Here is a 57,671-nt window from a genome sequence, read left to right as displayed (position 1 = left end):
TGTGCAGTGCTTAAGCCTAATTTAATGAATGCCATGCTGGCGGTGACTGTAATGTGGTGGCCCTGGTACTGCCGTTTGGTTTACGGTATGGCCACTTCATTAAGTAATGAATATTTTGTCATTTCTGCCGAACTAACCGGAGCCAGCAAGGTGCACATTTTATTTAAGGAAATATTACCCAATTGTCTGTCGCCTATTTTTACAAAAATGGCGCTGGATGTGGGTTGGGTTATTTTGATTGGCGCTTCTTTAAGTTTTGTTGGTTTGGGTGAACAGGCACCTACCCCGGCACTGGGTCAAATGGTGGCTGACGGATCGCGGTACATGCCTGATATGTGGTGGATGACTATCTTCCCTTCCCTGGCTATTATGACTATTATTCTCGGATTTAACTTTTTAGGAGACGGAATACGCGATATGCTCTCGAAAGGGGAGAATGAACGTGAGTAACCCAATTTTAGACATTAAAGAACTCAAGGTCTGGTATCGTACCTTTGGCGGTTACTCAAAGGTTCTGGAAGGGGTAAACCTCCATGTGAACAAAGGGGAAAAGGTGGGTTTGGTGGGCGAAGCCGGTTGTGGAAAAACCACCACCATGCGATCGGTGCTTAGAATTCTTCCTGAACACCAGATACACATACCCCAGGGGGAAGTGCTTTTTAAAGGGCAGGATATATTAAAAATGAGCCCGGCAGACCTGCAGCGAGTTCGTACCAAAGGTATTTCAATGATTTTTCAGGAACCTTCGGCTGCGCTTAATCCGGTGTTTACCATTGGCACCCAGCTGTATGATGTTATTAAATATGCCAACGAAGGCGGCAATAAATTAACAAAGAAAGAAATTAAAAGCATTGCTGCCCAGGCTATTAGAGAGGTTTATATACCTGACCCGGAGAGAATTCTTGAGAGTTACCCTAATCAGCTAAGCGGCGGAATGAAACAGCGCATTTGTATTGCCATGTCTATCATGACCCCAAGGGATTTATTAATTGCCGACGAGCCGGGTACCGCCCTTGATGTAACCATTCAAGATCAGGTACACCGTTTACTGAGGGGCCTGGTGGAGAAAAAGGGCATGTCGCTGGTGATGATTACCCACTCGTTGGGGGTGGCCAGGGAAATGACAGACCGCATCTATGTGATGTATGCCGGCAATATTGTGGAAGTGGCCAAAACCAGCGATCTTTTTGCCCGCCCCCTACACCCTTATACCGTTGGCTTGATGGAATCAGTACCGAAGTTGAGCGGTGGCGGCTTATCTGAAGGTATTTTTGGCAGTATTCCTGATTATACTGACCCGCCCACCGGATGTCGTTTCAACCCTCGCTGCCCCAGGGCAACAAGCAGATGTAAAGAAGAGAAACCCACTTTACTTGATACTGGGGACGGTCACCGGGTGGCCTGTTTCCATATCTAGGAGGTGTATAAATGTCCCAAGATATATTGACGTTAAAAGACTTAAAAACATATTTTCCTGTGAACGGTCCCGGGGGCAAGAAGGTGTACGTCAAAGCAGTTGACGGCGTAAACCTCAATATACAGAAGGGTGAAATTATGGGTTTGGTGGGCGAATCAGGCTCGGGTAAAAGCACCATCGCCTATACCACTGTGGGTATGTATCAGCCCACCGGTGGGCAGATACTTTTTGAGGGCCGGGATATCAGCATTCCCAGTGAAAAAAGGCCCTTGTCGCTGAAGAAGGATCTGCAAATAGTCTTTCAAGACCCGGGCTCATCCTTAAACAGCCATCAAACAATAAAGCAGATATTAGAGCTGCCCTTTACTGTGCACAAAACAGGGGGCAACGGGGATATTACCCAAAAAATAATAGACCTGCTGAAATTGGTGGAGCTTTCGCCCAGTTATCTATACAAGTCGCCAACCGCCATGGGTGGCGGTGAAAGGCAGATGATTTCCATAGCCCGGGCCTTGGCATCTGATCCAAAGTTTATTATTTTAGACGAACCCACTTCGGCGCTGGATGTTTCCATTCAAGCTAAAATTATTAACATGTTGATTAAGCTGCAGAAAGAAAGGGAACTGACTTATCTCTTTATTACCCACGACCTGAGCTTGATGAGAAATATTGCCACCAGGGTTGCCATCATGTATTTAGGTAAAATTTGTGAGATGGCCAAAACCGATGACTTTTTTGTCAACCCTTTACACCCCTATACCAGAATGTTATTATCTTCTATTCCGGTGGTTTCTGAAGCGGAAGAGGCCTTCAAACCGAAGAAAGTTGAATCCACCGGTGAGATACCGTCGCCGGTTAATGTTCCCCCGGGGTGCAGTTTCCACCTGCGCTGTCCCGAGAAGACAGAGCTGTGCATGAAAGAGGATCCTAAAATGGTGGAAGCCTCTGCGGGACACTTTGTACGCTGCCATGCCTATGGGTAAAGTAAATGTTTAAGAGGTGGTGTAAAGATGAGTAAGGATAAAATTCTGTTTATAAATCCGGTGGGCCACAGCACCTGGGATAAGGACGTAAAAAACATGCTCAAGGAAGCTAAACGGGATACCACTGAGGTTGAGGTAATCTCGTTGAAAAGAGGCCCCCATCATTTGGAGTATCATTACTATGAGTCGCTGGTTGCCGCCGATATGCTGCACACCGTTATGCAGGCTGAAAAGGACGGTTATGATGCAGCGGTAATCGGTTGTTTTTATGACCCCTTTCTGTCGGTGGCCAGGGAAGTGGTGGATGACATGATAGTCACCGGTCCGGCTGAAGCATCGATGCAAATTGCTGCCAGCCTGGGCGATAGTTTTTCTATCATTGTCGGTCGCCAAAAATGGGTACCTGCCATGCGCAGAAATGTATATCAATACGGATATAGAGATAAATTGGCATCATTTAGAGCACTGGGCTTAGGGGTGCTGGAGTTCCACGCCGATGAAAACTTTACCGAACAGCGGCTAAGGGAAGAGGCCCGGCGGGCGGTGGAAGAGGACGGTGCAGAGGCGATCATACTGGGATGTACCGTTCAGTTTGGTTTTTACCGGCAGCTGCAAAAGGAACTGGGAGTGCCGGTTATCGATGTGGTGCTGGCACCTTTTAAACATGCAGAATATTTGGTGGATATGAAGAAACGCTTTGGTTGGTCCCACAGCAAAATAGGTGGCGGGGAAAGGCCAAGGGTTGAGGAAATAATGGAATGGGGTATAGAAGAACAATATAATATCCCTGGTTTGTGGAGTAAAAAATAAGTTAAATGGGGTGGGTAATTATCCACCCCATTTTTGTGTCAACGAAGGAGCCGGTATATAATTTTATAAAAAAGAAGGTATTTGTAGTAAAATATAAAAAAATTACTATAAGGGGGTTATATGTTGAAACAGTTGATATATCTTGATAACAGTGCCACCACCAAACCCTCGCCTGGTGTAGTGAAGGCCATGATAGAGTGCCTGACAAATATATATGGCAACCCTTCTTCGGTGCATCGTTTAGGGGTAGAGGCAGAGAAGGCGGTGAACACGGCCAGGGAGCAAGTGGCAAGAATACTAAAGGCCGGGACCAAGGAGATTATTTTCACCTCCGGGGGTACCGAGGCCAACAATTTAGCAATTAAAGGGGCGGCCTACTCCTATGCCAACCGGGGTAAGCACATCATTACCACCCAAATAGAACACCCGGCTGTGTTAAAGGTGTGCGGACAGTTGGAGCTAGAGGGTTTTGAGGTAACATACCTGCCGGTGAATAACGAGGGTGTGCTGCTGCCGGAAGATTTACATAGGGCTTTGCGTGAAGACACCATTTTAATCAGTACCATGTATGTAAACAATGAAACCGGGTCAATTCAGCCCTTGGAAGAATTGTCCTCAATAATAAAGACGGTGAGAAATAATAATAAATTACCGATTTGGCACGTGGATGCTGTACAAGCCCTGGGCAAACTACCTTTAAATCCTGAAAAACTCGGTGTTAACTTAATGTCTTTAAGTGCCCATAAAGCCCATGGTCCCAAAGGCATCGGTGCCTTATATTTATCTGCGGGAACCCGGCTTAAAATTCAAATAGATGGTGGCGGGCAGGAATTTGGCCTTCGTGGGGGTACAGAAAATGTTCCTGCCATTGCCGGCTTTGGGGTGGCAGTTGCAGAGCTGGAAGATTCTTTAAATAAAAATAATGAACAAATGGCAGAGATGAAAAAAATGCTGGTGGAGGGAATACTGGATAGCATACCCCGGTGCAGGTTAAATGGGCCCATGCCCGGCAGTAAGTATTCGGCACCGCATATTGCTAACATTTCCTTTATTGGGTTAAGGGGGGAAGTGTTACTACATGCTCTGGAGGGTGAAGGAATTTTTGTTTCTACCGGTTCAGCCTGCTCATCCAGAAAAAAATCCGACAATGGTGTACTAAGGGCCATGGGATTAAGTGATGTGGAGCAGGAAGGGGCCATTCGTTTTAGTTTTTGTGCTCATAACACACCCGAACAGGTCGGTGTTGTTATTGATAAGCTAAAGGAGATTGTAAAGGAGCTGCGCAGTTTTGGCTAACTTAATATTAATCCGTTATGAAGAAATAGCATTAAAGGGGCGGAACAGATATCATTTTGAAAATAAGCTGGTTTACCACGTGAAACGCTTACTGCGCCCCTTAGGTCATATCAAGATAAAAACACTACAGTGCAGAATGCTGGTTAATATCGGCAATATCGATCGCGACGAGGCTTTTAGCAGGCTGAAAACCATTTTTGGCATCGCCTCCTTTAGCCTGGTAACCCAGATAAATGCTGAGGAAGAGGCAATATATCATACGGCTAAGGCAACCTTGCTAAAGGCGATGAAAGAAAGAGAAGATAACAAGTCGGGGGAAGAGGCAGAGGTCAGTTTTCGAGTGACGGTGAAGAGAGCGGATAAAAAATTCCCTTTAAACTCCATGGAACTGGCCAGTAAAGTGGGAGGCTATCTGCTGGAAAATATCCCGGGTTTAAAGGTAGATTTGCACAATCCGCAATTGGTGGTATCGGTGGATGTGAGACATGGCCAGGCATATATTTTTTCGGAAACAATACCGGGCGCCGGCGGCCTGCCGGTGGGGGCAAACGGTAAGGGTGTACTGTTACTGTCCGGGGGAATAGACAGTCCGGTTGCGGGCTGGATGGCCATGAAGAGAGGGGTGTCGTTGGAGGCGGTGCACTTTCACAGCTTCCCCTTTACCGGTGAAAAGTCAAAGGAAAAGGTGAAAGATTTATGCCGGCTGCTGGCAAAGTACGATGATCAATTTATACTGCACCTTGTACATTTTACCGAAATCCAAAAGGCTATTCATAAGCTGTGCCCAGAGAGTTTAAGGATTACGGTGATGAGGCGTTTCATGTTTCGTATTGCCCAACGGATTGCAATGAGGAACAAGGCCCTGGCGCTCATTACCGGCGAAAGTGTGGGCCAGGTATCCAGCCAAACACTGGAAAACATGGCCGTAATTAACGAGGTGACACAGATGCCGGTGTTAAGACCCCTGGTGGCCTTTGATAAAAGCGAGATTATGGAATTGGCACGTAAAATTGGCAGCTATGATATATCCATCCGGCCCCATGAAGATTGCTGCACCTTGTTTTTGCCCAAAGGACCCCTTACAGTAAAGCCAAATAAGGGTAAAATTGCCAAGGTGGAAAGCCTTTTAGACATGGAGACCTTAATCGAGGAGGCACTGGAAAGGACCGAAACACTAACCTTCATTGAAAAATAGTTTATAGCCGCCTTAAGTATTAAAAGCATGCAATATTTGGCTCTACCCCTTGACTGTTAATGTATTAACCTAGTAGCATATTAATAGCCTGGTAACAATAGAAAAGGGTGGAAGGTGAACAAGTTTGCAGCATGTTGGATTGGTACTGGAAGGCGGCGGAATGAGAGGGGCTTACACTGCCGGTGTGTTGGACTTTTTTATTGAAAAGGATCTTTACTTTCCTTATGTAATAGGAGTTTCTGCCGGGGCTTGTAACGCCCTTTCTTATATTTCAAAGCAATATGGTCGCAATTTGGAAATTTATCTTAATTACCCTTCTGATAAAAGATACATAAATTACTTTAATTTACTTAAGGGCAAAGGTGTTTTTGGCATGGACTTTATTTTCAATGACATACCAAACAAATTAGTGCCCTTTGATTACCAAACCTTTTGGCAATCTAAACAGAGATTTGTTACCAATGCCATGGATTGTGATACCGGTGAAACGGTTTATTTTGAAAAGGAGAGCTGTAAGGATTTTCTCACAGCGGTGATAGCATCAAGCAGTCTGCCGGTGATAGGCACTGCGGTAAAGCTAAATGGATTAAATTTAATGGACGGTGGCATTGTGGACCCGATACCAATTCGAAAGTCCCAGGAAGACGGCAACAGTAAAAATGTAATTGTACTGACCAGGGACGGAACCTATAGAAAAAAACCGTCTAAAATAAAATTGTTTGCTAAAATGCTATACCCGGATAAAGAAAATATTTATCGGGCGATGAAAAACCAGTATAAGGTTTATAATGAAACACTGGATTATATTAACAAACTGCAATCAGAAAAAAAGGTATTTGTTATCCGCCCTGAGCGGCCCGTTACTGTCAGTAGAATTGAGAGAAACCCACAAAAACTGGCCCGGCTATATGATGCCGGGTATCAAGATGCTAAAAAGAATTATAAAGAAATGTTGGAGTGGATTAAAACATGAAAAAACAAGTGCCATTAAAAGAATTACAAAGCCGCATTAACCGTTTTAGAAGTAAAATGTCGGAAACAGATGCCCATTGGCAGATGGCGGTAATTTTCAGCAAGGTAAACCTCTACTATTTCACCGGGACAATGCAAGACGGTATGTTATTTATTCCCCGGGACGATGAAGCGGTATTATGGGTGCGGCGCAGCTATGAGAGGGCAGTGGACGAGTCCCTGTTCCCAAATATCAAACCAATGAACAGTTACCGTGATGCTGCCGCAGCAGTCAGTGCTTTTCCCCAGGAAGTGTACATGGAGACCGAGGTGGTGCCGCTGGCAATGCTTCAGCGGTTTAAAAAATATTTCCCGGTCAAAGAGGTTAAATCCCTTGATGCCCAGTTGGCGGCCATTAGGTCGGTAAAAAGTGACTATGAGCAATCTTTAATGTTGGAGTCAGGTAAAATCCACCAACGGGTATTTGAAGATATGGTGCCTAAAATACTTAGGGAAGGCATGAGCGAAACAGAGTTAGCCACAGAATTGTTTTCAATACTGGTGCGTGAAGGGCATCACGGCCTGGCACGTTTTAGTATGTTTGACTGTGAGATGATATTGGGACACGTCTGTTTTGGGGAAAGTTCCATTTACCCCACCTATTTTAACGGGCCCGGTGGTCATTATGGCATGAGCCCTGCGGTACCTTTACTGGGAAGCCATGAGCGCAAGCTCAAAAAAGGAGACTTAGTTTTTATTGATGTGGCCTGTGGGGTGGATGGTTACCATACCGACAAGACAATGACATATATGTTTGGCAGTCCCCTTCCCGATGAAGTGATTGCCGAGCATAACAGATGTGTTGAAATACAAAATAAGATTGCCTCCATGCTAAAGCCCGGCGCTATACCATCTGAGATCTATGAACATATAATGGACAGTTTAGATACGGATTTTCTGAAAAACTTTATGGGATTTGGAGGACGCACAGTTAAGTTCTTAGGGCATGGAATTGGACTGCATATAGATGAGATGCCGGTTATTGCTAAGGGTTTTAATAAACCAATGCAAGAGGGAATGTTCTTTGCCTTGGAACCTAAAAAGGGAATAGCAAAGGTGGGCATGGTGGGGATAGAGAATACTTTTTTAGTTACCCCCGACGGCGGACGGTGTATAACCGGGGATAATCCGGGACTAATACCGGTGTATTGATTTATGGAGGTTACCGATGATCACAAAGATAAAAAAGTTCTTCGAAAGGGATAGATTTGCAGCCCATGTGGGAATAAAGATTGTTAAAGCAGAGCCCGGATATGCCGTCACTGAATTGGAAATTGCAGACAAACACAGAAATGGTTTGGATATGATCCAGGGAGGGGTTATCTTTACCTTAGCGGACTTTGCCTTTGCAGTGGCTTCCAATGCAGGGGGAAAAGTAACCGTCGGCATTAATGCCAATGTGGCTTATCTTAAGGCATCTAAAGGAAATGTGTTAATAGCTGAAGCAAAGGAAGTATCGGCCTCTAAAAGAATCTGCACCTACAAGGTTAATGTGTCCGATGATAATAATGATTTGATTGCCCAGTTGAGTTTTACCGGGTATAGGAAGGAAGATAGAATAGAGTTTTAATTAAGGGGCATCACAGAGGTGATGCCTTTTTGCATTATGGTTAAAAGGACCGATACAGATGCTATTTAAGTCGATAAGTTGGTTATTTAGGGAGAGCTAAAAGGAGTAGAGCTAAAAAAATAGTATATTGTAAAAAGTGGCAATAAAGGAATTTTTGTCTTAGTGTCTAATTTCCTTTAGAAATGTCTTGATTTTTCTAAAGGAGGATGAAATATGTATGCAATACCATGGTACGTCGTTTTATTTCAAAGCATCCCAGAAGCAATTTTGGTAATATTACTTGGATTTAAACTTTACAACCTAAATATTAGTATAAAACATATTATCATTATTTCATCGATAAGTTGCATGTTTGGGTTTTTTATAAGAATGCTTCCCATACCGTTTGGTATACATACATTCTCTTTTGTCTTAATAAGTGCTGTTTTAGTAAGTAGTATTACTAACATTAAATTTTGGCACTCATTAATATGTATAATGACTGGAGTTATAATTGAGGGTGTATTACAAAGTTTAATGCTTCCAGTAATCTTGGGTATAATAAACGTAAGCTTTAATGAATTATCTTTATATCCTGCATTAATAATATTAGCATTTATACCGTTGTGTATAGTGATGCTTGGGATATATATGTTAGTAAATAAATGTGGATTTGTTATATACGACTTAAGTATACATCATGAGGTTTGAAATGTATGCTAAAGGGCAGTCAATTATTGATAATAGTAACTATACTTGTGCAAACCATATTCATATTAATTATTAACCATTTAATATATATGTCTGAGGACATAGCGGTTTTAAAAAGTTTTTTACCATTAATTAATATTGTTGTAGTTATTTTGAGTGGTCTTGTGGTATTTTCTATTAAAGGTATAGAGGAGAATGCAAAGAAAGTTTTAGAAGTTAGACTGTTAAAAACACATCTTCAGCAAATTGAAAATTTATTGAAGGTGTTGCAAACACAAAAACATGAACATACAAGGCACATTCAAACTATTCAGGCCATGTTATATTTAGATGAAGAAAGAAAGGCAAGGGAATATATTGACGGTATAGTGGACAACTACTGGCACACGGATGACATAGTGTATATTGGCAATCCGGCATTTACAGCATTAATTAATACTAAGCGCAAGGTGGCTGAATCCAAGGGCATTGACTTTGCCGTTGCTGTAAAGTGCGATATTAATAAAATTAGCGTTGAGCCTTGGGATTTATGCAGTATAATGGGCAACTTGATAGATAACGCCATTGAGGCAACGATACAAGATAATAATAATCAAAGAGTTTCGGTGGAAATAAAGTATGAGAACAACAGTTTTGTAATATATGTCCATAATTCAGGGCCTAGGATTCAAGACAAAGAAAATATTTTTAAAGCCGGCTACACCACTAAGGGCTCGGAGGCCCGGGGGTATGGTCTCTATTTAGTGGCTAAACTGGTGAAAAAATATAATGGTAATATAGAGGTTATTTCGGATAAGAAAACCTCGTTTATAGTATGTATACCTGATAAGGATGCGGTGGCAAATGATAAAGGGAGTATCTGACAGAATTGCCCAGGGGTTAGGAGAACAGTTGAAAGTGTCCAATGACCAAGTGGAAGTGTACTCCTATGGGCTTCAGATTGTTATTGGTGCTACAGTTAAATTAACAGTAATATTAACCCTGGCGTTAATTCTCGGGATATTAGAAGTGGTGTTGGCATATTCATTATTTTTTATTTTCCTCCGCCGTTACGGTGGCGGTGTTCACTTGGGCACATATTCAAGGTGCCTGGTGGTAGGGGCAGCCATGATACTGGGCCTGTCTAAAATAGCCACAATAAATATTTCTGTAAACATATTGATTATTACTGCTGCTTTAGCCCTGTTATTGGGCTGCTATGCTACCTATAAATGGGTACCTGCCGGTACAGAAAAAAAAGTAATAAGGGACGTTAGGCTCAGGCGAAAACAAAAGGTTAAGGTGTTTATTGTAATAGTTATTTGGTTGATTAGTCTTGCCTTTTTAATACATGCCAATATGTTGCACTATGCCTTTGCGGCAACACTGGGGGTACTGACTGGCTTCTTTTTAATTACACCGCTGGGTTATAAGGTACTCCAAAGAATAGACATAATGTTAAATAAATTAGAAAGGGGGTATGGCCATGTTTAAGGGGCTAAAAACAATGCTTCTCACCGGTTTAGGCAGTGCATTAATGTTTGTGGCCGGCACCGGTATCGGCATCAATAGTATTTGGATGCTATATGAACCCGATACTCCTAAAAGTTTAAAAAAATAAGGTTGATTAATCATGGCAAAAATATTGCTGCTGGAAGACGAGGAATATACCAGAAGGTTTCTCAAAAAGATGGTGCTAGAAAACCCTTTGGTAAAGGAAGTTTATGATACTTCCAATGGTGCCGAGGCAATAAGCTTTGCAAGGGATTACAAGCCGCAAATTGCCTTGCTTGACATTGAATTGGCCCCCGTCGAGGGTTTAAATGGCATTGATGTGGCAAGAATTATTTATAATTATAACCCCAATACCACCTTTGTTTTTATAACCGGTTATTCAAAATATGCTGTGGATTCCTTTGCGGTACATCCCTATGATTATATTTTAAAACCGATAAAAAGGGAGAGGTTATTGGAAGTTATAAGTACCCTTGCAAGCAAAGTTGCTAAGAAAGCATGTAGAGAAAAAAAAGAAAAGATATTAATTAAGCAAAAAAACGAAATGTTTTTTGTATCCCTGAAGGATATTATATTTGTTGAAAAAATTGACAAAAAATCCCTTATTCATACCGCTAACAATGTGTATGAAATAAATGATACCCTTATAGAAATAGAAAATACCATCGGGGATGAGTTTTTAAGGGTTCACAAATCCTATATTGTAAACCTGCACAAAGTGAAAAAAATTAAAGACATTGGTAACAGGTCATATCTTATTGAGTTTTATGGCAGCAACAAAAATGCCTATATGAGCAGGTATAAGTTTGAAGAGCACAGGGATAAGTTTTTCACACCCTTTTAAGGGGTGTGAATTTTTTTACACCACTGGTATAAGACGAAAGCATCTTATTATGGTTATTTAAGCATTCAAATTGGCTAGTAGAACCTTACATATAGAAATAAAATCCAAATTAATGGATAATAAAACATAGCTAAGAATAATTACTGCATGGGGTGGTACAACTTGCAAACTCCAGTGGGAGGGCTACTTAAATTAATGCCGGTGGATCTGCAGATTCATTCCGGAAACGTTGCTTTTCTAAGTATGCTCTTATCTGAGGAACTAAAACTTAGTCAAAGGGAGACCGGCAAAATCATGTTAGGCGGCTTGATACATGATATCGGTAAAATATGTATAGATGACTCCATCATTTATAAAAAAGGAAAACTCACTGTGAGTGAGTTCCGGGAAATAAAAAAGCATTGTCACTACGGGGAAGAAATACTGTTAAGGTATGCCAAATTAACCTATCTATTACCCATAGTTAAATACCACCACGAAAGATGGGACGGTAAGGGGTATTATGGGTTAAAAGGAGAAGAAATACCCCTGGCAGCCAGGATAATTTGTATAGCTGATTGTTTTGATGCAATGGTATCCAAAAGATGCTATAAAGACAACTTGACACTGGCCGGAGCAAAATTAGAGTTATTTAATTGTTCAGGTTCGCAATTTGAACCATATCTAGTGGATAAATTTATTCAATGCCTAAAAAAAATAAACACCGGTGATTTGAAGAGCCATTATGCATTCTTATTGGGGGAGGCCATTGAATGATAAATCACGAATTAAAAAACTCGGTCACTATTTTGCGCGGTATAATACATTATTTAATGAGGGATAAGGGGGACTGTAACCATTGCAAAAAACATTTTAATATTATGTTAGGGGAGCTTGACAGGGCCAGTTTATTGTTGAAGGAGTATATGAAACAAGATAAAACAAGACCGGTTAAATATAAACTAAATAACCTAAATGATGTTATAAAATCAGTCTACCCCATGATAAGGGCAAAGGCTGCCCTGGAAAAAAAGGACTTAAAAATAATCCTGGGGGAAATCCCGGATGTCTACATAGATGCAGAAGAAGCCCGCATCCTGATAATTAACCTCGTGTTAAATGGGTTGGAATCTATGGACGAAGGCAGATTAACAATAAAAACATATCAGGAAACTGACAAGGTGGTGCTGGTGGTTGAAGATCAGGGCAATGGCATAAATCAACATGTGATTGATAAAATAGGTACCCCTTTTATTACAACAAAGGAGTGCGGCACAGGATTAGGACTTGCCACCTGTTTAGATATTATTTCAAAATATAAAGCCAGCCATGAAATAAAAACCGGTTCCAGGGGGACCCAATTTTTTGTCAGATTTAAAAAGCAAATTAATTAAATTTTCTTGCAACTGCTTCGTTTTTGTTACCCCGGTGTAAGGTATTAAAGAGATCACTCTTTCTAATAATAATAATTAACTATTATTATTTGAGAGAGTGATTTTATTGTTCCACGGCTTGGGAAAGGTGAATGATATGTATAAGATATTGAAGAAAAAACGGTTAAATTCCTTGGTGTGCCTGATGGAAATAGAAGCACCCTACGTGGCCAGAAGCTGCCAGCCGGGCCAGTTTGTTATTATACGGGTTGATGAAAACGGGGAAAGAATTCCCCTTACCATTGCGGATTATCATCGTGACAGAAACTCAATAACCATTGTCTATCAAGAACTGGGCTATTCCACCCGCAAGCTCAGCACAAAAAATGAGGGAGACCATATCAGTGATTGTGCCGGGCCATTGGGTGTGCCGGCTGAGCTGGACGGCAAATATAAAAGAGTGCTGGGAGTAGCCGGCGGCGTTGGTGCGGCCCCATTATTACCCCAGCTAAAGAAACTTGCCTCCATGGGGGTTGAAACCCATGTCATACTCGGGGGCAGATCCGATGAATTTGTTATTCTTGAAGAAGAGTTTCAAGGGTTTGCAAAGGTATTTGTTTGCACCGATGACGGCAGCAGAGGCATGAAGGGTAATGTGGTTGACGGTTTAAAAGACTTAGTAAGCCGGTATTCGTATGACAAAGTAATAGCCATCGGTCCATTGCCGATGATGAAGGCAGTGGTGGACTATACCAAAACCATCAACATTCCCACCCATGTATCCCTTAATCCCATAATGATAGATGGCACAGGGATGTGCGGCGGATGCAGGGTCACTGTGGGAGGGGAAACTAAATTTGCCTGCGTGGATGGCCCAGACTTTGACGGTTTTTTAGTGGATTTTGACGAGGCCATGATGAGGCAAACAAAGTATCGGAACTTGGAAAGTAAATGCACAGAACACCACTGTGTGTTGAAAGGAGGGGATAACAATGCCCCGCAAGCGACCCAATAAAGTTGATATGCCTGTACAGCCTCCCCATGAACGCAAAAAAAACTTTGATGAGGTGGCCTTGGGCTATACAGAGAAACAGGCCATGGAAGAAGCCCTGCGCTGCCTTAACTGTAAAAATGCCCGCTGCGTAGAAGGGTGTCCGGTGGGAGTGCCTATTCCCGAATTTATTACTAAAATAGCAGAGGGAAAACCGGAGGAAGCCTATAAAACTATCTTTAAGCAAAACACATTACCGGCCATTTGTGGCAGGGTTTGTCCCCAGGAAAGTCAGTGTGAGGCAAAATGTATCCGTGCTAATAAGGGTGAGCCGGTGGCTATTGGAAGGTTAGAACGTTTTGCAGCTGACTTTGCCGGAGATAAGGAATTGACCGGTGCAGTGGCCAAAAAGCGAGTAGGCCGGGTTGCGGTGGTGGGTTCCGGCCCGGCCGGTTTGACCTGTGCCGGGGAATTGGCAAGGATGGGCTATTCTGTAACCATTTTTGAGGCTCTGCATGCCCCCGGCGGTGTGCTGCTCTATGGCATACCGGAGTTTAGACTGCCAAGGTCGTTGGTAGAGAAAGAAATTAGGAAAATTAAGGATATGGGCGTTGAGATTGTTACCAACGTAATTGTTGGCCGTTCAATAACTATACCGGAATTGTTTGAAGACGGCTATCAGGCCGTGTTTGTGGCAAGCGGCGCCGGATTACCTAAATTTATGGAAATACCCGGTGAAAACCTTAACGGTGTATATTCAGCCAATGAATTTCTTACCCGTGTTAATTTAATGAAGGCGTATGATTTTCCCAACAACCCCACACCTATTTATGTTGGTAAAAATGCAGTGGTGGTTGGGGGCGGAAATGTGGCCATGGATGCCGCCAGGACGGCAAAAAGACTGGGTGCAAAAAACACCTGTATTATCTACCGCCGTGGTATGGAAGAAATGCCGGCCAGACGTGAAGAGATAGATCACGCCCAGCAAGAAGGAATAGAATTCAAAACCCTTACCCACCCCATTGAGATTATGGGTGAAGATGGTTGGGTTAAGGCTGTAAAATGTGTTGAAATGGAATTGGGTAAGCCCGATGCCTCCGGTAGAAGGCGCCCCATAGAAAAACCGGGCTCTGAGTTTACCGTTAAAGCAGATACCGTCATTATAGCCATAGGCCAATCACCGAATCCACTCATACGCCAAACAACCCAAGGACTTAAAGCCCATAAATGGGGTGGATTAGTGGTGGATGAAGATACCATGGGCACCTCCATGGAAGGGGTGTACGCCGGGGGCGATGTGGTCACCGGCGCAGCGACGGTTATAATGGCCATGGGCGCCGGTAAAAAGGCCGCAAAGGCCATAGATGAGTATTTACAAAGTAAAGGGCAAAGGTTAAACTAGCCGGATATTTACGCTCCAAAGAGAGCTTGGCTTGCGTCCGGATAAGGGCAGGCGGAAGCCAAGCTTTCCGGTGCTATTGTTTTCTAACTAACTAAAGTATTGTAGCTTAGTAGGAATTTTGTGGTTTTTGTAGAAGCATTACCTATAATCAGAGATGAGTAAAGGGAGTGATTGGCGATGATGTGGAAAGAAAAATATAAAATCGGTGTAGACACCATTGACCGTCAACATGAAGAGCTATTTCGCCGGGTATCAGCTTTTATTCAAGTAGTTCAACAAAAGACTGATTGGGAGGAGAAATTGGCTCAGGTGAAAGAAACCATGGCCTTTATGCAGGAATATGTCATATTTCATTTTGATGATGAAGAGGCATATCAAGAGAGCATCAACTACCCTGATCTTGAAAACCATAAAAAAGCACATGCAAAATTCAAAGCATCAGTGGGTCAGTACGCAGAACGACTTGATAAGGAAGGTTACAGTGAAGAACTGGTGCAGGAGTTTGGCGGCAAATTGATGACGTGGTTGATTATGCACGTTGCTGCAATGGATCAAAAAATTGGAGAATATGTGCAGAGTCAGGGGGATGAAAGTAAATGAGAGCAGAATATATAAATCCTTTTTACCAGGCTACCCAGGATGTATTTCGCTTGATGCTTTCCATTGAAACAGAGCAAGGGAAACTGGGTGTTGTTGAGGATATGGTCCCGGGCAAGGAAGCCAACGTGGTCATCGGTGTCACCGGGGATCTTAAAGGTACAATTTTATTTAGCTTTCCCAAAGAAATGGTTTTAGAAATGGTTAAAATAATGTCCGGCATGGAGATGGATGAAATTGACAGCTTTGTCTCGTCGGCTTTGGGGGAAGTGGCTAACATAGTGGGCGGCAATGCAATGACCTATTTGACAGCCAACAACCTTACCTGTGATATTGTACCGCCCCAGGTATTTGTGGGGGTAAACAAATCCATGTCTATGGCCTCGGGAAAAGCACTGCTTTTGCCATTAATAACTCCCATAGGTGAATTTGAAATTTATATCTTTTTAAAAGAAAACCGTAATCCACAGGCTTAGTGACGGGGCGGTGTAAGCACTGCCCCTTTTTTGCGACATAAAAATTCAAATAATTAATAAAAATCGAAACATTCAAAAATCAACCTGTCAATAAAAAGGAAAAGTTAATTAAATATAGAAATCTAAACTAATTAAACATTTATTGGGAGGTTCTTTAATGGATTTTATTAAAGAGTTTAGAATCCCTGAAATAATTTTCGGCAGAGGAGCAATTGAACAAATTGGTTACTGTGCCTTGAGAGTAGGAGCGGAAAAGGTTTTTTTGGTAACCGACCCTGGAATTGTAGAAGCGGGGTGGATTGATGTTGCTATAAAATATTTGCGGCAAGAGGGTTTAGAATACGAAATTTGGCACGAATTAAACCCCAACCCCACCGATTATGAGGTGGAAAAAGCCACCCAGGCATATTCAGGCAGTGAGTGTGACGCTATAATTGCCGTGGGTGGGGGCAGTCCCATTGATGTGGCAAAGGCGGTGGCCATAATGGCTACGCACCCGGGAACAATTCATGATTATGAAGGGGTGGACAAAATAACTAACCCGCTACCGCCTATGATAATGGTTCCCAGCACTGCGGGTTCAGGAGCAGATATAACTCAATTTACAGTGATAGTGGATACGGCGAGAAAAGTTAAAATGATAATAATGAGCAAGTCCCTGGTTCCGGACATATCTGTGACAGACCCCCTAATACTTACTACAAAGGATCCGGAACTCACAGCCAATACCGGCATGGACGCCCTGGCCCATGCCATAGAGGCATATGTATCCATTGCTGCTAATTTTCTTACCGATTCCTATGCGTTAACCGCAATCCGTTTAATATCTGCAAATCTGGGAAAATCAGTTTCCAGCAAGACCAATCTTGAGGCTAAGGATGCCATGGCAAAGGCCAGCTTGCTTGCCGCCATTGCCGCATCCAATGCCCTTATTGGTGCTGTCCATGCCATGGCCCATCAGGTGGGAGGGAAATTTAATCTTCCCCATGGGATGGCTAACGCAATATTACTTCCTTATGTTATGGAGTACAACATACCGGCTTGCACCGAAAGGTTTGCTAAAATAGCAGAAGCCATGGGCCAGCCGATACACAATTTAAGCCTGCGGGACTCAGCTAAAAGTGCTGTGGAAGCGGTTAGGATGCTGGCCGGGGAAGTTGGTATTGTGGAGAACTTTTCCAAGGCAGGCTGCCGGTTAACAGAAAATTGCATTAATACTTTGAGCACTAATGCTGCCAAGGACGCCTGTTTAATTACTAACCCCAGGGATGCAGGTGTAAATGAAATTATAAAGATATTTAAAAACTCGGTTTAGTACAGGGGGTAGCTTAATGGCATATAGATTAAAGGCAGGCAATAACACAAAAGTAGTCCACGGAAGTGCCCAACCCATTAACATTTATGATTTACTGAAACCTACTAAAAATAAGGGCTATCAAAATGAGTTGTTGGTGAAGATAGCCAACCTTGAAAGGTTAAGTGGGGTAAAAACCTGTAGCAAAACGCACTACAGCGAACTTAAGAAAAGCGTAGCCGAAATGCAAAGGTGTAATTTATTTCTCACCAAGTCCCAAAGGGAAATAGAAAACCTCTATCAATTGCTGAAAAAAAAAGCAGAGCAGACTATTACCATCCTTGAAGTTTCAAGGGCCATCAGCAACATTTTACCCTTTGACCAAATACTGTATCACACCAATAGGCTAATTTCTAAAATGCTGGGGACGGTAAATTGCCACTTATATAGGGTGGAACTGGGGGAGCAAATAACTTTTACACCCTATATACAGCAGTACCGGCACAGTGATGACATTTTTAAAATGAAGGAAGAATTTTGGAATGACGTAATTAAGAACAAGGAACCGGTGAGGTTTTCAGTTAATAACAGTGAATTTTTAGCAATGCCTTTGGTTTCAAGGGGTAACATGTTAGGTTTGTTAATAATTGAGCGCCTGGAAACCGGCAATCAGTTTACTTTAGAAGAATTAGAGCTTTGTTCAGGCATTGCGGGCCCGGTGGCGGTGGCAATTGAAAACCGGGTTTTGGTTGAGGAATTAGAATCGGAAAGTTCACGCTTAAAAACTGCCCTTTTATCGCTCAAAGTAATGTCTGATAATTTAGCCATGCTTAACAAAGGAGTAGAGCCACTGCTGCAATCTATAGGAGAATCTTTACTTAAAATAACCGATGCAGAATACAGTATAGTGTTGGTCAATGTGGATGATTTGATAAGTGTGCACGTTCCCCTGCCACTGGAGCAAAAGGATTTTCTCAATTCTTATTTCGCAGATTTACTGGACAAAATAAACAAAAATAGCAAATCCTGCCCTTACGGTATCCACAGACAAAACTTACAGGAAGACGAAAAACTAAACTTTTTGTACCGGCAGAATGGTTTAAGAGAAATGATTTCCTTTCCCATAATAACCAGGGATAGGTTATTTGGTTTAATCTTGCTCTTCTTTCGCGCTTATAAAGAGGATGATTGTTGCCAATCTATATTACAGATACTGGGCAACCAGACGGCCATTGTGCTTGAGAATGCCCGGCTATTTGAAGATATATTATGGCTGAAAAATGAGGCGGAAAAACATTATCAGCTAGCTTGCAAACAAAAGGAACAGTTGGAAGAAAAGAATAGGGAATTAAAAAACATGTATAATATTCTTTTCCGTTCCAGGGAAGAGCAAATTATTTCCCAAGAAAGAAACAGAATAGCTGGGGACTTGCACGATAATGTATTACAAATTTTATTTGGTATGGGTTTGAATATTAAATGGTGTCTTAACGAGCTGGACCCGGAATCACCGGTGCACTCTAAACTGCTTTTTTTAGAAGGACTTGCCAATAAAGCCATACAGGAGATTAGAAAAGTGGTGTGTGAGTTTGGCACCGTTGAGGCTACCCTGGGCTTACAGGAGAGCATTGAAAGTCTGGCCCATGATTTGAATGAAGCAGGTTCAGTACAAATTGAAGTTAATATAAATGAATCCATTCCCAAGCTGCCGGGTGTGGTGCGGAACATTACCTATCGCATAGTGCAAGAGGCATTGGTTAATGCCTTAAGGCATGCTTCTGCCACCCAAATAAAAATAAATTTAGCGTTAAAGGACAATTGCATTGAATTAAGAGTGGTTGATAACGGTGTTGGCATACCCCCGGACACCATAAAAAATTTAGGGCGCCAAGAGGGAAAGTTTGGCATAAAAAACATGAAACAACGTGCCAAATATCTTAGCGGTACATTGAAAATTAAAAGTAATGAAATGGAGGGTACAGAGGTAATAGCTATGATTCCGGTGGAAGGAGTTGGTTGAGATGGACACCATATCAATAATTATAGTGGATGACCATGAGATAGTACGGGAAGGGCTCAAACTAACTCTACAAGGTGAACCAGATTTTAAAATTGCCGGCGAGGCTTCCAATGGCAGCGAATTAATGAAGATGGTAAAAGCCAACCGCCCTGATGTAATACTGCTGGATGAGCGAATGCCAGAGGAAAAAGGGATTGATATATGCAGAAAGCTTACCGAATTATACCAAGACTTAAAAATTATTATTTTAACCGCATACGCAGAACAAGAAGATACCGTAGTTCAAGCCATGATGGCCGGTGCCAAGGGGTTTCTGATTAAAAATGTTGAGATATCCGAATTAAAACGAGCCATTAGGGCAGTGGTTAGGGGAGAAACGGTGCTGGATTCCCAGGTGGCTGCCAACATTATTAAGAAGCTGAACGAAAGGGCAGCCGGTGAAAGTAGTCGCTCGCCGGTTTTAACAAAACAACAGCTGGAAATTGCAAGACTGGTAGCCAAAGGATTAACAAACCGTGAAATAGCCGAACAAATTTATCTTAGCGAAAACACAGTAAAATTCCATATACAAAATATCATCCGCAAAATGGGTGTTCACAATAGAATAGCCCTTGTGGCCAAATTAATTCAAGAAAATATTATTTAAGTTTGCAGTGATAACCGACAGGCAGTCGGTTTTTTGTTTTTTTGGCCTTGTTATGTCGGCTGTCTCTTTTTTCAACTACCCGGTTGGGTATTTATTAAATACCCAACTGTATGGCAGAAAACTACTCTCTGTCATGGTGACAAAACTAAGTACAAATGAGACAATTTAGAAAATTGATACAATTATTAGGGGGTATGTTAATGAAAGCTTTTGTAATGGTGCGCATTGGTGAAGTTGGTTGGATGGAAAAGGAAAAGCCGGCGGTTGGGCCCTATGATGCCCTATGCCGTCCCCTGGCCTTGGCCCCCTGCACCTCTGACATCCACACCGTGTTTGAAGGAGCTATCGGAGAAAGGCATAACATGACCCTAGGCCACGAGGCTGTTGGTGAAGTGGTTGAAGTGGGCAGCCAAGTAAAAGATTTTAAGGTGGGAGATCGGGTAGTTGTACCGGCCATTACGCCCAATTGGAACACCACTGAGGTACAAGGTGGATACCACCAGCACTCCGGCGGTATGTTGGCAGGATGGCAGTATTCAAACATTAAGGATGGCTCAATGGCTGAGTTCTTCCTTGTAAATGAAGCAGATATGAACATGGCCTTGTTACCTGACGATATTCCATTAGAAACTGCTGTTATGATCCCTGATATGGTAACAACCGGTTTTCATGGGGCTGAAAACGGAAATATTCAGTTGGGTGATACCGTGGCGGTTTTGGGTATTGGCCCGGTGGGACTAATGGCAGTGGCCGGTGCCAAGTTAAGAGGGGCCGGTAGGTTAATTGTTGTGGGCAGCAGACCGGTTTGTGTGGAAGCCGCAAAAGCCTATGGTGCAACCGATGTGGTTAATTATAGAAACGGGGATATTGTAGAGCAGATTTTAAAATTAACTGATGGTGCAGGCGTTGATGTGACCATTATTGCCGGTGGCAATGCTGATATACTGGCCTCCGCTGTAAATATGACCAAACCCGGTGGCACAATATCAAACATTAATTACTTTGGTGAAGGAGAATTCTTGCCTGTTCCCCGTGCCGGTTGGGGATTTGGTATGGCCCATAAGAAAATTAACGGTGGATTAACCCCCGGTGGAAGGGTAAGAATGGAGAAAATGATTGAACTGGTCAAATACAAGCGGATAGATCCTGGTAAGTTGGTAACCCATGTGTTTCACGGTTTGGAAAATGTAGAAAAGGCCCTCTTGTTAATGAAGGATAAGCCAAAGGATTTAATTAAGCCGGTTGTATTACTTGACTAATTGAAATAATAAAAAAGGAGAAGTTACAGCAACAATGAAAGGTCTTGGCGATTTAACGGGTTTGAACTAATTGAAGAGGCATTCAATCTTATGGTAGAAAAAACCCCGCGATTTAATTAAACCGATGGTATATATCGATTAAATAACTAACCGGTATACCGGTGGCATAACCAGTATAAGAATCTCCGGGGATAAACACCCAGGAGATTTTTTCTTTCCTCTGACAATAAAGCAAAAGTATAAGTAGTTCCATGTTTTTTTTCCGAGTTCTAATGAAATGACAAAAATGGGGGGGTTCCAATGGGAGAGACCATTAAAGATAGCGATAAAGCAGCATTGGATGAGATAGTACAGAAATATAACCATGATAAAGGTGCGGCCATCATGATTTTGCAGCAGGTGCAGGCTAGCTTTGGGTATGTCAGTGAAGATATGTTGGATTACATCAGTAAGCTAACCAAAGTACCTGCCAGTGATCTATATGGCATTGCCACCTTTTACGCTCAATTTCGACTAGAACCGGTGGGGGATAACTTTATTCAAGTTTGCCACGGCACTGCCTGTCATTTGGCAGGGGCAGAGCAGCTTTCCGAAGCTATCCAAAATGAGATTGGCATTAAATCCGAGGGCACCAGTGAGGACGGTAAGTTTACCTTGGAGCATGTGGCTTGTCTGGGATGCTGTAGTCACGGTCCGGTGATAACATTCAACGGAGAAACCTATGCCAAAATGACCCCTGAAAAGGTTAAAAAATTAGTTAGGCAGGCGGGAAAGTCCTGCCAATGCGGTAATGCGGAGGGCAGTGTTAAGGAAGGGTGTGAAGCCAATGTCTAGTACCGGAAGGACTATAGTGAATGTTGGGCTGGCCAGTTGTGGTATTGCTGCCGGTGCACAAAAGGTGTATGAGGCTTTTAAAACAGCACTTGACGGTTTTGAGGTGCAGTTAACCTTTAGTGGCTGCATGGGCATGTGCTACAAGGAGCCGCTGGTGGAAATTCGCAATCCTGACGGTACCCGGCATATTTACGGTAAAGTACAGCCGGCTCAAGTGGCGCAAATTGTTGAAGAGCACATCCAAAAGGGTAACCCGGTGCTTGATTGGATTGTCTATGGGGATGGTATCAAAACACCTGACTCTGATTATATTGAACGGCAGCAAAGAATTATTCTTAAAAACTGTGGTGTGATAAACCCGGAGGAGATTGATAGTTATCTGGAGGTAGAGGGTTATCAGGCTCTAAAAAAGGCACTTCAGTCCATGACGCCGGAACAGGTGATTGATGAAATTAGTCGTTCCGGTCTTAGGGGGAGGGGCGGTGCCGGTTTCCCCACCGGAACAAAATGGTCCTTTGCTCGCAAGTCGCCCGGTAAGGAAAAATATGTGATTTGTAACGCCGATGAGGGTGACCCCGGTGCATTTATGGACCGCAGTGTGTTAGAGAGCAACCCCCACGGTGTTTTAGAGGGAATGCTGCTGGCCGGCTATGCCATGGGAGCTGAAAACGGTTATATCTACATTCGGGCAGAATATCCCCTGGCCATAAAACGTCTGAAAATTGCCATAGATCAGGCAACTGAAAAGGGATATATTGGCAATAACATTTTAGGCAGCGGTTTTAATTTTAACATAATGATTAGGGAAGGTGCAGGTGCCTTTGTTTGTGGTGAGGAAACTGCGCTGATTGCCTCTGTGGAAGGGAAAAGAGGTATGCCAAGAATTCGCCCGCCCTTTCCTGCACAATCGGGAGTTTGGGGTAAGCCCAGTTCGATAAATAACGTGGAGACCTTTGCCAACGTTCCTTGGATTATTTTAAACGGTGCTGATTCTTTTAACCGTTTTGGCACTGAAAGCAGCAAGGGAACCAAGGTGTTTGCTTTAGCGGGGGGAATTGCCCGCGGCGGGCTCATTGAAGTGCCCATGGGTATTACCATTAACGAAATTGTACACGACATTGGCGGTGGCCTGGCTTCGGGGGGTAAGTTAAAGGCGGTGCAAACGGGCGGGCCGTCCGGCGGTTGTATTCCGGCTGCTATGGGTGATACCCCGGTAGATTATGAATCCTTAAAGAAAATTGGTGCCATCATGGGTTCCGGTGGCCTGTTAATTATGGACGAATCTGTTTGTATGGTGGATGTTGCTAAGTTCTTTTTAAACTTTACTAAAGAGGAATCCTGCGGTAAATGTACCTTTTGCCGAGTGGGTACCTACCAGTTGTTAAATATTCTTGAGCGCATCACAAGGGGTGAAGGACGGCCCGGCGATATAGAGCTTTTAGAGGAGATGGGCGAAAAAATCAGGGCCGGGGCCTTATGTGGCCTGGGTCAGACGGTGCCCAACCCTGTTTTAACCACCATTAAATACTTCCGCAGTGAATATGAGGCTCATATCAATGATAAAATTTGTCCGGCCAAGAAGTGCAAGGAATTAATTACTTATCTGGTAAAGGCCGATGTTTGTAAAGGCTGTGGACGATGCAGCAAGGAGTGCCCTACCGGGGCTATCAGCGGTGAAAAGAAGCAAGCCTTTGTTATTGATCAGGAAAAGTGTGCCCGGTGCGGCTTGTGTGTAAGTGTTTGTAAGTTTAAGTCCATCCAGGTAATCACTGGAAAAGGAGAGGGGGTAACATCCAATGGCTAAGGTCAAATTAATTATCAACGGCAAAGAAGTACTGGCTGAAGAGGATAGTATTTTAATAGAAGTTGCCAGAGAAAATGGTTTTGCAATTCCCTCCCTTTGTCATGACCCGCGCTTGAAGCCTTTCGGTGCTTGTCGCCAGTGTTTAGTGGAAGTTGAAGGTGCCCGGGGGCTTGTTCAAGCCTGTGGGGCAAGGGTAACCGAAGGGATGGTTGTAAAAACCGACACCGAGAAAATAATCGGTGTTCGTCGGTTAGGATTGGAATTTTTGCTGTCCGAACACAATGGCGATTGTGTGGGCCCCTGCCAGCTGGCTTGCCCTGCTGGTATTGACATTCAAGGTTTTGTGGCTCACATAGCCAATGGGCAAATTCAAGAGGCTGCTAAACTTATTCGCGAAAAAATGCCTTTTCCTTCTTCGGTGGGTAGGGTATGCCCCAGTTTTTGTGAAGCTGAATGCCGTCGCAATTTAGTGGAAGAACCCTTGGCCATATGTGCTTTAAAAAGATTTGCCGGGGACCATGGTTCGGTAGACGGCCACCCCTATGTGCCCCAGACTAAACCTGATACCGGCAAACAGGTGGCTGTGATCGGTGGTGGCCCTGCCGGTCTAACGGCAGCCTATTACCTGGCCATTGAAGGCCACCGGGTAACAATTTTTGAGGCAGCCCCTAAGTTGGGTGGTATGCTGCGCTACGGCATCCCGGAATACCGCTTGCCAAAGGAGGTTTTAGACCAAGAGATTGCAGCCATTACCGAGCTTTGTCAGAATGTGTTTTGCAATAAGGTTTTGGGGCGGGATTTCACCCTTGGCCAATTGAAACAAATGGGCTTTGATGCAGTGTTTATAGGAATTGGCTGTTGGGCTAACCAGACCTTAAGGTTACCTTTGGAAGAAGAACTGAAAGGAGTTTATTCCGGCATTGAATTTCTGCGTGAGGTTGCTCTTAAAAAGCCCATCCAAATTGGAAAGCAAGTGACTGTGATTGGGGGCGGTAATGTAGCTATGGATGCTGCCAGGACAGCAGTCCGCCTGGGTGCTCAACAGGTAACAGTGGTCTACCGCCGTTCAAGGGAAGAAATGCCTGCTAACCCCCATGAGGTAACCCAAGCCATTGAGGAGGGTGTTCAGTTTGCTATGCTCACCGCTCCATTGGGTTTTGTTGAATCCGAGGGCCAGGTGCAAGGTTTAAAATGTATCAAAATGCAGCTGGGTGAACCGGATGCCTCTGGCCGTCGTCGACCGGAACCTGTGCAGGGTTCTGAATTTGAAATATCCACGGATATGGTGATTAGCGCCATCGGCCAAAGATTAGACCGGGCCAGTCTGGTTGGCAGCGAAGAGGTCGTCTTAACCAAGAGGGGCTGCATAAAGGCTGATGAAGCCACAATGCAGACCAAGATAGAGTGGCTGTTTACAGCCGGGGATTGTTTTACCGGCCCTAAAACTGTTGTTCAGGCCGTTGGGGATGCCCGGAGGGCGGCCATATCAATTAATCAATATCTAAGCGGCCAAGTGGTTAAGGGTGAGCTAAAACCATTCAATGCCACCCGGGGTTCCTTGGCTCAAATTGACCCTGCGGAGTTTGAAGGGCAAAAAAGGATGCCCAGGGCAGTTATGCCCACCGTTGACCCGGCTGTGCGTAAAGATAACTTTAACCAATTTGAACTGGGTTTCACGCCGGAGGTGGCCCAGGCGGAGGCTGCCCGCTGTTTATCCTGTGGTTGCCTAGATGTATTTAATTGCCGCTTGCGGGAGTACGCTACCCAATTAGACGTTCAAGTTGATCGCCTAGGCTTAGGAGGAAAGCGCTACCCAGTATTTAAAGACCACCCCGACCTGGTGAGAGATCCAAATAAATGTGTGTTATGCGGTAATTGTGTACGCATCTGCCAGGAAGTTGTGGGCATAGGGGCGTTGGGTTTTGTAAATCGTGGATACGATACAGTGGTGTTGCCATCATTGAAGAAACCCCTGGCGGAAACAGATTGCAATGCTTGCGGCCAGTGTGTGGCAGTTTGCCCCACTGGAGCTTTAACCTACAAAAATAGGCAAGCAAAACCGGGACCTTGGAAAACAGAGCTGGTTGAGTCGGTATGTAATGAATGTAATATCGGCTGTAAATTGTGTGTAGAGGTAGCGGGCAGGCAAATTGTCAGTGTCACCTCCCCTGTTAAGGGCAACCCGGTTAATTACGGTTATCTCTGCAGTAAAGGCAGCTTTGGATATAAAGACCTAGAAGGTTTAAAGAGATTAAATGTTCCTTTGATCAAGAAAGAAGGAAAGATGGAGGAGGTTACTTGGCAGCAAGCCATTGATGCTGCGGCCCATATTATAAAAACAGTTCGGGATACAGAGGGACTGGATAGCATTGCGGTGGCTGTTTCACCCGGTTTAACCAATGAAGAGATATATTTAACAAATAAAATAGGACGTACCGTACTGGGAACCAATGAACAGTACAGCACTGTCTTTGTACCCACAGGAAAAGTCCTTTCAGAAATTATAAGTGCCGGTGAAAGTCCCTCCCTGGAGGATGTTGCATCCAGCGATTTAGTAATGGTTGTTGGCCAAGGTATCACTGAAAATTATCCAGTTATTTCTTATAAATTGAGAAAGGCGGTGGAGCAGGGCGGCAAATTGGTGGTTATCAGTCCTGATAGTGAAGAATTTGAGCTCCTTAGTACTTATAATCTAAAGGTACATCCCCAACATCTGGTTAGTTTATTAGAATGCCTAGTTAAAGCTGTGGTGGACAACAACTTGCAGCAGTCGGCCATCGATGCTGAAATTACTGTCTCTTCATCATGGTGCAACCAGGAACAAATTAACCAATTGGTAGAGTTGTGGAGAAAGGCTAAGAAGCCAATTGTTTTGGTTAACGGTCAGGTTATTGGTGCGGAAGAATTAACACAACTTAAGCGATTGCTGTTACTGACCGGTCACCTTGGTAAGCGGGGTAAATCCATAGTGGTACTGTACCCATATGGCAACATACAGTATTTAACGAAAACAGGTATTAAAACCGATGCCAAAGACCGGGCTCAGCTGATTGACAAACTAAATAACGGAAAGATAAAAGCCGCTTTAATTATCGATGATGGTTTAGGTTTAAACACCGATTTATTGGGTGCCGATATCAAAACAATTTTGATCACGCCTTATCAGCATGAGAAACCACGGGCAGATGTAATCTTGCCCGCTGCAACTATTTTTGAAACCAATGGCAGCTTGTTAAACTGTGAAGGCAGAATCCAATATATTACCGCCTGCAGAGCCCCATTGGCAGGTAAACGAAACTGTTCAATTTTACTGGAGTTAGCCAAAGCATTGGGGCAGGAAATGCCTTATACCGGTGAACCTGATATTCATAGGCAGATGTTTAAAAGTTATTTTAAGTAGGATGGATTTTAGCATGGGAGGTAGCTGCTGTGGCTGCTTCCCATACTAATATGGCAATCATGCCATCTAAATAATAATGCTTGGGGGTGTTATTAATGAGGTTAAAGGACAAGGTGGCCATAATTACAGGATCAACATCAGGAATGGGGAGAGCAACTGCTGAGCTCTTTGCCCGGGAGGGGGCTAAAGTTGTTGTTACCGGTAGAAACGAAGAAAGGGCCCAGGAAGTAGTAGGCAAAATAAAAAGTGAAGGATTTGAAGCTACCTATGTAATTGCTGATATGCTTAATTTGGACAGCTTAAAGAAAATTGTAGACACTGCAGTCAACAACTATGGAACGGTGGATATTTTATTCAACAACGCAGGTTTACTCAGTGTGGCACCCATTGAAAAGTTAACACTGGATGAATGGGAAAGGGTCTTTAAGGTTAATGTTACTGCACCGCTATATCTTACCCAACTGGTTGTTCCAATTATGAATGCTAAAGGAAAGGGCGTAATTATAAACACCAGTTCTGTGGCCGGTGCTCACGCCCATCATGGTAATGCTGCATATGTTTCTTCAAAACACGCCATAGCCGGGCTTACTAAATCAATGGCCTGGGAGTTAGGCCCTGAAATTCGTGTAAACGCTATCCTGCCTGGGGCAATTATGACTGCCATGGTTGACAGTGTAGGAGGAGAGGCTGCAGTAAAACACCTTATTGAAGGCTCACCGCTAAAGAAAGCCGGGCAGCCCGAAGAAATAGCAAGGGCAGCCCTGTTCTTGTGCACGGATGATTCGTCATTTGTCACCGGACAGCTAATTAGGGTAGACGGTGGAATAGATATTTAAATAATTGTGGAGGTGTACCAATGCAAAATTTATTTGATTTAACAGGCAAGGTTGCCATTGTTACCGGAGCTTCCAGTGGTTTGGGTGTTCAGTATGCTAAGGCACTGGCCAGACAAGGGGCCGATCTTGTAATTGCAGCCAGAAGATATGATAGACTTTTGGAAGTGCAAAAGGAAATTGAAGCATTGGGAAGAAAATGTTTGCCGGTAAAATGTGATGTTGGTAAAGAGAGTGAAATTGCAGCTGCGGTGGACCTGGTAATAAAAGAATTTGGCAAAATTGATATTTTAGTTAATAATGCCGGAGTTAATGCCGGGGCGGAGGCAGAAAATTTGTCAGAAAGCGACTGGGATAAAGTTGCTGATATTAACCTTAAGGGTGTGTTTTTGTTCTCTAAGCATGTGGCAAAACATATGATTGCAGCCGGTGGCGGTAAGATTATTAACACCGCATCAATGTACGGCGTAGTAGGCAACATGGTTATACCCTGTGCGGCTTACCATGCCACCAAAGGTGGGGTGGTTAATCTAACCAGGGGATTAGCCGGTGAGTGGGCCAAGTACGGTATTAATGTTAATGCCATCGGCCCAGGTTTCTTCGAATCGGAATTAACCCAAGCTGTAATTCATACGGAAGAATTTATGAACTATGTAAAATCCCGTTGTCCCATGCAGAGACTGGGCAAACCCGGTGAATTAGACGGAGTTTTAATTTACCTGGCGTCAGAGGCGTCCAATTACACAAATGGCCAAACCATTTGCGTGGACGGAGGATGGACAGCGGTATAGCCACAGATTTTTCCGGTATCCCCCCTTCATCATTGTGCACCCCTTAGGGGAAAAAGCTATTGGTTATTTTGTGTTATTGTGGTAAAGTTTAGTTAATAATTTAATAGAGTAAGAAAGTGGGTACTTTTACCTTTGGGTAAAAGTTTAAAAGGGAAGTCGGTGAAAGTCCGACGCGGTCCCGCCACTGTGAAGGTGAGGCTACTGTAATATGTCACTGGGTTTTTAACCTGGGAAGGCGCAGTATCCCATGAACCTGAGCCAGGAGACCTGCCCATTTTCGTTACCATGTACCTACGCGGATAGGGGGGTGGTGTAATTCGCAAATTGTGTGCAAAAACCCCTGCCTTAGTGCAGGGGTTTTTTTACTAATGGTTTTTAGTTTGTCAGTTATTTATTGGAGAGTGGGGGATTGTTTTGTTAAGAAGAATATTAAATATTATTTTTGCTGTGTTTTTAGTAACAGCCATGTGCAGTGCTATGCCTGCAAAGGCTAATACAGAGACCTTAGGGCAGGCAAAAGATATAATTGTAAATTACTACAAAGAAAACAAAAGACAATTAACTGATTGGGAAGAAATAGTGGGCTTGGGTGAACTTGGGGTTATAGATGATTTTGACATTTCAAAATGGGAAGAAAATCATCAATTAACACACCCCACAGATTATGCGGCAGCAATATTGGGCTATACCTCTGCCGGGAAAGATCCGGAAAATTTTAGAGGGGATATTAACCTTTTAGAGGAGCTAACGGCTAAGCAATTAGAAGATGGCAGTTTTGGCGGCTCAATTAATAATACTGTTTATGCAATATTGGCAATGGACAGGGCAGACAAAGAAGATCGATATGCAGATAAGCTGAAACAGGCAGTAAATAGTTTAATTACACAGCAAAATAGCGATGGTGGCTTTTCAATTGGGGGATCCAACAGTGACCCGGATGTCACTGCCATGGCATTAATGGCTTTAGCAAAGCACCGGGATATACCGGGTGTAACGGAATGTATAAATGCTGCCCTTGCATTTTTAAAAGACAATCAAATGGCCTCAGGCGGTTTTTCCTCCGGCGGCGTTGAGAATGCTGCGAGCACGGCAGTGGTTATCCAGGGCTTAGCGGCCTGTGATGAAAACCCAACCGAATGGAAAAAAGAAGAAAAAAATATCATTGATGCCCTATTTCAATTTTGGCTGCGAGATGGTTCCTTTTGCCATACCGCCGGCGGGCAGAGTGATGAGTTTGCTAGCAAACAGGCTTTGGTGGCTGTAGCCAAGCTAATAAATAATCCGGATTATGCCGCCTATAGAATTAAGGTAAATATCGATATTCGCGTGGAAGGTAAAGATAAGACCTTATTAAATGAGACCATTTATACCGATAAGCAATATCCTTTGGAAGTACTGGAAGAGGCAGTAAAGGAAAAGGCCAATATTGATAAGGATAAAGGCGAAGTAATCTCTATCCTGGGAGAAGCAGGTGAGAATCTAGGAGACGGCTTACTGACCGCTTGGCGGTACTTGCTTATACGCGACGGTGAAATAAACCCCGGCTCTTTTCTAAACAAAAACTATGAAGTGCGCCGTGGAGATGAAATTGTTTTTTACATTGGTGCCTATGGTATAGATTCTGAATCAAAAACAGTTATCGAAGAAACTTATCTGCCTGTGATAAATATGTCTCCCCTTTATCCCACTGCAGGCCAAATGTTAACTGTTACGGTATCGGGCACTGTCTACGATCACTCAGCAGGCAGTTTTGTTAGCAAAGATCTTGAAGACCCTGTGGACCTGAACTTTGGTGGCCAATTATATCAAACTTCTTGGGGTACCGCACAAATACCGCTGGAATCCGAAGGAAGGATAGGATTTCAGGTATCTAAGAAGCACCCCACCAAGGGTTACCCCCAATTGGTGCCTACCACAAAAAAAATTACGGTGGGTTCTGCCCAAGAGAAAAGGGTAAAGGTACGGGTGGAAGGTGTGGCCGGAAAGTTAGCAGCCGGTGAGGTTAAAGAAATTGGCACTGCCCTGGATGCTTTGATAACACTGGTGGGTCAAGAGAATGTAGATTGCCCCGGCGGTTTTATTACTTCAATTAAAGGTGAAGGTTCAGTTGCGATAAATGATACAGACTACAGCTATTGGGGTTACTACGTTATTAGAAACGGAGAAATAGAATTATCATCCTTTGATACAGGTGCCTATAGTTTTAACGTTAATGACGGAGATGAAATAGTTTTTTATAACGGAGTTTTTGGCAAGACCTATTTTCCGATAATTGAAGTCCAACCAAGTAACCCCCGAATTGGCGATACAGTAAAAATAAGTGTCAAAATAAAAAATTATGTATGGGGGCAGGGGTTGGTTGAAGAACCCCTTGATGGGGTAAAGATAATAATCAATGGGCAAGAACATATATTAACTACAGATAAGAACTATGTAACAATAGCTGGAATCTCCGGTGAACAAAATATACGGGTTGAAAAATATGCAGAAGGATATCCCCAGCTAGTGGCCGGAGAGCTGAAGATAGTCCCCGCATCCGGCCAGGGTACAGGACCCGATCCAAGGGGCATATCCGTAAGGGTAAGTGTACAAGGGAAAAATAATGAAGTATTTTTCAATGGCTGGGTAAGCTTGGATAAAGACAATGCCAATGCCCTGGCGGCATTGAAGGAAACCGGTTTATCCTATAGGACCAGATGGGGTGACACCTATGTTGCTGAGATAGAAGGACTGGCTGAGGACCCCAATAGTACAGCTGGCTGGAAATACAAAGTAAACGGTCAAATACCGGGGATACCTGCCCGGGATTATAAGGTGCAGGATGGCGATATAATTATCTGGTTTTGGGCAGCGGATGCATCGGACACCGGAGAATTACCTCCAGACTTAGAGAAGATTGCGGAGGAAATACCTCTTATACCGGAAGAACGTTTGGAGGCAGTGAAAAAATCACTGCAAGAGGTGGAGCGGTTATTGCAAGAAATTCGTCAACAAATGATGCCATTGGAAAGTAATCAAGAACAATTGTTTAACATAGTTGAGTTAGTTAATAGTAAAACACTTGTGGTTGGTAAAGATACTCCCCTCACTGAAGAGGAAAGAAATAAATGGTCATTTATACTCGATAATAATGAAATAAACCTGGAAGAAAAGGCGAGTGTTAACAAAACCAATGAAATAAGTGATGCTGTGGGTGAAGTCAGTTTAATTATTAACAAAGGCGCCTTAAGCGAGGACACCCTTATTACAGTAAAGAAAACAAGGGGTAATCAGCTGGCAAAACCCCTTACACACCGCCTCATATCGCCGGTATACCGGTTGGGTCCGGAGGCTACGGTATTTACTGAGCCGGCAGAATTAAGGCTGAGATTAGTTTTGCCAAGGGACGCTGTCTTTGAAAACATAGTTTTGGCCTGGTATAACCCGCAAAACAAGAGCTGGGTGCCAATACCGACGGTGGTAAATGTTGCCGCCGGTGAAATTACAGGCTTGGTGCAGCACTTTACAAATTTTGCAGTCTTGGAGAGAAGGGAAGATTTTAGCACCTTCAAAGATCTTGGTGAAAACTCCTTTGGTTGGGCAGAGAATGAAATTAACTTCCTGGCTGCCAAGGGTTTAATATCCGGCACCGGTGATGGGAATTTTACTCCGGGCAAACCGGTGACCAGGGCTGAATTTGTAGCCATGCTGGTGAATGCCATGGGTTTAAGCAATGACGGCGAGTCTAATTTTACAGATGTAAAACCGGGACAATGGTACACAGGGGCGGTAAATACAGCGGTGGCGGCAGGACTGGTTAGTGGCTATGAGGATGGCACCTTCCGGCCCCATAATCAAATAAGCAGGGAGCAAATTGCAGCCATGCTTGTGCGTGCCTTGGAATTGAAACCTTTAACCACAGAACAAACAGTTGTGGATGCGGAGGCAATATCGCCCTGGGCAAGGGAGGCTGTGCAGGCGGCAATGGATTATCAGTTAGTTAGAGGATATGTCGATGGCACCTTTAAACCACAAAGGGCAGCCAGTAGGGCTGAAAGCGCGGTGTTTATTTACCGCCTGTTAATGTTAAATAACATCCATTAGGAGGCAGGTATGAGACGTTTTGCTTTGTTGGCTATTATAATAGCCTTAATCTTTACCCTTGGCTGTGTTCAAAGGGACAGCCCAGTGCAGGAAAACACTGAAAACAGCTCTGTAGAAAACCGGCCAATAACTGCTGAAAGCAGTTTAAAAGAAAGCGCTGCCACAGAAAAAGAGGATCATGATGAAAGGGTAGAAACCGCCGCTGTTAAAGAAAAAGAAGAAAAACTAAATACAGCCCCGGTGGAAGTTGGTATAGAAGAATCAGCCACCGGACTGAAAGCTGTGCTGTGGGTAACTAAAGACTTTGGCAGTGAGCAAATGGTAAGTCAAGAAGTGGCGGTGGGCCAAAACTATACGGTGATGGATATACTGCATTCTAACCTGTCCATAGAAACCCAATATGGCGGAGGTTTTGTCGCTTCCATTAACAACCTTGAATCCGGCTATATGGGTGCGGATAAAAAGAAATGGGATTGGTTTTACTACATGAACGGCATTATGACTTCGGTGGGTGCCCAGGACTACAGCCCTGGGCCCAGGGAGGTAATTTGGTGGGACTACCACACCTGGGGGGCAAGCTATTTTACTCCGGCAGTGATCGGGGCATTTCCGGAGCCCTTTGTCAGCGGTTATCAGGGCAAAAACCCCGGCACCACTGTCTTGGTAACGGATGGTTGTGAAGAAGAGGGAGAAAGACTGGCCCAGTACTTGCGCAACAGCGGCGTAAAAACGGTGGAAATTAAACCATACAGTGAAGAACTAGTGGCTGCGGATCAAAGGATAACCATAGTGGTGGGGCTTTGGAACCAACTGGGGCAGGATAAGCAAATCCAAGGTCTGCAAAAACATCGTGAAAAAACAGGATTATATGTGAAGTTTGATCCACAATATTTTTCCTCTTTGAATATTTACGGCCATGAGGTAGAACGGTATCACGAAAACACCGGTGCCATAGTTGCCACCGGCACGGGCATGGGAGACGTCACTCCCCTATGGTTGGTAACAGGGCTTGATAAAAGGGGCCTGGAAAAGGCAGTAAACCTACTGATAAATGATGCGGCAAAAATAAAACAGCACTTTGGCGCCATAGTAACGGACCATGGGGTTGTGGCCGTCCCGGTCATTTAACTAGGTGATCTATATGTTTTACTATAAGGACAAAAATCTGTTCCTGCAGACCTTTCATCCTGCGGCAGTATTAATCTATACAGGTGTACTGTTGCTGCTGGTGCTGCTGTTAAACCATCCGCTCTTTCTGTTGATGCTGTATTTGGTGCTGTGGTTAGAAATTAACCTCCTGGATGGCCTAAGGGCTTATAAAAAAATGGTGCTCTTATCGGCCTTAATGTTACTGATGATAATAATAATTAATCCATTATTCAGCGACCACGGCAATACCATCCTTTGGACCGGCCCCAAGCTGCCTGTGCTGGGCGGTGTAGTTATTACATTGGAATCGGTCTTGTATGGCATCAATATGGCAGTGCGCCTGTTAGTTTTGATAACCATATTCTTTTTATATAATTTGATGCTGGATCCGAACCGGGCATTTTCCTTTCTTGCCCGGTTTGCCCCGGGCTCAGTAATGATAATTACTTTAACTGCCAGGCTTATGCCCTATTTAATAGGTCAGTTCAAAAATATTAAAGAAGCCCAGCAGACCCGTGGGGTTAAATTTGAAGGCAAGGGTATTTATGGCAGCATAAGGGCTTATTATTCACTGCTCAAAATACTGTTAATAAATTCATTGGATAACGCCTTTAATATTGCTGAAGCAATACAGAGCCGAGGTTATGGCAGCGGTTTGCGCAGTTACTACACAAGGGAGATATTCCGTCCCCGGGATGCCGCCGTTATGACAGCCAGCTGTGTGGCCTTTTTATGTGGTGTGGCGATGACGGTTAGGGGGATAAACGCCTATAATTTTTACCCTGGGTTGGAGATGATTTTTAGCAATTTAGTACAATTAATTTTAATAATGCTTATCGTTCTACTGCTGGCCTTTCCCGGGCTGTTGAATTGGGGGTGGCACCATTGGCCTTACTTAAGGTGGAAAATCTGACTTACTGCTACGGGGGTAGCAGCAAACCTTCATTAAATAATATCAATCTAGAAATAAATGAAGGGGAGTTTGTTTTACTGGCCGGAAAATCGGGCAGCGGTAAGTCAACCCTTCTTCGTGCCTTATCCGGTTTAGTGCCGGAGTTTTATGGCGGGTCCGTCACAGGCAATGTTGTTTTTCAAGGCAAAAACATAAGGGATTGGCATAAGGGTAAACTGGCCGGTGAAATAGGCTTTATATTTCAAGACCCCGAACAGCAAATAGTTATGACAAATGTGGAAAAAGAAATAGTATTTGGGCTTGAAAACACAGGTGTGCCACCCAGGGAAATGAAGCGGCGGGTGGCCGAGGTAATGGATTTTTTAGGTATCTCCCATTTAAAGAGAAAAAATATCTTTGAACTTTCCGGTGGGCATAAGCAAATGGTGGTGTTGGCTTCTGTGCTTGCAATGCAGCCCAAGGTGTTGCTTTTAGATGAGCCAACCTCTCAGTTAGATCCTGTGTCTGCGGAAAAAATTATTACCAACATTCGCAGAATAAATGAAGACCTGGGGATTACGGTAATTATTGCAGAGCAGCGGCTAGAACGATGTATGCATTTGGCAGACAAAATGGTGGTTATCAATAAGGGTTGCCTAGCCAGTAATCTTACCCCTGGGGAAACGGTAAAATTGGAACTGGATAAACAAAACATCATCATACCCCCTTTGCCCAAACTTTTTGCAGCGGTGGGTTGTTCCACTATACCGCTAACAGTCAGCGACGGAAGGGCTGTTCTGCGTACAGTCTATGGGCACATGAAACCTGCAGTTGATGGGAGAGGGGGAATTGCCAAAACAACTGTGCCGGCTAATAACCTGTTGAAGATTGAAAAAGCTTCTTTTACCTATCCTGATTGTTTACAACCGGCAATTAGGGATATTAACCTGAAAGTTGGCAGCGGTGAATTTGTTGCTATTATTGGTGAAAATGGCGGCGGTAAAAGCACCCTGTTAAAAAACATCTGTGGTTTACTGAGGCCGCAAGAGGGCAGCATTATTATTTGCAATAAGGATATAAAAAAGCAAAGTGTGGCAGAAATTGCCGGTACGGTGGGCTACCTTGGGCAAAATGCCAATGATTATTTATTTAACGAAACAGTTTTTGAAGAGGTGGCCTTTGGTTTAAAGGTGCGGGGGATAAAAGACAGGGATATTGTAGATAAGATGCTGGAAAAATGGCACTTGACTGACTTGAAAAATAAAAACCCAAGGGATTTGAGCAGGGGGGAACGTCAGTGGGTGGCGCTGGCTGCGGTGTTGGTAATGAACCCCCAAATATTACTTTTAGATGAGCCTACCCGCGGCTTAGATGCGTCGCTGAAACATGAATTGGGTACCCTATTGAAAAAATTAACTGCAGAAGGGGTGGCAGTAATAATAGTTACCCACGATATTGAATTTATAGCTGAATATGCCGGCCGAGTGGTAGTCATATTTGATGGCGAGATAGTGGCCGACGGTGATAAGCAGCAAGTACTAAACAATTCCCTTTACTATGCCCCGCAGTTGAATAAATTGTTTCGCGGCTTTTGCCAGGGCGTAATTACATTTCAAGATGCACTGAAACTGCTTAAAGTGGTGTAGATATGAACTGGTCATTGCTTACACTGGGCCTTGCTGTATTGGCACTGCTAAGTTGTTTCTTGGGTTTTGAAAATAGCAAACCCACTGCCAAAGAAGTGGCACTGCTGGCAACTTTAGCCGCTCTGGCGGCTTTGGGCAGGGTGGTGTTTGCGGGTATTCCAAGCGTTCAGCCAACTACCTTTTTGATTATAGTAACAGGGCTGGTTTTTGGCCCTGGCCCGGGGTTTATGGTTGGAGCGCTGGCGGCCTTATCATCAAATTTCTTCCTGGGTATGGGTCCATACACGCCTTGGCAAATGTTAGCCTGGGGCTTAGCGGGTTTTTCGGCAGGGATTTGGGGCCGTTGGCAAAAAAAACCGTCGAAGCTGCCTTTGATAATTTTTGCGGTGGCATGGGGTTTTTTATATGGGTTAATAATGAACATTTGGCATTGGGTTACCTTTATTTATCCCCTAAACTGGCAAACCTTTGTGGCTGTTTATGGTGCTGCCTTTTGGTTTGATACACTACATGCCATAGGTAACGGCATATTCATGTGGTTTATGGGTAAAGAGTTTATAAAAGTAATGCAGCGTTATCAAAAAAGACTGGTTGTAAAAGAAATTAATATTGAGAGATAGGGGGCTATAACAATGAACAAATTTTTTAACAGGTCGATAAAAATCTTTTTCATTTATTGCTGTGCATTGCTTATGTCGGTGGCTTTCATAACTTCCGGCGCTGCAGCAGCTACAGCACCGGATCGGGTGGAGATTGAAAATGTGGAAAGTATTGTTAATTATCTAAATGATAAAATGCTTCACCCGGACTATAAGGGCATGTTGGATTGGGCCATACTGGGGTGTTATTCTTCGGGCAAAGATGTTCAAGCCCTATCTAAAAAAAGAAAAGAGCAGGTTTTAGCGGGTGAAATGATTTCTCCATTAAAAAACACTGACTATCAGCGTACAATTTTCAGTGCTTTGGCTGCCGGTGAAGATGTCAAGGCCTATTGTGGAATTAACCTTGTTGATACCGTAAAGGAATCTCAGTTACCCTCGGGTAAATTTGCAGATACATCAACCGGTATCGGTGACAGGCTGATTAATGCTCATATATGGGGTATTATTGCTTTGTATGCAGTGGGTGAAGACATTCCCAATGCTGATAAAGCTTTATCCTGGTTGGTGGAACAGCAAAATTATGATGGTGGGTTTAGCGTTGATACCGAAATTCTATATTCAGATATAGATATGACTGCAATGGCCATTGTTGCTATGGTCTGCCTGGATAAAGACCAAACTTACCCTCCGATACAACGGGCCCTGGCATATTTAAAAGAACAGCAAAACAGTGACGGCAGTATGGGGCTGTGGGGAACATCCAATACTGAATCCTGCGCCCAGCTTATACAGGCGCTGGTTATGTTGGGAATAGATCCCACCGGCCAGGAGTGGACGAAAAATAATGGTAACCCGCTCACAGGGATGTTAAAATATAGGCTAAAAAACGGCGCCTTTTCCCACAGTTCAGAAATGATACCAAGTGAAATGGCCACCGGCCAGGCACTGTTGGCTATAAACGATTACCTTACCGGTCAGTCAATATATACTAAACTGCGATTAGAGAATAGAACTGATGATGATTTACAGCAAGCCATCGGTCATCCCACCGAAGGTAAATATTAATCCCCCTAAACGGGGATTTTTTTGTGCAAAAAAACACCACTCTCCCAATGTAAAAATATAAGGAACCAAAAAGCTATTAGAACATAATATACCATAGAGCAGGTAAAATTTACCATTTATGGACTGCCAAAAATTATTGGGGAGAGATGGAAATGAGTAATCATACTTCAAAGTCCTGTAAACCTTACAAATGTTGCAACATGATAGTAAATCAAGAGGCCACAGCCACTGTAACGAATACGCAGGAAGTTACACAAACAAATAATAATCAACAGACTGCCGCCATAGCCGATGCACAGAATGGAGGCAACGCATCTGTGCAGCAAATAAACCACCAAACTAACAGCAAAGAACAGGTGGGGATAGCAAGTGCTAGGAATGTGGTATGTAAAGATTACTCCGGCAGTAATGTTAATCAGAAGTCAGAGGCTGCCGTTGAGCATCAACAGAATGCGTCACAACAAAATGATAACGGCCAGGAAGAAGCAAGGGCAACAGCCAGTGGCGTGGGCTCTACAGCCACCGTTATGCAGCAAAGTGAACAAACCAACTCTGATTCTCAAGTAGGAATTTCAGAAGCGGAAAATGTCTTAGGTGATAGTTGTAAAAGCCCAATAGTAAACAGCATAGTAGACGATACAAAGCGAAAGTTAAAATCAAACGGAAAGAAAAATGAAAGTAGACGTATAGTTAACAGTGAAGCAGTTATAGCTATTAATGGGATTAGGTTAGTGGTTACCATAAGCGAAGATAGGCAAACAATACAGATACAAGCAGATAGAAATGGGGTAAATATTTTAAATGAAAGCCGGAAGGTTAGTTCAAAAGTAAAAAGTTTAAAAACACATACCAATGCAAGGGAAAATAAGATTTTAATTACCACAGAAAATGAATTGGACATGGTAAAGGTAGAGTTGAATAAAAATGGGGAGATATTTGTGAATGACAATAAGGTAGCAGCAATATAGCACCACCATTTGTATACTAAAAAGGTGGGATATAGAATGTCTAAAGCTTATAAAATTACTGACATCAATAAGAATATGTGTTATCGCACTCCGGGCAATGCGAAAATCCAATGGAAAAATGACTGTATAGCGGTGTATGATTCTGAAAATAATAAATGGAAAGTTTTTGGTATACCTGTAAAAATTAAGGATGGCACCGGCAAGACAGAGGCTTTGAAAAGCAAGAATGCATTGTTTCGGCTAAATGATGATAGCAAACTATTAATTATGACCGATGGTCACATTAAAAGGGTTAAATTGTTTCACCCCAGGACACCGTTATGTAAGGACACACTGCAGGGCATAGATCCCTGTGACACTACTGTATATATTAATGACGGCTATAAGAAAATAGCCGGCCCGCCAATGTCATATTATTTAAGATATTGTAATACTGTGGTTAATCAACAAGCCCAAGCCATAGCAAATCAAAATCAAGAGGTTAATCAGTTAAACATTGCTGAGCAGAATTTGGCTCTTGCAGTTGCAATAGGAGAAGGGTCTGTGGCTGAAGCGCTGCAGATATCTGAACAAAGCAACATAAATAGTCAACAGGCAGAGGTAAGGGCTGTAATTGCAGATTCTAACCCTTGCTGTCCGGAAAGCAGCAATGATACTAATGAAGATATTAATCAAAGTCAAAATGTCTCTCAACAAAATGTTAGTCAGCAAAGTAACTCAGTGGCAATATCCATCGGTGGGGGAGAAGCAACAGTATTTCAGACAACTGTTCAAATGAATAACAATTTACAAAATGCTTCTGTGTCGGCGGATAAGGATAACATACAAAAACAAAACAATGATCACTGTAAATTTACTAAAAGGGCACAGGCAGGGGCAGAACCGGACACTATGATAATTGTGGATATTGTTAAAGGTACACAAAATTTAAAAGTAAAGGTACACAAAAATGGTGAGGTATATTTAAATGGGCATAAATTAGATATTGTTCTGCAAAAAAGTATCCATGAAACTTCCCCTTCTTCCGATCACAGTAAAAAAGGGGGAAACAAGGATGACTAATACTATTAACCATGGGGTCAATGGGGAGAGTTCACAGGAGCAAAGTGTTGATCAATTTAATTACAGTAACCAATTAGCTGCAGTTGCAATTTCAGCCGCCGGAGGAAATGCAAGGGCAGTACAAAATTCAATTCAAGAAAATGCAAATTATCAAAAGGCTGTTTTAAATGCTGAAAATATAAATGGTATTTGCTACTTAGGCAATCAAGTAAATCAAAATGCAAATGCCGAGATCAACCAAAACCAAACAACAAATCAAGAGCAAAGGATCTGCCAATGTGCTGCCCTGGCGTTAGCCTTTTTTGAAGGTTCCCAAGCAGTGGCGCGACAAAGTAATGAACAGGATAATTTTAATAAGCAAAACGGGGAATGTTCTTCCGGTAATACAAACAATAATGATCTTGGCGGGTCTACATCCACACAGTTAGAGGCCAATAACAATGATAATAAACCAAATGATACGATAACGGTATGTAAAGATATTAGAAGTACCGGAGGGACTGCCTCCCTGGATCCGTTCAGGATATTGGTAACCCTAAAACAAAACGGTGAAACCATAGGCATTGAGGCTGATGAAACAGGAAAGGTGAAAATGAATGGAATTGAAGAAGCACAAAATAATTTGGAAAGGCTAAAAGAAAGAGCTGAAAATACAAATTTAAACAGCGCCGTTGACATGTATATTAATATTAATTATAGAGATGAGATTTTAGAAATTCGCTCTGATGAACAAGGAAGAATCTTTATTAATGGAAGGGAAGTTGAAGTAGCTAATTGTTAAATGCTTATAAAGTTGTTATAGCACCCCCTAACTTTTAGGGGGTTTTAGTTTATGTAGTATTACGACCAATGATGTGCATTTAAAGCATAATATATTTTCAATCTACAAATAACTTAAAATCCAAACATTAAAAAACTTATTATTTAAAATCGGGAAAAATAATAGATTAATTCCGACAATACTAAAATAATTGTCGGAATAAGGTGTATACATTATGTTGACTTAGTTGTTATGTAGTTGATAGTATATTTTAACAAAAGCAAATAGTATTAAATTCCGAGTTAGCAACCTAAGGCTATGCTGCTATGGGACCTAACCGCCGGGTATAAGTGGAAACGTTTATGCCTCCCGTTTGGAAAGGAATTTGTGTAGCGTTATTAAATGGCTTGGTTTTCCTTGCGGGAAAAGCAAGCCATTTGCTTTTTCGGAGGTGTATTATTAATTGCAATGCTGGCGTTGTGTATTATATAGTTTTTTAATCCTGCTTACTATGCTTTGTTGTATGGGCTGTGGATCAAATTCTACTCAATTGCAGGAGTTTAGCGATGAAAAATTTATTATGGACACCTTAATACAGATCACTGTTTTTTCTGAAAATGAGCAGCAGGGGAGTAAAGCATTGCAAGATGCGTTTACTGCCTTTGAGCAGATTAATAAGTTAGCTGACAGGTTTACAGATGATCAATCAGACTTAAGTGATGTTAACAAAATTAATCAAAGTGCCGGTATTGGCCCTGTGCAGGTTAGTGATCATACAATAAATATGCTAGAGCGCTCAAAGTATTTTTCTGAAATATCTGACGGTGCCTTTGATGTTTCTATTGCTCCGATAATGGACTTGTGGGGTTTTGGTAGTAATTGGCGTATTCCAAGCCAAGATGAGCTCGACAAAGCCTTAGACCAAGTGGATTACAGGAAAATAGAAATTGATTGTTTAAATGATACTGTTATTTTAACCGAGCCGGGTATGGGCCTGGATTTAGGTGGGGTTGCTAAAGGCTATGCCACAGATCGGGCGGTAATGGCTCTCATAAATAACGGAATAGAGCATGCCTTGATTAATGCCGGAGGAAATATCTACGCCTTGGGCACTAAACCTGATGGATCCCTTTGGCAGGTGGGGGTACAAGACCCTCGCGGTAACGGAATAATTGCCATAATATCTGTCAAGGATAAGGCAGTGGTAACCTCCGGTGACTATCAAAGATACTTTATTCAAGGAGGTGTACGATACCATCATATTTTAGATCCGTCCACCGGCCAACAAGCTAGAGATGTAATACAAGCTACTGTTGTAAATGATTCAGCAACCGATGCAGATATTTTATCTACAGCCATCTTTGTACTGGGTCCGGAGGATGGGGTTAATATTGCCAAAGAAGTGGAAAATACAGAGTTAATTATTATAACTCCGGACAAGCAATTGCTATATACGGACAAATTATCTAATCAATTAGTATTCACAGGAAAAGGCGAATATCATCCTATTGCCAGATAATTATTGAGGAGGGTTAGTTTTTAAAATTTTAATCTAACTAGCTATTTAAATGTCGGAATTGTCACTATTTAATTCATCAAAACCCAAGGTTAATAAAGAAAGGTTGGGAGGAGAACGGTGAAAAAAAACAAGTTATTTAAGAAACTTAGTATTTTTGTATTGATTGGATTTCTCTTATCAACTTTAATCGGTTTTGTTCCACAGCAGACTAAAGAGGCATTAGCCGCCGCACCGGATTTGATTATCACTGGGACAGGCCTAGAGCAGGATGTTATGATATATGCTTCTGATTGGGACAACTACCAGATGGTTGAACGAATTTATTCTTCGAATAACTCTTTTGGTACCCATCGAATCCAGAAAGTAAGAGGGTATGATCTGTTTGAGTTGATAGGGGTAGGCAACCTTAAGACTGACCAAGATTATCTAGTTAAGTTCATTGCGTCTGATAATTTCAGTAGTACAAGATCAGTTAGTAATTTGCTGGATTTATACACATACCCTGATTTTGGAATTGACAGTGAGCAAAGTGTAATGCCCACACTGGGATTCTACAGTGTTGAACTGTTTACTTCATCCCAAGACAGTCTTAGTCCACCAGTTACCTATGCAGACCTTGAACTTTCTACTGACAATGGTGCCCCTCGGTTGTATTTAGGACAGCAAAAGGGGAATATCCACGATCAGAACCATAGCGACTTTGTCAGTAATGTAGTTCGTATCGTGGTTGGGGAGGAACGCCCTGCTGACGACCCTCCGCCTGGGGACAACGACTTTGCTGACAGTCCCTATAAGCATATCAGCTATTCGGGTGCACCATACAACATTGATGCGATTACCGGTGCCACCTTCACTGTGGAAGGTCCCGGTGTGACTTCTTACCGTGCACTGTCTCTGGTTCAGATTGAAGAGACTAACGCTGGGCTCTATCGAGACACATACACCGAGAGAATTGGTGACCAGGTGCTTGAGAACAGCTACGAGGGCATAAAGGTTTCTTATATCCTAGATAATTTCGTTAAACTGCGCAGCGACATAGGCAATATTGTTTTTAAGGACTACCAACGTAAGACCATTGCCGAGTATACCCTAGAGCAGGTCAGGGATGAAGCCAGGAAGATGATTGTAGCCTACGGGGTTAACGAAGTACCTCTGGTCTATACTGACTATGCAGGCTACATTCCAGAAAAATATAACGATGGTGGTTGTTTTAAATTGGTGTATCACGGGGATGCCGGTGACCCTCCCACCTTCTCCAATGTAGCCTATATCTACGTTGAGGAGACTGAACGGCCGGGTTATGAACATACTGATAATCCTCCCTATGATGATCCTAAGTTTATGCAGTATGTCTTTACTTTAAGCGGCAGTGGTCTGGGTAAGGAAGTAAACTATACCGTGGCTGATCTAGAGGCCATGACCGAGTTACACGTGGAGAAAGAGTACAGTCTCTCTAACAGTTATTACTACTGGTACTACAACACTTACAAAGGTGTGCCCCTTTGGGACCTGCTGATAAAGTCCGGGCTCGATCCTGACATCGACGAAAGCACTCCTGTGCATTTTATTGCCGCAGACCACTACAACATTCCACCCATGACGGTGAGAGAAATCAAAAATCATCACCTCTGGGGTTACTACGAAAAAGACCCCACTGATCTAGGGGACGGTAGTTTTGACGGTAGAGGCGTAGAGCCCTTGGAGACGGGCTACCCTGTATTGGTGTCATACGGTTACAACGGCTATCCTTATGTCAATCATGCCAGCGACTCTGGATACAACTCCGGGTTGAATAATGACGGTGGGCCGTTGCGAATTGTCTTTGGCAAACTGGATTATGACTACACTAATGGTGCCAACCAAGTTAAGTTTGCCATGCGTGTGGTGGTGGGTGAAGATATTCCGTATACTACCCACTCGTACCAACCCTATAAGGCGCTAGGAAACGATAGCTTGACTGTAACGGTTATTGGTGATGACGGGGGTACCATTAAGCAGGAGACACTTACCGTTAGTGATATCGAAAATATGATTTATGGACCCGAAGTACCTGCGGCCACAGCTGAGCGTGCCCGGGTAAAGGGGTACTACTATACCCATGATGCCGGGGGCAGTGGCGGAGCTAAAATATCAGACTTATACGAGGGGGTCAGTTTAAATTATCTTCTCTTTGAGAAAATCGGGCTTCCCGGAACCACCGGCACGGTGACATTTACCAGCAGTGCGGACGGTCAAGCCCCACTTACAGTTAACCTTGCTGATATCACCCGGGAGGACTACTTCAACGAGGTTACCGGGGCTACCTGGCTCAAGCCGATGTTGGCCTTTGGCAAAAATGGCTACCCCATGGTGAAAAGTAAAGGTGATCCGGGATATGAGGACAACCCTATTGTGAACCGCTACGGACCTCTAATGGCCCTCTTTGGGCAGACGGAAAAAGGAACCCCGGGCCAGTGGTTGCGGACAATTGATTCCATTACTGTCAACATAAGCAAGGACTCTTATGCCCACCTAGAACCTCCCTATGATCAGTATCAATCGGACACCTTGTCCATTGGCGGTAGTGGCGTAAGAAAAGATCATACTGTGACTTTGGGTGAACTGGAGTTCATGCAGAACTACATCTTTACCGGTGAGTACTGCCTGGCTAGCGATACGGAGAAGGAGTTAGCTTCTTACCGGGGGATTGACATTTACGAGTTTATACGAAGGGAAGTGGGCTTTACCGGCGGGGCCGATACGGTGACCTTTAAAACTGCTGACGGTTCCAGCAAAACCTTTTCTCTGGATGAAATCGCCAAACGTGATTACATTAACGAAGAAACCGGTGCAAACGACCTCAAAGTGATGCTGGCTTACGGCAAAAACGAAAGACCATTGGTATCTTCTGATACATCGGATGGTTATGACCATGTAGCCCGAAACAGTGGTGGGCCGCTCCTTCTAGTCATTGGCCAGACTGAAACGGGAGACCTGAACAGTGCCAAGTCGGTTAGCGGTGTGGTGGAGATTATTGTAACTGCTACCGATGGCGACAGCTGGAAACATGATTACGGTGTCTATACCCAGTATCTCGATCAGCCGGTGTTGCGCGTTACAGGTAGCCAGGTAAAAGAGCCTCGTACCTTTAGCCTGCGGCAACTGGAAGCTCTGGACCAGCATATTGTGCGAGATCTTTATATGGGTGAAACTGAAGTTGAGGGGGTCGTTCTTTGGAAATTAATTAAAGATGTGGTTGGCCTGGCAGATGGCGTAACGGTGCCCTCAAGTATTCGTGTCTTTGATGGGCCAAGCTATAATCAACTACAAAATGTCAGCCAGGTAATGAATGGGGTGGTCAATAGTCGGGGTGAGACCAAGGATATTATCATCGGCTACGCCGTGAACGGCTACCCCCTGGTGCCTCATTCTAACAGCCCGGGCTATGTTAACAACAACGAGTTCGGCCCTTTGCGCCTATTTGTGGAAGAGAATAACTCCATGTGGACCAAATGGATGGACTGTGTTGTGGTGGGGGCCGGCGATTACGAGGAACCCCGGGCCGAGGATATAATTGACGACCCGGCGGATCCTATGGACCCTGTGGCACCGCCTGAACTGGATTGGACCATCTATCGCAATGACGACGGCAGCGGACTTCCTTGGGCCAACGTTCTTCGAGCCACCCCTGATGGCCAAGGAGGAGTATGGGTGGGCACCAGCGGAGGTGGAGCGGCCTATCGCGATGCTGCGGGACAATGGACAGTTTACGACCAATCCAATAGCCCTCTGCCCCATAATATGGTTAACGACATTGCAGTGGATAGCAACGGCGGAGTTTGGTTTGCCACCGGCAGTTCACAAAGTCCGGGCGGTATTGCCTACAAAATGGGAGAAGACTGGACTGTTTATACCACCCAAAACAGTGGCTTAAGTTCGGATTATATACTGGAAATTACCCCGGATAAGGATGGAGGCATCTGGTTTGGTACAGGTGCAGGCCCTATCTACCTGGATGCCGATGGTAATTGGAATCCATATGAAAATGAGAACCTACCCGGTAAAGCCACAACGGTCATTGAGCTGGATGAAGAGGGGGGCATCTGGTTTGGATTCCATCCCCTTGGGCAGGATGTAGGAATACCGGGGGGCTATGCATATCTCGATGTCGAGGGAAATTTAACCCCTTATGAGTTTACTGAAGACGGCAGGTGGGTGCGCTCCATATCCTTTGACCGGGACGGTGGGATTTGGATATGCCGTTTTGGGAAGGTTGATTACATTGCTCCCGATGGGCAAAAAAATGTTTACCAAACCGACAAAGACTTACTTCCGTATATTCAGGAAGACGACATAATCACCTATATTGAAGCGGACAGCCTAGGTGGACTTTGGCTGGCCACTATGCAGGGAGGCCTTTTTTACCGCAGCGAGGATGGAGAGTTTTCCGTCTACAACAATACTAATACCTGGCCCACATCTGGGTTTAATTATGTCTGGCGTCTAAAGGCATGTGAAGATGGACATATATGGGTAAGCACCAACGGAGGCCTTGCGGTGACTAATCTATTTGAGGCGGCCGAGCATGATAAACCGGTCTTTACAATGTCACCGGTGGATGACGGGGCTTATTCTGTCGGGACGACAGCTGACGGTATTAGCACTATGACAGTTAATCCTGGTGTATACGGGTTTAACTATTTTACAGTTGACATTACTCCGATTACTTCTCACGAAGGAAAAGAATCGGTTGTCTTTACACATTATAGAAACGGCAGCCAACTGGGGATTAATGCCACCAGAGCTGACTTTGATGTGGTGAAAAGAGCTCAAGCCGGTTTCAATGTTCAGCCGGGTGATGTGATTAAGGCATACATTGTTGATGAATTGATCAATGCAGCAGACGTCAATCCTGTGATTTTACAGTGATTAGTTAAATTGTAACCTTGATTTTTGGGCGGGCTTTTACCCCGCCCAATCCCCCATTGGGGATTTATTGGATTAATAAAGGCGGGATAGCCATATGTGGTTCAGAACGAATCTTAATCTTAGAAAAAGTCTTGTTAGTTTAGCAGTGATGGTGCTGATCATATTCATGGTAATAAATCCGGTTTCAGCATCGGAGGGCAACGGTGGCCCCAACACCGGATTACCCGACCACATCATCTTGTCCTGGACGGAGGATCCCCAAACCACTCAAACTGTCACGTGGCGGACGGGGCCTGATAGTACTCAGAATAGGGTACAGTACCTGCCCGCTGCCGGCTTTAGCGGTAGTTTTGCCGAAGCAAGCGAAGTGACTGCCACAGCAGCCAATCTTTACCATGGGCACTATCAACTGGAAGCAACCATCCGGGGACTAGCGCCCAACACAAGTTATATCTACCGTGTTGGTAAAGAAGGAGCCTGGAGTGAACCTGCCACTTTTACCACCGCCGTAGATGATGACAAATTTTCTTTTCTCTACATGGGTGATGTCCAGGATGGCTATCACTATTGGGGCGAAATGATTATCAAGGCTCTGGAGGATAATCCCGGTCTCAAATTTGGGATGCTGGGTGGGGATTTGGTTAATGAAGGCAGTAGCATCGATGAATGGCAGTGTTTTTTTGCCGCTGCCTCACCTGTTTTTAGCCAAATTCCTTTAATGCCGGCTGTGGGTAACCATTGTGACACAGAGTTGTTCTGGAAATCTTTTGCTTTGCCCCAAAATGGGCCGGATGGATACAATGATACATTTTACTCCTTTGACTACGGAAACTGCCATATTACAGTGCTGAACAGTAACTACCTGGGTGTACCGGGGATTGGCGGTTATGAAACGATTACTAACTGGTTGGAAAATGACCTAAAAAACTGTGATAAGCAGTGGAAACTGCTGGTCTTTCACCATCCGCCCTATCCGGTGGTACACGATTGGCGTGCAGACCATTTACAAACTAATTGGGTGCCGCTTTTTGAAGAATATGGGGTAGATCTGGTATTGGTTGGACACCAGCACGTCTATATGCGAACCAAGCCCCTAAAGGGTGGTGCAATCCAGAAAGACGGTGAAGGTATAGTCTACATCATGGGTAATGCAGGTACCAAGTATTATGGCCCCGGGCCGGACCATGATTATATTGCTAAACAACTTGCCTTTGTGAGTAACTATCAAGTAATAAAGATTGACGGAAATACCCTTTCCATAACTGCCAAAGATGCCGACGGGCAGGTCATTGATAACTACGTAATAGCTAAACAGCAGGATACTGATAATCCAGCGTACGCCATCAACCCGGTGGTTGATGCTGCCTATCAAATAAAGACCACCAATGATGGGATTAACACCATGACGGTTAACACTGACCATTCCGGGATGAAATACTTCAGTGTGCAGGTCACTCCGGTAAATACTTATGTCATGTTGGAAACGGTTGTTTTTACACATATAAGGGATGGTGTGCAACTAGGAATTAACGCCACCAAAGCAGACTTTGACGTGGTGAATACAGCCCAGGCCGGTTTTAATGTTCAACCCGGTGATATGGTTAAGGTCTACGTGGTTGATGAGCTAACCAATGCACTTGACCGAAATCCAACGATTTTTCAATAAACCTACTGGTTTAATGGTTAATCATTGACCGGTGGAAAGGTGGGTCTCAGATGCGTATACATAAAAATTTTAGCTTGCTTGGTGCTTTACTTTTTAGTGGACTGCTTTTTTTGGTTTGTATATTTGCTCTGCTGACACCTCAAGCGGCATATGCCGTCGGGGGTTCGATTACCATTACCGGAGACGGTGTTTATAACCCCGGTGTAACCTTTACCCAGGATGAGCTTCGGAATCCCGAAGTATTGCCACAACATACGGAATTATACAGCACCATTAATACCTGGCCAACCAAGTACTGGTACAAGGGTACCGGTGTTAAAGTAAGTGATCTACTTGAGGCGGCGGGGGGGATTAAACCGGAAGCAACTCTAATTAAATTTTCTACCCGCGATGGCTTTAGCACAACTTTTACAGTGAGTGAATTTGTATACCGGCCACGTTATAGTTTTCCTAATTTTATGAATAATGGAATTGCAGGACATATCCCTGGCGATTCTAATGAAGCGGTGCCAGTAGAGCCAATTATAGCGTGGAAAAGTTGCTACGGTCAAAGCTTAGAAGCTGTAGCAGACGATCAGATGACCTTTAACGATGCTAATCACCTCTTGTTTGGGCAGCGGGCGGTAACTGAGCAGACAAATGCGATGTTTGCCAAATATGTAACTACCATTGAAGTGCTTACCACTGAACCGGATAAATGGGACAGTCCCACAGCTGTTCCAAATAGCGGGGAAGTGCCCCTGGGAACGATGGTTAAATTGCAGGGCCCTGATAACGATCTGGATAAAGTCCATTATACCCTTGACGGCAGTACTCCTACGGTAGACAGCCCGATGTATAACTGGGTGGCAAGCCGGTGGTCATGGCGGGAAGATTTTGATGCAGTCAATCACCCAATCGAAATTAACGAGAATACCATTATTAAAGCAGTTGTAATTGGCCCCGGGAAAAGGGACAGTGACATCGTTACTTTTGAGTATCAAGTTGCTGATGTAGCTGACCCTGGTCTTGTTATTAACAAAATTAATCTTGCCAAAGCTACCATTAACAAAGAATACCGGCATACCTTCACAGCAACAGGTGGAGTACAGCCATATACTTTTGCTGTTACCGACGGTGTTTTGCCAAAGGGTATGAGTTTAAACGGCGCAACTTTGCAGGGAACCCCCACTGAGACCGGTACCTTTACATTCACTGTAACTGTAACTGACAGTGCAGATCCGTTTGGTGCAGACAGCCATGAGTTTGTCCTGGAGGTTGGGACAGAAAGCGTATTGCCACCCAGCGGGGATGTAGTGCTAACCATCAAAGGCGACGGGGTAACCACCACCAAAGAGTTTACCATGTCTCAGCTAGAAAATATGCCCCAGTACCAATCAGTTTACAGTGTAATTAACACCTGGCCCTCTAAGAGTTGGTATGTGGGTAAAGGGGTTAAAGTGAGGGATCTGCTTACCGAGGCAGGGCTGAAAGGAAATGCCCAGCAGATAAGGTTTCGTTCCAGCGATGGCTACTATACAACCCTTACCGTTCAGGAGTTATTAAGAGACAGGCGTTATCGTTTTCCTAATTTCATGTCCGGTGGAAATGAAGGGCATATACGTGGATCTTCTTCGGGTGCTGTCGAGGTGGAACCTATTGTTGCCCTGGTTAGTGCCGAGGGCACCGATAACCCTTCCCTTATGACCCAAACTAATGCTCTTCAATTAATGATAGGACAGCGGGCCGTTACTGAGCAAACCGGTCCTTTATTTGCAAAATATGTTAATGAAATAGAAGTGCTAACCTCCACACCGGCAAAATGGGATACACCTCAGGCAGATCCAGGCGGTGGCATGTTGCCATCAAAGGCGTTGGTTAAACTGTTTAACAATAATATGGATATAGATAAAATTCATTACACCATTGATGGCAGTACACCGACGGTGGATAGTCCTATGTATAACTGGATATCCAGCCGCTGGTGGTCGCAACGCGGAGAGGAGACGGTGGCCGGGATCAATCACCCAATAGAGTTAACTAAAGATACCACCATTAAGGCCGTCACCATTGGCCCAGGCAGGTTGAACAGTGATATTGCAACCTTTACCTACAAAGTTATAGAAGTTCCCTCCACCGTAACAAAATCCATTATACCCAGCATAGGCGGTACTGTGAGCCTTGGAGATAGAGTTACCATTGAGATTCCGGCAGGTGCTATGACAGGAAAGGATCCGTTGGAAGTAAAGATAGATCGTGTTATTACTCCACCCGCTGCGCCAGAAGGATTTAAGTTTATCGATCATGTGTACAGATTTAGCGTTGGCGATAATACAAGTTATGAATTTGATAAAAAAGTAACCATCAAAATTAACTTTGATGCGGAGACAGTTTCCGCTGGTGGGAAACCAGCCATCTATTATTACGATGAAATTGCCGAGCGATGGTTCAATATTGACGGAAAGATATCCGGCAATACCGTTATGGCACAGGTTGATCATTGCATAACGTTCGCAGTAATGGTGGTAGATAAGTTTGTGGCAGCTGAAACAATCATACCCAATAAAGGCGGCACTGTAAGTTTTGGTGATGAAGTTGCCATTAAAATACCGGCAGGAGCTTTGGTGGGCACCGACCCGGTGGAGGTAGCCATAGAGCGGGTGATCGATACTCCCGCCACGCCAAAAGGATTTAGCATTCTCGGCTGTGTTTACCAGTTTAGCGTGGCCGGTAAGACAAATTACAATTTTAATAAAAGTGTGACAGTTGAGCTTGGTTTCGATCCTGAAAAGATTAAACCCAATGAAAATCCGACTATCCACTACTACGATGAAACCGAAGAGAAATGGATTAACATTGGTGGCGAGGTAAACGGGAATATCATAACTGTTCAAGTGGATCACTGTGGCAAATTTGCCGTCATGGTGGCAAAAGAATGGGCTCAAGTGATAATACTTACTATTGGGCAATTGGAGGCCACCATAGACGGTAGCACTTACGCCTTGGATGCTGCACCTTATGTAAACAGTCAGGTAGGACGCGCGATGGTGCCTGCACGGTTTGTGGTAGAAATGTTGGGTGGGGAAGTAGAATGGCTGGCAGAAACCCAACAGGTACTCATTAGTGATGGCAATAAAGAAATAATTCTTATCCTTGGATCTAATAATGTTTTAGTTAATGGCGAAAAGCAAGCCATTGACTGTGCCCCAACGATGCTCCCGCCCGGTCGCACCTTTGTTCCACTGCGGTTTGTGTGTGAGGCCATGGGCTTAAAGGTGGACTACCAAGCTGATACCGGAGAGATCACGATAGTTAGTGGGCATGGCGGTTAGTAAAAAAAGGTGTGTGATTAATGCCTGATAGTAGAAAGAAGGTTTCACTGCCTCTCTTGGTTATGGTGCTCTTTGTCGGTTTGTTTAGTTTGATAGCACCAAGGTTTGCATTTGCTGAACATGAAACTGCTATTGAGATTACCGGGGATGGGGTGGCAACTCCCATTACTTTAACCATGGAACAACTTGAAGCCATGCAGCAGTACCAGCAGGTGTATAGCACGTTAAATACCTGGCCTAGCAAAAGATGGTACGTGGGAAAAGGAGTTAAGTTAAGGGACTTGTTTGCTTTAGCAGGGATAAAAGATGAAGCTACATTGATTCGGTTTATCTCAAGAGATGGCTACGATATCACCCTTACTGTTAAGGAGTTGCTAAAAGATAAACGTTATTATTACCCGCATTTTAAAGAAAACCACCCCCACGACGGTACTATCCCCGGCTCTACAGATGGTGCTCTAGAGGTGGAGCCTATCTTAGCGTTACTTAGTGCAGAGGATAGTGACAATCCTGCTGATATGAATGACAGGGATTCACTGCTGCTGATATTCGGTCAGCGGGCCATAACTGAGCAAACCAACAATTTATTCTTAAAATATGTAAGTAAAATTGAGGTGCTTACCTCTGAGCCTGTAAAATGGGATGCTCCCAGTGCGAATATAGAAAGCGGTGCCACTGTGCCCGTAGGAACGAAGCTTAGGCTGCACAACAAAGGCAATAACGAAGATAAGATTTACTACACAACCGATGGTAGTACACCCACGGTGAATAGCCCGATGTTTAACTGGAGTGCCAGTCGCTGGTGGCCGCTGCGGGGAGATGGTTTAGATAATGTAAATTCCCCCATCGAAATCAAAGAGGATACCGTAATTAAAGCCGTCACCATTGGTCCCGGTAAAGAAGACAGCGAGGTGGTCACCTTCATCTATAAGGCCGATCCTACCGGACAGGCGGTTGACCCCACTAAAGTACCCGGTGGCCCGGCCACTGGAGTAACACTGGACCAAAGCAGAATAAACCTTAATGTGGGCAGTACCTATCAACTGACAGCAACTGTTACCCCGTTTAATGCCACTGTAAAAGATGTTACTTGGAGTTCCAGTGATACCAGTGTGGCTACGGTGGATAATCATGGTCTGGTAACGGTGGTGGGTCAAGGTACGGCGGTTATCACTGTGAAAACGAAAGATGGTAATCATACAGCCACCTGTATTGTTAATGGCCCGGAAGAGGTATCCGTTGTCATTGGCTCTGAAGAGACTATTTCGCCGGAAGTTGAACAATCGCAAACGCCGGAGGAGGCTGAGCCAGATAACAATTTAACTGTTTCCGGTGATGTGCCGGAAGACAGAAGACAATACCTGGCAGAAAGAAGTGAATTGGCTGAAATTTCAGCAATTAACCCAGACCTTTTACTAGAAGATATAGATAGCCAAAATATAAAGGTATTTGAATTGTCAGTTGAAAGTACATCTATCCCCCTGAACGATTATGAAAAAAAGCCGTCTATAACAGTGCTACTGCTGATTATCTTTCTTTCAGGGGTTGGCAAGAGGTACTTAGAATATGTAAAGGAGCTATAAAGAAATAAAAATGCCCCCAACTATGTTAGAACCCTTAAAAGGTACAATGCACGCCATTTCGTCGGGCTTATTAATGCCTACCATTACGGTACTTTTGATCTTGTTAGCTTTGTCAGTGCTTGAGTTAGGTGGTTTGTTGGTGGAGGCTTTAGCGGTACGGCGTAAGTTTAAAGTAAATGTGCCTGCCTTAATAGATGCTTTTCAGCAAAAAGATGCTAGGGAGATAATGAATGAAATTGAGCATAGCCCACTGTTTAGGCGACATAAATTGGCTCTTGGCGAAATAATCAAGCATAGAAACCTGTCTGCTGCTTCGCAGCAAGCACTGGCCCGCCGGTTGTTGGCCAGCGAGGAACTGCATTATATCAGAATCACCAACAGAACCGATTTGGTGGCTAGACTGGGACCGATGTTAGGATTAATGGCCACACTAATTCCACTGGGACCGGGCATGATTGCTTTAGGTCAGGGCGATACCAAAATGCTGGCCGATTCACTGTTAACAGCCTTTGATGCTACGGTAACCGGTTTGGCTGCTGCCGGCGTCGCCTATGCAATCTCTCGCCTGCGGAAAGGGTGGTACGAGGATTACTTAAGCTCACTGGAAGCCATAATGGAAAGTTTGCTGGAGGTGTTAGACCGTGAAAAGCGGGTTGAGGAACAGAAAACGTCTGATTTATGAAGATGTTAACCCTGTTGAGGGGGCAATTAACATTGTAGATGCCATGCTTGTCTTTGCCTGTGGCTTAATGCTTGCTTTGGCTTTTCAATGGAATGTCGATCTAAGCCTAGGACAGCGGATTAATCTTGAACAGGGACGGGAGGTAACTGATACCCCGGCAATAAATGAAGACCTGATTGAAACCCAAGGTGAAGGAAGGATTTATGAGAACATCGGTACGGTATACAAGGATCCCGAGACAGGGCAATTGTTCATGCTTACTAATTAAGGTGAATAGCGAAAGGGGTATCAGTGATGCACATATTAAATAGGAAATGGTTTGCTAAGTTATTTATTATCGTCCTCGGTATACTGCTGTTTAGTTTGCCGGCCCATGCAAGAGCCAATGACGCATCGAATTACCTTGAGATTACAGGTGACGGTGTAACCAATCCGGTAACGTTTACCTTGCAACAATTGGAAGCAATGCCACAACACCAGTATATATACAGTGCCATTAACACCTGGCCCACTAAAAAATGGTATGTGGGTAAAGGGGTCAAATTGAGTAACCTCTTGGACAAGGCAGGGTTAAAAGAGGATGCAAAGCTGGTCAGATTTACTTCCAGCGATGGTTATACCATGACCCTTACCGTTGATGAACTGTTAAAAGACAGGCGTTATTGTTTCCCTAATTTTAGAAACAGCAACGATTTTGACGGTCACATCCCCGGTTCTTCAGCAGGTGCTGTGGAAGTAGATGCAATCATCGGTCTCATCAGTGTTGAGGGTAGCAATAACCCAGACTATATGACCGATATGAATTCCCCGATGCTAATGCTTGGCCAGCGAGCAGTTACGGAACAAACGGGAAATTTATTCGTTAAGTATTTAAATAAGATTGAGGTGCTAACTGCAGAACCGAAAAAATGGGATGAGCCCCAAGCCAATCCATCCGGTGGTACAGTGCCGGCAGGTACAATGGTTGCCTTAAGTAATGCCAATAGTGATGACGACAAAATTTATTATACCACTGACGGCAGCACACCCACCTTGGAAAGTCCGATGTACAACTGGATAGCAAAACGGTGGTGGGCGGCCCGAGCCGATGTTTTAGGTACCATTAATCACCCCATTGGACCGATCAATGAAGATACAACCATCAAGGCAATCACCATCGGCCCAGGTAAGCTGAACAGCGATGTTGTTACCTTCCACTACCGGGTTGCAGATGATGAGGTGCCGGACAAGCAGTTGGGAAAAATCATCGGGCTCACCATCGGCCGGGTAGAAGCTAGCGTTGATGGTGCTTCATATACTCTAGAGGCAGCACCCTACGTTGATGACAAAACTGGACGCACACTGGTACCAGTGCGGTTTGTAAGTGAAGCTTTAGGAGCTGAAGTTGATTGGGATGCTCAAACTAACCGGATAACCATTGTCGATGGCGGCAAAGTAATAGTTCTTATTATAGGTTCCAATAATGTTCAGGTCGATGGTGTACAGCAATCCATCGAGTGTGCTCCGACAACAATTCCTCCAGGGCGCACATTTATCCCCCTGCGGTTTGTAAGTGAGAGTTTGGGGGCCCAGGTGGATTATGAAGCTAAGACAAGTAAGATCACGATCACAAGATAACATGTCTATGATGGTCCCAAAAAAGCAAGGGGGTGGTTAGATTTTAACTACGTTTTTGATAAAGAATGAAAAAATTCTAATTAGTTTATGAAAGGAGATATTAGTATGCTCACCATTAATAAGCGATGGTTTAAAACATTGTCGCTTTTTCTGGGGGTGTTCCTGGTTGCCGGTTTTTTATGCCTGTTGGCACCCTCGGATGCTCAAGCTGAACCGGAATTAGTTATTACCGGCACGGGACTAAAGGAGGATGTGTATCTTTACCAATCCGATTGGTTGGACTTTGATAACGAAGATTTTATTGAGCGCTACTATTCTTCGGTTAACAACTGGAACTTTTACAAAATCTGGAGAGTTAGAGGATGGGATCTTATTGACTTGCTCGGTGAGGATAACCTGAAGGAAGGGAATTGGTCTATAAGGTTTACGGCCTCGGACGGCCTAAGTATGGCATGGACCATCGATGACCTTTACGGTCGCTACTACTACCCTGAGTTTAGTACAGATGATGGGGTACAAGTGGGACCGATGATTGCCGCGTATCGTGCTGCGCTTTTTGAGCCTAATTACGCCGGAAAACCATCAGAAATTGAGTGGGAAGACCGGGAACTGACAGAAGCTGATTTTGACCACGAGCACCCTCGTGTATATATGGGGCAACCTGAAGGTGAGCCCGAATTTAAAAACCAGCCCTTTTTTATAAGGAAACTTGTGCGTATCGTAGTGGGTGAGGAGCGCCCGGTGCCCGTCACCGGAGTTAGTATTACAGATGGCGATCAGGCACTGGAGGAAGGCCAGACAGTTCAGCTAAATGTTGTAGTAGAACCGTCAAATGCTGCAGACAAGAGCGTCACTTGGTCAAGCGATAATGAATCAGTTGCCACCGTCAATGAAGATGGGCTGGTCACCGCCGTTGGTGTCGGAACTGCCACCATTACCGTTACTACTAACGAAGGCAATTTCACCGACAGCATCACCGTAACAGTAACTGAGGCCTCGTCAGAGCCGGTAGTGTTCACAGTTGCCGGTGACGGAGTGTACGGAGGCTTGAAGGAATACACATTAAGCCAACTTCAAGCTTTTGGTATAACCACAGGTGAATACATTTATACTTCCTCAGGGCAGACAGTAACAGATAACTGCACGGGA

Annotated in this window: 47 protein-coding genes and 2 riboswitches (1 of these 49 running past the window's edge); all 47 genes read left to right on the top strand. The window is 43.9% G+C overall.

What is annotated here, in order from left to right; translation table 11 throughout:
- A protein-coding gene (locus tag BR02_RS0104900) for an ABC transporter permease (protein ID WP_031514771.1) crosses the window boundary here: on the top strand, positions 1-450 show its end. 468 nt of this gene lie to the left of the window's left edge; only the last 450 of its 918 coding nucleotides appear in the window; its start codon lies beyond the left edge, outside the window; the stop codon is at positions 448-450.
- Positions 443-1,417: an oligopeptide/dipeptide ABC transporter ATP-binding protein gene (locus BR02_RS0104895; RefSeq protein ID WP_084170941.1), complete on the top strand. Its 975-nt coding sequence runs from the start codon at positions 443-445 to the stop codon at positions 1,415-1,417. Before BR02_RS0104900 ends, BR02_RS0104895 begins: the two co-directional genes overlap by 8 nt.
- Before the next feature lie 11 nt (positions 1,418-1,428).
- Positions 1,429-2,400, top strand: a complete 972-nt coding sequence (locus BR02_RS0104890; RefSeq protein WP_031514769.1) for an ABC transporter ATP-binding protein — start codon at positions 1,429-1,431, stop codon at positions 2,398-2,400.
- A 27-nt stretch (positions 2,401-2,427) separates the two neighbouring features.
- The gene (locus tag BR02_RS0104885) at positions 2,428-3,210 is read left to right on the top strand and encodes an aspartate/glutamate racemase family protein (RefSeq protein WP_031514768.1); all 783 of its coding nucleotides are present in this window, start codon (positions 2,428-2,430) and stop codon (positions 3,208-3,210) included.
- Positions 3,211-3,330: 120 nt separating this feature from the next.
- Complete coding sequence (locus BR02_RS0104875) at positions 3,331-4,506, top strand: cysteine desulfurase family protein (protein ID WP_031514765.1); 1,176 nt, start codon at positions 3,331-3,333, stop codon at positions 4,504-4,506.
- Positions 4,499-5,701 (top strand): tRNA uracil 4-sulfurtransferase ThiI, encoded by a 1,203-nt coding sequence (gene thiI / locus BR02_RS0104870; protein ID WP_031514760.1) that lies wholly within the window; start codon positions 4,499-4,501, stop codon positions 5,699-5,701. Before BR02_RS0104875 ends, thiI begins: the two co-directional genes overlap by 8 nt.
- A 124-nt stretch (positions 5,702-5,825) precedes the next feature.
- The gene (locus BR02_RS0104865) at positions 5,826-6,674 is read left to right on the top strand and encodes a patatin-like phospholipase family protein (protein WP_031514758.1); all 849 of its coding nucleotides are present in this window, start codon (positions 5,826-5,828) and stop codon (positions 6,672-6,674) included.
- The gene (locus BR02_RS0104860) at positions 6,671-7,864 is read left to right on the top strand and encodes a M24 family metallopeptidase (RefSeq protein ID WP_031514755.1); all 1,194 of its coding nucleotides are present in this window, start codon (positions 6,671-6,673) and stop codon (positions 7,862-7,864) included. The genes BR02_RS0104865 and BR02_RS0104860 overlap by 4 nt, the downstream gene beginning before the upstream one ends.
- A 16-nt stretch (positions 7,865-7,880) precedes the next feature.
- A complete protein-coding gene (locus BR02_RS0104855) occupies positions 7,881-8,282 on the top strand; it encodes a PaaI family thioesterase (RefSeq protein ID WP_031514752.1) in 402 nt (133 codons plus the stop codon).
- Between the two features lie 213 nt (positions 8,283-8,495).
- Positions 8,496-8,972 (top strand): hypothetical protein, encoded by a 477-nt coding sequence (locus BR02_RS14735; RefSeq protein WP_031514750.1) that lies wholly within the window; start codon positions 8,496-8,498, stop codon positions 8,970-8,972.
- An 89-nt stretch (positions 8,973-9,061) separates the two neighbouring features.
- Complete coding sequence (locus BR02_RS0104845) at positions 9,062-9,835, top strand: sensor histidine kinase (RefSeq protein ID WP_207640980.1); 774 nt, start codon at positions 9,062-9,064, stop codon at positions 9,833-9,835.
- Positions 9,816-10,445: an accessory gene regulator ArgB-like protein gene (locus BR02_RS0104840; protein WP_031514744.1), complete on the top strand. Its 630-nt coding sequence runs from the start codon at positions 9,816-9,818 to the stop codon at positions 10,443-10,445. The genes BR02_RS0104845 and BR02_RS0104840 overlap by 20 nt, the downstream gene beginning before the upstream one ends.
- The gene (locus tag BR02_RS15045; RefSeq protein WP_114638796.1) at positions 10,438-10,572 is read left to right on the top strand and encodes a cyclic lactone autoinducer peptide; all 135 of its coding nucleotides are present in this window, start codon (positions 10,438-10,440) and stop codon (positions 10,570-10,572) included. The genes BR02_RS0104840 and BR02_RS15045 overlap by 8 nt, the downstream gene beginning before the upstream one ends.
- Positions 10,573-10,584: 12 nt before the next feature.
- Positions 10,585-11,310 (top strand): LytR/AlgR family response regulator transcription factor, encoded by a 726-nt coding sequence (locus BR02_RS0104830; RefSeq protein WP_031514742.1) that lies wholly within the window; start codon positions 10,585-10,587, stop codon positions 11,308-11,310.
- Positions 11,311-11,472: 162 nt separating this feature from the next.
- Positions 11,473-12,066 (top strand): HD-GYP domain-containing protein, encoded by a 594-nt coding sequence (locus tag BR02_RS0104825; protein WP_157834924.1) that lies wholly within the window; start codon positions 11,473-11,475, stop codon positions 12,064-12,066.
- Positions 12,063-12,683 (top strand): sensor histidine kinase, encoded by a 621-nt coding sequence (locus tag BR02_RS0104820; RefSeq protein ID WP_031514738.1) that lies wholly within the window; start codon positions 12,063-12,065, stop codon positions 12,681-12,683. Before BR02_RS0104825 ends, BR02_RS0104820 begins: the two co-directional genes overlap by 4 nt.
- Before the next feature lie 136 nt (positions 12,684-12,819).
- Complete coding sequence (locus BR02_RS0104815; protein WP_031514736.1) at positions 12,820-13,677, top strand: sulfide/dihydroorotate dehydrogenase-like FAD/NAD-binding protein; 858 nt, start codon at positions 12,820-12,822, stop codon at positions 13,675-13,677.
- Positions 13,655-15,055, top strand: a complete 1,401-nt coding sequence (gltA, locus tag BR02_RS0104810) for an NADPH-dependent glutamate synthase (protein WP_031514734.1) — start codon at positions 13,655-13,657, stop codon at positions 15,053-15,055. Before BR02_RS0104815 ends, gltA begins: the two co-directional genes overlap by 23 nt.
- 177 nt (positions 15,056-15,232) lie before the next feature.
- Entirely contained in the window at positions 15,233-15,655 is a 423-nt protein-coding gene (locus BR02_RS0104805) for a bacteriohemerythrin (RefSeq protein ID WP_031514732.1), read from the top strand.
- Positions 15,652-16,128, top strand: a complete 477-nt coding sequence (locus BR02_RS0104800) for a chemotaxis protein CheX (protein ID WP_031514731.1) — start codon at positions 15,652-15,654, stop codon at positions 16,126-16,128. Before BR02_RS0104805 ends, BR02_RS0104800 begins: the two co-directional genes overlap by 4 nt.
- A 157-nt stretch (positions 16,129-16,285) precedes the next feature.
- Entirely contained in the window at positions 16,286-17,443 is a 1,158-nt protein-coding gene (locus BR02_RS0104795) for an iron-containing alcohol dehydrogenase (RefSeq protein WP_031514729.1), read from the top strand.
- Positions 17,444-17,459: 16 nt separating this feature from the next.
- Positions 17,460-19,442 carry a GAF domain-containing sensor histidine kinase gene (locus BR02_RS0104790; RefSeq protein ID WP_031514727.1) on the top strand — a complete coding sequence of 661 codons (1,983 nt, stop codon included), beginning with the start codon at positions 17,460-17,462 and terminating at the stop codon, positions 19,440-19,442.
- Between the two features lies 1 nt (position 19,443).
- Positions 19,444-20,088 carry a response regulator gene (locus BR02_RS0104785; protein ID WP_031514725.1) on the top strand — a complete coding sequence of 215 codons (645 nt, stop codon included), beginning with the start codon at positions 19,444-19,446 and terminating at the stop codon, positions 20,086-20,088.
- 200 nt (positions 20,089-20,288) lie between these two features.
- On the top strand, positions 20,289-21,347 hold the full coding sequence (locus BR02_RS0104780; protein WP_031514723.1) for an NAD(P)-dependent alcohol dehydrogenase: 1,059 nt from the start codon (positions 20,289-20,291) through the stop codon (positions 21,345-21,347).
- Positions 21,348-21,647: 300 nt separating this feature from the next.
- Positions 21,648-22,181 (top strand): NADH-quinone oxidoreductase subunit NuoE, encoded by a 534-nt coding sequence (gene nuoE, locus BR02_RS0104775; protein ID WP_051688130.1) that lies wholly within the window; start codon positions 21,648-21,650, stop codon positions 22,179-22,181.
- Positions 22,174-23,985 carry an NADH-quinone oxidoreductase subunit NuoF gene (gene nuoF / locus BR02_RS0104770; protein ID WP_031514719.1) on the top strand — a complete coding sequence of 604 codons (1,812 nt, stop codon included), beginning with the start codon at positions 22,174-22,176 and terminating at the stop codon, positions 23,983-23,985. Before nuoE ends, nuoF begins: the two co-directional genes overlap by 8 nt.
- Positions 23,978-27,385, top strand: a complete 3,408-nt coding sequence (locus tag BR02_RS0104765) for an FAD-dependent oxidoreductase (RefSeq protein WP_051688129.1) — start codon at positions 23,978-23,980, stop codon at positions 27,383-27,385. The genes nuoF and BR02_RS0104765 overlap by 8 nt, the downstream gene beginning before the upstream one ends.
- A 95-nt stretch (positions 27,386-27,480) precedes the next feature.
- The gene (locus tag BR02_RS0104760) at positions 27,481-28,221 is read left to right on the top strand and encodes an SDR family NAD(P)-dependent oxidoreductase (RefSeq protein WP_031514715.1); all 741 of its coding nucleotides are present in this window, start codon (positions 27,481-27,483) and stop codon (positions 28,219-28,221) included.
- A gap of 20 nt (positions 28,222-28,241) precedes the next feature.
- The gene (locus BR02_RS0104755) at positions 28,242-29,009 is read left to right on the top strand and encodes an SDR family NAD(P)-dependent oxidoreductase (RefSeq protein WP_031514713.1); all 768 of its coding nucleotides are present in this window, start codon (positions 28,242-28,244) and stop codon (positions 29,007-29,009) included.
- 101 nt (positions 29,010-29,110) lie between these two features.
- Positions 29,111-29,298, top strand: a riboswitch (cobalamin riboswitch).
- Positions 29,299-29,423: 125 nt separating this feature from the next.
- Complete coding sequence (locus tag BR02_RS14730) at positions 29,424-33,092, top strand: S-layer homology domain-containing protein (RefSeq protein WP_051688128.1); 3,669 nt, start codon at positions 29,424-29,426, stop codon at positions 33,090-33,092.
- 9 nt (positions 33,093-33,101) lie between these two features.
- A complete protein-coding gene (locus BR02_RS0104745; protein ID WP_031514711.1) occupies positions 33,102-34,220 on the top strand; it encodes a DUF4430 domain-containing protein in 1,119 nt (372 codons plus the stop codon).
- 13 nt (positions 34,221-34,233) lie between these two features.
- Positions 34,234-35,154, top strand: a complete 921-nt coding sequence (locus BR02_RS0104740) for an energy-coupling factor transporter transmembrane component T (protein ID WP_031514709.1) — start codon at positions 34,234-34,236, stop codon at positions 35,152-35,154.
- On the top strand, positions 35,127-36,779 hold the full coding sequence (locus BR02_RS0104735; RefSeq protein ID WP_031514707.1) for an ABC transporter ATP-binding protein: 1,653 nt from the start codon (positions 35,127-35,129) through the stop codon (positions 36,777-36,779). The genes BR02_RS0104740 and BR02_RS0104735 overlap by 28 nt, the downstream gene beginning before the upstream one ends.
- A gap of 2 nt (positions 36,780-36,781) precedes the next feature.
- Positions 36,782-37,399 (top strand): ECF transporter S component, encoded by a 618-nt coding sequence (locus BR02_RS0104730; RefSeq protein WP_051688127.1) that lies wholly within the window; start codon positions 36,782-36,784, stop codon positions 37,397-37,399.
- A gap of 12 nt (positions 37,400-37,411) precedes the next feature.
- Positions 37,412-38,446, top strand: coding sequence for a prenyltransferase/squalene oxidase repeat-containing protein (locus tag BR02_RS14725; RefSeq protein WP_051688126.1), 1,035 nt, complete (start codon positions 37,412-37,414; stop codon positions 38,444-38,446).
- 152 nt (positions 38,447-38,598) lie between these two features.
- Complete coding sequence (locus BR02_RS0104720) at positions 38,599-39,414, top strand: hypothetical protein (RefSeq protein ID WP_031514701.1); 816 nt, start codon at positions 38,599-38,601, stop codon at positions 39,412-39,414.
- 36 nt (positions 39,415-39,450) lie between these two features.
- Positions 39,451-40,476: a hypothetical protein gene (locus BR02_RS0104715; RefSeq protein ID WP_031514699.1), complete on the top strand. Its 1,026-nt coding sequence runs from the start codon at positions 39,451-39,453 to the stop codon at positions 40,474-40,476.
- Positions 40,469-41,257 carry a hypothetical protein gene (locus tag BR02_RS0104710; protein WP_031514697.1) on the top strand — a complete coding sequence of 263 codons (789 nt, stop codon included), beginning with the start codon at positions 40,469-40,471 and terminating at the stop codon, positions 41,255-41,257. The genes BR02_RS0104715 and BR02_RS0104710 overlap by 8 nt, the downstream gene beginning before the upstream one ends.
- Before the next feature lie 262 nt (positions 41,258-41,519).
- A riboswitch (molybdenum cofactor riboswitch) is annotated at positions 41,520-41,636 on the top strand.
- 150 nt (positions 41,637-41,786) lie between these two features.
- Entirely contained in the window at positions 41,787-42,755 is a 969-nt protein-coding gene (locus BR02_RS0104705; RefSeq protein WP_084170947.1) for an FAD:protein FMN transferase, read from the top strand.
- A 117-nt stretch (positions 42,756-42,872) separates the two neighbouring features.
- The gene (locus BR02_RS14325) at positions 42,873-47,663 is read left to right on the top strand and encodes a ligand-binding sensor domain-containing protein (RefSeq protein WP_034638866.1); all 4,791 of its coding nucleotides are present in this window, start codon (positions 42,873-42,875) and stop codon (positions 47,661-47,663) included.
- Between the two features lie 94 nt (positions 47,664-47,757).
- Positions 47,758-49,329: a purple acid phosphatase family protein gene (locus BR02_RS0104695; RefSeq protein ID WP_031514691.1), complete on the top strand. Its 1,572-nt coding sequence runs from the start codon at positions 47,758-47,760 to the stop codon at positions 49,327-49,329.
- A 50-nt stretch (positions 49,330-49,379) separates the two neighbouring features.
- Positions 49,380-52,640, top strand: a complete 3,261-nt coding sequence (locus BR02_RS0104690; RefSeq protein ID WP_031514689.1) for an FN3 associated domain-containing protein — start codon at positions 49,380-49,382, stop codon at positions 52,638-52,640.
- Between the two features lie 20 nt (positions 52,641-52,660).
- Complete coding sequence (locus tag BR02_RS15740; RefSeq protein ID WP_034638863.1) at positions 52,661-54,223, top strand: Ig-like domain-containing protein; 1,563 nt, start codon at positions 52,661-52,663, stop codon at positions 54,221-54,223.
- A 22-nt stretch (positions 54,224-54,245) separates the two neighbouring features.
- Complete coding sequence (locus tag BR02_RS0104680; protein ID WP_034638861.1) at positions 54,246-54,905, top strand: MotA/TolQ/ExbB proton channel family protein; 660 nt, start codon at positions 54,246-54,248, stop codon at positions 54,903-54,905.
- The gene (locus BR02_RS0104675) at positions 54,865-55,173 is read left to right on the top strand and encodes a DUF2149 domain-containing protein (RefSeq protein ID WP_031514684.1); all 309 of its coding nucleotides are present in this window, start codon (positions 54,865-54,867) and stop codon (positions 55,171-55,173) included. The genes BR02_RS0104680 and BR02_RS0104675 overlap by 41 nt, the downstream gene beginning before the upstream one ends.
- Before the next feature lie 26 nt (positions 55,174-55,199).
- The gene (locus tag BR02_RS0104670; RefSeq protein ID WP_031514682.1) at positions 55,200-56,522 is read left to right on the top strand and encodes a stalk domain-containing protein; all 1,323 of its coding nucleotides are present in this window, start codon (positions 55,200-55,202) and stop codon (positions 56,520-56,522) included.
- Between the two features lie 186 nt (positions 56,523-56,708).
- Positions 56,709-57,671: Ig-like domain-containing protein (locus tag BR02_RS14720; RefSeq protein WP_238442406.1), on the top strand; the 963-nt coding region annotated here is incomplete at its 3' end.

Origin of the sequence: Desulfofalx alkaliphila DSM 12257 (assembly GCF_000711975.1) — a bacterium.
GTDB classification, from domain to species: domain Bacteria; phylum Bacillota; class Desulfotomaculia; order Desulfotomaculales; family Desulfohalotomaculaceae; genus Desulfofalx; species Desulfofalx alkaliphila.
The sequence above is the reverse complement of the archived record's forward strand: the minus strand, read 5'-3'. Positions and strand labels throughout refer to the sequence as shown.

What these genes read in the sequence shown, in the direction of transcription:
- BR02_RS0104890 (WP_031514769.1), top strand. Translation starts at nt 1,429, where the DNA reads ATGTCCCAAGATATATTGACGTTAAAAGACTTAAAAACATATTTTCCT.
- BR02_RS0104885 (WP_031514768.1), top strand. Translation starts at nt 2,428, where the DNA reads ATGAGTAAGGATAAAATTCTGTTTATAAATCCGGTGGGCCACAGCACC.
- BR02_RS0104875 (WP_031514765.1), top strand. Translation starts at nt 3,331, where the DNA reads ATGTTGAAACAGTTGATATATCTTGATAACAGTGCCACCACCAAACCC.
- BR02_RS0104860 (WP_031514755.1), top strand. Translation starts at nt 6,671, where the DNA reads ATGAAAAAACAAGTGCCATTAAAAGAATTACAAAGCCGCATTAACCGT.
- BR02_RS0104855 (WP_031514752.1), top strand. Translation starts at nt 7,881, where the DNA reads ATGATCACAAAGATAAAAAAGTTCTTCGAAAGGGATAGATTTGCAGCC.
- BR02_RS14735 (WP_031514750.1), top strand. Translation starts at nt 8,496, where the DNA reads ATGTATGCAATACCATGGTACGTCGTTTTATTTCAAAGCATCCCAGAA.
- BR02_RS0104845 (WP_207640980.1), top strand. Translation starts at nt 9,062, where the DNA reads ATGTCTGAGGACATAGCGGTTTTAAAAAGTTTTTTACCATTAATTAAT.
- BR02_RS0104840 (WP_031514744.1), top strand. Translation starts at nt 9,816, where the DNA reads ATGATAAAGGGAGTATCTGACAGAATTGCCCAGGGGTTAGGAGAACAG.
- BR02_RS15045 (WP_114638796.1), top strand. Translation starts at nt 10,438, where the DNA reads ATGTTTAAGGGGCTAAAAACAATGCTTCTCACCGGTTTAGGCAGTGCA.
- BR02_RS0104830 (WP_031514742.1), top strand. Translation starts at nt 10,585, where the DNA reads ATGGCAAAAATATTGCTGCTGGAAGACGAGGAATATACCAGAAGGTTT.
- BR02_RS0104820 (WP_031514738.1), top strand. Translation starts at nt 12,063, where the DNA reads ATGATAAATCACGAATTAAAAAACTCGGTCACTATTTTGCGCGGTATA.
- BR02_RS0104815 (WP_031514736.1), top strand. Translation starts at nt 12,820, where the DNA reads ATGTATAAGATATTGAAGAAAAAACGGTTAAATTCCTTGGTGTGCCTG.
- gltA (WP_031514734.1), top strand. Translation starts at nt 13,655, where the DNA reads ATGCCCCGCAAGCGACCCAATAAAGTTGATATGCCTGTACAGCCTCCC.
- BR02_RS0104805 (WP_031514732.1), top strand. Translation starts at nt 15,233, where the DNA reads ATGATGTGGAAAGAAAAATATAAAATCGGTGTAGACACCATTGACCGT.
- BR02_RS0104800 (WP_031514731.1), top strand. Translation starts at nt 15,652, where the DNA reads ATGAGAGCAGAATATATAAATCCTTTTTACCAGGCTACCCAGGATGTA.
- BR02_RS0104795 (WP_031514729.1), top strand. Translation starts at nt 16,286, where the DNA reads ATGGATTTTATTAAAGAGTTTAGAATCCCTGAAATAATTTTCGGCAGA.
- BR02_RS0104790 (WP_031514727.1), top strand. Translation starts at nt 17,460, where the DNA reads ATGGCATATAGATTAAAGGCAGGCAATAACACAAAAGTAGTCCACGGA.
- BR02_RS0104785 (WP_031514725.1), top strand. Translation starts at nt 19,444, where the DNA reads ATGGACACCATATCAATAATTATAGTGGATGACCATGAGATAGTACGG.
- BR02_RS0104780 (WP_031514723.1), top strand. Translation starts at nt 20,289, where the DNA reads ATGAAAGCTTTTGTAATGGTGCGCATTGGTGAAGTTGGTTGGATGGAA.
- nuoE (WP_051688130.1), top strand. Translation starts at nt 21,648, where the DNA reads ATGGGAGAGACCATTAAAGATAGCGATAAAGCAGCATTGGATGAGATA.
- nuoF (WP_031514719.1), top strand. Translation starts at nt 22,174, where the DNA reads ATGTCTAGTACCGGAAGGACTATAGTGAATGTTGGGCTGGCCAGTTGT.
- BR02_RS0104765 (WP_051688129.1), top strand. Translation starts at nt 23,978, where the DNA reads ATGGCTAAGGTCAAATTAATTATCAACGGCAAAGAAGTACTGGCTGAA.
- BR02_RS0104760 (WP_031514715.1), top strand. Translation starts at nt 27,481, where the DNA reads ATGAGGTTAAAGGACAAGGTGGCCATAATTACAGGATCAACATCAGGA.
- BR02_RS0104755 (WP_031514713.1), top strand. Translation starts at nt 28,242, where the DNA reads ATGCAAAATTTATTTGATTTAACAGGCAAGGTTGCCATTGTTACCGGA.
- BR02_RS0104745 (WP_031514711.1), top strand. Translation starts at nt 33,102, where the DNA reads ATGAGACGTTTTGCTTTGTTGGCTATTATAATAGCCTTAATCTTTACC.
- BR02_RS0104740 (WP_031514709.1), top strand. Translation starts at nt 34,234, where the DNA reads ATGTTTTACTATAAGGACAAAAATCTGTTCCTGCAGACCTTTCATCCT.
- BR02_RS0104730 (WP_051688127.1), top strand. Translation starts at nt 36,782, where the DNA reads ATGAACTGGTCATTGCTTACACTGGGCCTTGCTGTATTGGCACTGCTA.
- BR02_RS14725 (WP_051688126.1), top strand. Translation starts at nt 37,412, where the DNA reads ATGAACAAATTTTTTAACAGGTCGATAAAAATCTTTTTCATTTATTGC.
- BR02_RS0104720 (WP_031514701.1), top strand. Translation starts at nt 38,599, where the DNA reads ATGAGTAATCATACTTCAAAGTCCTGTAAACCTTACAAATGTTGCAAC.
- BR02_RS0104715 (WP_031514699.1), top strand. Translation starts at nt 39,451, where the DNA reads ATGTCTAAAGCTTATAAAATTACTGACATCAATAAGAATATGTGTTAT.
- BR02_RS0104710 (WP_031514697.1), top strand. Translation starts at nt 40,469, where the DNA reads ATGACTAATACTATTAACCATGGGGTCAATGGGGAGAGTTCACAGGAG.
- BR02_RS0104695 (WP_031514691.1), top strand. Translation starts at nt 47,758, where the DNA reads ATGTGGTTCAGAACGAATCTTAATCTTAGAAAAAGTCTTGTTAGTTTA.
- BR02_RS0104690 (WP_031514689.1), top strand. Translation starts at nt 49,380, where the DNA reads ATGCGTATACATAAAAATTTTAGCTTGCTTGGTGCTTTACTTTTTAGT.
- BR02_RS15740 (WP_034638863.1), top strand. Translation starts at nt 52,661, where the DNA reads ATGCCTGATAGTAGAAAGAAGGTTTCACTGCCTCTCTTGGTTATGGTG.
- BR02_RS0104680 (WP_034638861.1), top strand. Translation starts at nt 54,246, where the DNA reads ATGTTAGAACCCTTAAAAGGTACAATGCACGCCATTTCGTCGGGCTTA.
- BR02_RS0104670 (WP_031514682.1), top strand. Translation starts at nt 55,200, where the DNA reads ATGCACATATTAAATAGGAAATGGTTTGCTAAGTTATTTATTATCGTC.